47 protein-coding genes, 2 tRNA genes and 1 pseudogene (1 of these 50 running past the window's edge) are annotated in these 57,671 nt (G+C 44.1%); 32 read left to right on the top strand and 18 right to left on the bottom strand.

The genetic code is table 11. From position 1 onward, the window contains the following. The 4 genes in view from RF007C_RS04590 to RF007C_RS04575 are tightly spaced (at most 1 nt apart) and all read left to right on the top strand, a layout consistent with a single transcriptional unit that may run on beyond the window. Positions 1-737, top strand: the final stretch of a protein-coding gene (locus tag RF007C_RS04590) for a hypothetical protein (protein WP_037297656.1). 907 nt of this gene lie to the left of the window's left edge; only the last 737 of its 1,644 coding nucleotides appear in the window; its start codon lies off the left edge, out of view; it ends in the stop codon at positions 735-737. Beyond that, positions 709-1,410 carry a DNA/RNA nuclease SfsA gene (sfsA, locus tag RF007C_RS04585; protein WP_037297653.1) on the top strand — a complete coding sequence of 234 codons (702 nt, stop codon included), beginning with the start codon at positions 709-711 and terminating at the stop codon, positions 1,408-1,410. Before RF007C_RS04590 ends, sfsA begins: the two co-directional genes overlap by 29 nt. 1 nt (position 1,411) lies before the next feature. Then, positions 1,412-2,833, top strand: a complete 1,422-nt coding sequence (locus RF007C_RS04580) for a deoxyguanosinetriphosphate triphosphohydrolase (RefSeq protein ID WP_037297650.1) — start codon at positions 1,412-1,414, stop codon at positions 2,831-2,833. Next, positions 2,826-3,800: an ion transporter gene (locus RF007C_RS04575; protein WP_082316692.1), complete on the top strand. Its 975-nt coding sequence runs from the start codon at positions 2,826-2,828 to the stop codon at positions 3,798-3,800. The genes RF007C_RS04580 and RF007C_RS04575 overlap by 8 nt, the downstream gene beginning before the upstream one ends. A gap of 432 nt (positions 3,801-4,232) precedes the next feature. Here the strand turns inward: RF007C_RS04575 and RF007C_RS04570 are convergent, their stop codons facing one another. From RF007C_RS04570 to RF007C_RS04560, 3 genes are all read right to left on the bottom strand, one after another. Next, positions 4,233-6,077 carry an ABC transporter ATP-binding protein gene (locus tag RF007C_RS04570; RefSeq protein WP_037297648.1) on the bottom strand — a complete coding sequence of 615 codons (1,845 nt, stop codon included), beginning with the start codon at positions 6,075-6,077 and terminating at the stop codon, positions 4,233-4,235. Beyond that, on the bottom strand, positions 6,070-8,379 hold the full coding sequence (locus tag RF007C_RS04565; protein ID WP_019678014.1) for an ABC transporter ATP-binding protein: 2,310 nt from the start codon (positions 8,377-8,379) through the stop codon (positions 6,070-6,072). Before RF007C_RS04565 ends, RF007C_RS04570 begins: the two co-directional genes overlap by 8 nt. Positions 8,380-8,470: 91 nt before the next feature. Continuing rightward, on the bottom strand, positions 8,471-9,340 hold the full coding sequence (locus tag RF007C_RS04560; RefSeq protein ID WP_037297646.1) for a hypothetical protein: 870 nt from the start codon (positions 9,338-9,340) through the stop codon (positions 8,471-8,473). Positions 9,341-9,506: 166 nt separating this feature from the next. Here RF007C_RS04560 and RF007C_RS04555 point away from each other — a divergent pair, with 166 nt between their 5' ends. The 5 genes from RF007C_RS04555 to RF007C_RS04535 all read left to right on the top strand — a co-directional run bounded on the left by RF007C_RS04555 (position 9,507) and on the right by RF007C_RS04535 (position 14,117). Beyond that, complete coding sequence (locus RF007C_RS04555) at positions 9,507-10,178, top strand: response regulator transcription factor (protein ID WP_037297644.1); 672 nt, start codon at positions 9,507-9,509, stop codon at positions 10,176-10,178. After that, positions 10,166-11,311: a HAMP domain-containing sensor histidine kinase gene (locus tag RF007C_RS04550; protein WP_037297641.1), complete on the top strand. Its 1,146-nt coding sequence runs from the start codon at positions 10,166-10,168 to the stop codon at positions 11,309-11,311. Before RF007C_RS04555 ends, RF007C_RS04550 begins: the two co-directional genes overlap by 13 nt. Positions 11,312-11,387: 76 nt before the next feature. Continuing rightward, positions 11,388-12,284 carry an ABC transporter ATP-binding protein gene (locus RF007C_RS04545; protein ID WP_037297936.1) on the top strand — a complete coding sequence of 299 codons (897 nt, stop codon included), beginning with the start codon at positions 11,388-11,390 and terminating at the stop codon, positions 12,282-12,284. Beyond that, the gene (locus tag RF007C_RS04540; protein WP_037297638.1) at positions 12,284-13,543 is read left to right on the top strand and encodes an ABC transporter permease; all 1,260 of its coding nucleotides are present in this window, start codon (positions 12,284-12,286) and stop codon (positions 13,541-13,543) included. Before RF007C_RS04545 ends, RF007C_RS04540 begins: the two co-directional genes overlap by 1 nt. Continuing rightward, positions 13,494-14,117, top strand: a complete 624-nt coding sequence (locus RF007C_RS04535; protein WP_037297636.1) for a hypothetical protein — start codon at positions 13,494-13,496, stop codon at positions 14,115-14,117. Before RF007C_RS04540 ends, RF007C_RS04535 begins: the two co-directional genes overlap by 50 nt. A gap of 162 nt (positions 14,118-14,279) precedes the next feature. Here RF007C_RS04535 and spo0A read toward each other — a convergent pair whose 3' ends face one another. Then, positions 14,280-15,032, bottom strand: a complete 753-nt coding sequence (gene spo0A, locus RF007C_RS04530; protein WP_037297634.1) for a sporulation transcription factor Spo0A — start codon at positions 15,030-15,032, stop codon at positions 14,280-14,282. 235 nt (positions 15,033-15,267) lie between these two features. Here spo0A and RF007C_RS04525 point away from each other — a divergent pair. The 6 genes from RF007C_RS04525 (at position 15,268) to RF007C_RS04500 (ending at position 20,105) form a co-directional block, all read left to right on the top strand. Further along, a tRNA-Leu gene (locus tag RF007C_RS04525) sits at positions 15,268-15,352 on the top strand. A gap of 6 nt (positions 15,353-15,358) precedes the next feature. After that, positions 15,359-15,450: transfer RNA gene (locus RF007C_RS04520), tRNA-Ser, on the top strand. Between the two features lie 386 nt (positions 15,451-15,836). Then, positions 15,837-16,991, top strand: coding sequence for a leucine-rich repeat protein (locus RF007C_RS04515; RefSeq protein ID WP_019678006.1), 1,155 nt, complete (start codon positions 15,837-15,839; stop codon positions 16,989-16,991). A 448-nt stretch (positions 16,992-17,439) separates the two neighbouring features. Continuing rightward, the gene (locus tag RF007C_RS04510) at positions 17,440-18,216 is read left to right on the top strand and encodes a VanW family protein (protein WP_206537797.1); all 777 of its coding nucleotides are present in this window, start codon (positions 17,440-17,442) and stop codon (positions 18,214-18,216) included. Positions 18,217-18,425: 209 nt separating this feature from the next. After that, positions 18,426-18,980: a rubrerythrin gene (gene rbr / locus RF007C_RS04505; protein ID WP_019678004.1), complete on the top strand. Its 555-nt coding sequence runs from the start codon at positions 18,426-18,428 to the stop codon at positions 18,978-18,980. A 339-nt stretch (positions 18,981-19,319) separates the two neighbouring features. Continuing rightward, on the top strand, positions 19,320-20,105 hold the full coding sequence (locus tag RF007C_RS04500; RefSeq protein ID WP_037297630.1) for an alpha/beta fold hydrolase: 786 nt from the start codon (positions 19,320-19,322) through the stop codon (positions 20,103-20,105). 97 nt (positions 20,106-20,202) lie between these two features. Here RF007C_RS04500 and RF007C_RS16330 read toward each other — a convergent pair whose 3' ends face one another. From RF007C_RS16330 to RF007C_RS04475, 5 genes are read right to left on the bottom strand one after another with little or no spacing between them, the layout of a single operon-like run. Then, the gene (locus RF007C_RS16330; protein ID WP_051456515.1) at positions 20,203-22,128 is read right to left on the bottom strand and encodes a serine hydrolase domain-containing protein; all 1,926 of its coding nucleotides are present in this window, start codon (positions 22,126-22,128) and stop codon (positions 20,203-20,205) included. A 14-nt stretch (positions 22,129-22,142) separates the two neighbouring features. After that, entirely contained in the window at positions 22,143-22,922 is a 780-nt protein-coding gene (locus RF007C_RS04490) for an ABC-2 transporter permease (RefSeq protein WP_037297628.1), read from the bottom strand. Positions 22,923-22,933: 11 nt separating this feature from the next. Then, the gene (locus RF007C_RS04485) at positions 22,934-23,647 is read right to left on the bottom strand and encodes a hypothetical protein (RefSeq protein WP_037297627.1); all 714 of its coding nucleotides are present in this window, start codon (positions 23,645-23,647) and stop codon (positions 22,934-22,936) included. Beyond that, the gene (locus RF007C_RS04480; RefSeq protein WP_037297625.1) at positions 23,616-24,500 is read right to left on the bottom strand and encodes an ABC transporter ATP-binding protein; all 885 of its coding nucleotides are present in this window, start codon (positions 24,498-24,500) and stop codon (positions 23,616-23,618) included. The genes RF007C_RS04485 and RF007C_RS04480 overlap by 32 nt, the downstream gene beginning before the upstream one ends. A 3-nt stretch (positions 24,501-24,503) precedes the next feature. After that, complete coding sequence (locus tag RF007C_RS04475) at positions 24,504-24,875, bottom strand: GntR family transcriptional regulator (RefSeq protein WP_037297624.1); 372 nt, start codon at positions 24,873-24,875, stop codon at positions 24,504-24,506. 413 nt (positions 24,876-25,288) lie between these two features. Between RF007C_RS04475 and RF007C_RS04470 the strand changes: the two genes are divergently transcribed. The 4 genes from RF007C_RS04470 to RF007C_RS16325 all read left to right on the top strand — a co-directional run bounded on the left by RF007C_RS04470 (position 25,289) and on the right by RF007C_RS16325 (position 29,786). Further along, on the top strand, positions 25,289-25,849 hold the full coding sequence (locus RF007C_RS04470) for an RNA polymerase sigma factor (protein ID WP_019677995.1): 561 nt from the start codon (positions 25,289-25,291) through the stop codon (positions 25,847-25,849). Then, entirely contained in the window at positions 25,836-27,659 is a 1,824-nt protein-coding gene (locus tag RF007C_RS04465; protein ID WP_037297622.1) for a hypothetical protein, read from the top strand. The genes RF007C_RS04470 and RF007C_RS04465 overlap by 14 nt, the downstream gene beginning before the upstream one ends. 388 nt (positions 27,660-28,047) lie before the next feature. Continuing rightward, a complete protein-coding gene (locus RF007C_RS04460) occupies positions 28,048-28,608 on the top strand; it encodes an RNA polymerase sigma factor (protein WP_037297619.1) in 561 nt (186 codons plus the stop codon). Positions 28,609-28,610: 2 nt separating this feature from the next. Further along, entirely contained in the window at positions 28,611-29,786 is a 1,176-nt protein-coding gene (locus RF007C_RS16325) for a hypothetical protein (protein WP_051456514.1), read from the top strand. A gap of 210 nt (positions 29,787-29,996) precedes the next feature. Here the strand turns inward: RF007C_RS16325 and RF007C_RS16320 are convergent, their stop codons facing one another. From RF007C_RS16320 to RF007C_RS04425, 5 genes are all read right to left on the bottom strand, one after another. After that, positions 29,997-31,220, bottom strand: coding sequence for a leucine-rich repeat protein (locus RF007C_RS16320; RefSeq protein ID WP_051456513.1), 1,224 nt, complete (start codon positions 31,218-31,220; stop codon positions 29,997-29,999). A gap of 171 nt (positions 31,221-31,391) precedes the next feature. After that, positions 31,392-32,153, bottom strand: a complete 762-nt coding sequence (locus tag RF007C_RS04440) for a GNAT family N-acetyltransferase (protein WP_037297614.1) — start codon at positions 32,151-32,153, stop codon at positions 31,392-31,394. An 81-nt stretch (positions 32,154-32,234) separates the two neighbouring features. Next, positions 32,235-33,038: an ABC transporter permease gene (locus RF007C_RS04435; RefSeq protein WP_019677989.1), complete on the bottom strand. Its 804-nt coding sequence runs from the start codon at positions 33,036-33,038 to the stop codon at positions 32,235-32,237. A gap of 3 nt (positions 33,039-33,041) precedes the next feature. Beyond that, entirely contained in the window at positions 33,042-33,845 is an 804-nt protein-coding gene (locus RF007C_RS04430) for an ABC transporter permease (RefSeq protein WP_019677988.1), read from the bottom strand. Next, a complete protein-coding gene (locus RF007C_RS04425) occupies positions 33,842-34,843 on the bottom strand; it encodes an ABC transporter ATP-binding protein (RefSeq protein ID WP_037297611.1) in 1,002 nt (333 codons plus the stop codon). Before RF007C_RS04425 ends, RF007C_RS04430 begins: the two co-directional genes overlap by 4 nt. 413 nt (positions 34,844-35,256) lie before the next feature. On the opposite strand from RF007C_RS04425, the gene RF007C_RS04420 reads away from it, so the two are divergent. The 7 genes from RF007C_RS04420 to RF007C_RS04390 all read left to right on the top strand — a co-directional run bounded on the left by RF007C_RS04420 (position 35,257) and on the right by RF007C_RS04390 (position 43,151). Then, the gene (locus RF007C_RS04420; RefSeq protein ID WP_037297609.1) at positions 35,257-35,958 is read left to right on the top strand and encodes a response regulator transcription factor; all 702 of its coding nucleotides are present in this window, start codon (positions 35,257-35,259) and stop codon (positions 35,956-35,958) included. Between the two features lie 92 nt (positions 35,959-36,050). Continuing rightward, on the top strand, positions 36,051-37,232 hold the full coding sequence (locus RF007C_RS04415; protein WP_242836271.1) for a HAMP domain-containing sensor histidine kinase: 1,182 nt from the start codon (positions 36,051-36,053) through the stop codon (positions 37,230-37,232). A 99-nt stretch (positions 37,233-37,331) separates the two neighbouring features. After that, the gene (locus RF007C_RS04410; protein WP_037297605.1) at positions 37,332-38,096 is read left to right on the top strand and encodes an ABC transporter ATP-binding protein; all 765 of its coding nucleotides are present in this window, start codon (positions 37,332-37,334) and stop codon (positions 38,094-38,096) included. Further along, positions 38,090-40,399, top strand: a complete 2,310-nt coding sequence (locus tag RF007C_RS04405) for an ABC transporter permease (RefSeq protein WP_037297603.1) — start codon at positions 38,090-38,092, stop codon at positions 40,397-40,399. The genes RF007C_RS04410 and RF007C_RS04405 overlap by 7 nt, the downstream gene beginning before the upstream one ends. A gap of 26 nt (positions 40,400-40,425) precedes the next feature. Next, positions 40,426-41,118: a dockerin type I repeat-containing protein gene (locus RF007C_RS17440; protein WP_037297601.1), complete on the top strand. Its 693-nt coding sequence runs from the start codon at positions 40,426-40,428 to the stop codon at positions 41,116-41,118. A 294-nt stretch (positions 41,119-41,412) separates the two neighbouring features. Further along, complete coding sequence (locus tag RF007C_RS04395; protein ID WP_019677982.1) at positions 41,413-41,988, top strand: RNA polymerase sigma factor; 576 nt, start codon at positions 41,413-41,415, stop codon at positions 41,986-41,988. Then, on the top strand, positions 41,985-43,151 hold the full coding sequence (locus tag RF007C_RS04390; RefSeq protein WP_019677981.1) for a hypothetical protein: 1,167 nt from the start codon (positions 41,985-41,987) through the stop codon (positions 43,149-43,151). The genes RF007C_RS04395 and RF007C_RS04390 overlap by 4 nt, the downstream gene beginning before the upstream one ends. 174 nt (positions 43,152-43,325) lie before the next feature. On the opposite strand, the gene RF007C_RS04385 is transcribed toward RF007C_RS04390, so the two are convergent. The 3 genes from RF007C_RS04385 to RF007C_RS04375 form a co-directional block, all read right to left on the bottom strand. After that, complete coding sequence (locus RF007C_RS04385) at positions 43,326-45,134, bottom strand: dockerin type I repeat-containing protein (RefSeq protein WP_037297599.1); 1,809 nt, start codon at positions 45,132-45,134, stop codon at positions 43,326-43,328. A 158-nt stretch (positions 45,135-45,292) separates the two neighbouring features. After that, the gene (locus RF007C_RS17980) at positions 45,293-48,187 is read right to left on the bottom strand and encodes a dockerin type I repeat-containing protein (protein WP_051456512.1); all 2,895 of its coding nucleotides are present in this window, start codon (positions 48,185-48,187) and stop codon (positions 45,293-45,295) included. A gap of 66 nt (positions 48,188-48,253) precedes the next feature. After that, on the bottom strand, positions 48,254-50,128 hold the full coding sequence (locus tag RF007C_RS04375; protein WP_037297596.1) for a dockerin type I repeat-containing protein: 1,875 nt from the start codon (positions 50,126-50,128) through the stop codon (positions 48,254-48,256). A 313-nt stretch (positions 50,129-50,441) separates the two neighbouring features. Here RF007C_RS04375 and RF007C_RS04370 point away from each other — a divergent pair, with 313 nt between their 5' ends. The 6 genes and pseudogenes from RF007C_RS04370 (at position 50,442) to RF007C_RS04350 (ending at position 57,161) form a co-directional block, all read left to right on the top strand. After that, positions 50,442-52,769 carry a glycoside hydrolase family 3 N-terminal domain-containing protein gene (locus tag RF007C_RS04370; RefSeq protein WP_051456511.1) on the top strand — a complete coding sequence of 776 codons (2,328 nt, stop codon included), beginning with the start codon at positions 50,442-50,444 and terminating at the stop codon, positions 52,767-52,769. 217 nt (positions 52,770-52,986) lie between these two features. Continuing rightward, on the top strand, positions 52,987-54,231 hold the full coding sequence (locus RF007C_RS04365) for a carbohydrate-binding domain-containing protein (RefSeq protein ID WP_037297594.1): 1,245 nt from the start codon (positions 52,987-52,989) through the stop codon (positions 54,229-54,231). Positions 54,232-54,319: 88 nt separating this feature from the next. After that, a pseudogene (locus tag RF007C_RS18285) lies at positions 54,320-54,589 on the top strand (4Fe-4S binding protein); the annotation flags it as partial. 53 nt (positions 54,590-54,642) lie between these two features. After that, complete coding sequence (locus RF007C_RS17975) at positions 54,643-54,969, top strand: FMN-binding protein (protein WP_037297591.1); 327 nt, start codon at positions 54,643-54,645, stop codon at positions 54,967-54,969. Between the two features lie 70 nt (positions 54,970-55,039). Continuing rightward, positions 55,040-55,714, top strand: a complete 675-nt coding sequence (locus RF007C_RS04355; RefSeq protein WP_037297590.1) for a response regulator transcription factor — start codon at positions 55,040-55,042, stop codon at positions 55,712-55,714. Beyond that, a complete protein-coding gene (locus RF007C_RS04350) occupies positions 55,704-57,161 on the top strand; it encodes a sensor histidine kinase (RefSeq protein ID WP_242836270.1) in 1,458 nt (485 codons plus the stop codon). Before RF007C_RS04355 ends, RF007C_RS04350 begins: the two co-directional genes overlap by 11 nt. 78 nt (positions 57,162-57,239) lie before the next feature. Here the strand turns inward: RF007C_RS04350 and RF007C_RS04345 are convergent. Then, positions 57,240-57,671, bottom strand: a 432-nt coding sequence (locus tag RF007C_RS04345; RefSeq protein WP_037297586.1) for an AMP-binding enzyme, incomplete at its 5' end; no start/stop codon positions are given.

Here is a 57,671-nt window from a genome sequence, read left to right as displayed (position 1 = left end):
CCGAGATGATAATACCCTATCTCTGTGTTTCTGTCGTAATGAGCATATACGCATATCCCCATCATTACGGAATGTTCCTGATGTACGTGATATTCGTCATGTGGACAGCCACTGAAAAGAGTCCTGTGAAGGCAGAGGAGTTCATATCGGTCATAAAGAAAGCGGGAATATCAGACAAGCTTGCAAAGCTCTGCGTGTACGGTCCTGTGGGGATATGCGTGCTCATGAATGTTTACTGGGACGTTTACAGCTATGCCAGCGACATAATGAAGCCCTACGACAATGCTCCTGCCGCAGCCGCATGGCTCGGGGAGCATAACGCGGAGAATATGAAGGTAATGATAGTATGGGCAAGTGATGACACAAACATCTATCCCGATGTACCTGTTACTCTGAACGCCTATTTCGGCAGCAATATATACTACAATATGGAAGGCAATGTCGCATATGTAACGCATATCCTTGCCGATGATGAGGAAATGGAGAAGGATATCGAGTATTTCCGCAGCTTCGGTCCGCCTGATCTCTTTGTGTGCACAGCTCCCGTTCAGACAGCCGTACTCAGAGAGAAGCTGGGATTTGAGGGCAGCTATATTGCGGAAGCCTTTTCGGGTACAGCCTATCGTCCCTTCAAGGACAAACTTGACGAAAAAAATCTTTATATAATGTGTACCCGCGAAAAATACAAGGAGTTATTCGGAAAAGAATATGAAGTATCATCATATAAGGAAGGCTGAGTTTATCAGCAGACCCAACAGGTTCATAGCCCGGGTTCTTCTTGACGGTGCTGTGGAAACTGTCCATGTGAAGAATACGGGACGCTGCAGGGAGATACTTACAGAGGGCTGTACGGTCTATCTTGAAGGCTCTGATAAGCCCATGCGCAAAACGAGATATGATCTTGTGGCTGCTGAGAAGCATCGTCAGGGAGCTTCTCCGCTTCTTATAAATATGGATTCGCAGATACCGAATCATGCGGCAGAGGAGTGGCTGCGCAGGGGAGAGCTGTTCGGCAGGCAGGCCGATATACGCCGTGAGAGCGTATTCGGAGATTCGCGGTTTGATTTCCGCATTGAGGATAATGGCAGCATCTCCTATCTCGAGGTAAAGGGCGTTACCCTTGAAAACAATGGTATAGCTTCATTTCCTGATGCCCCCACAGAACGCGGAGTCAAGCATATCCGCGAGCTCATAAGGGCACACAGTCAGGGCTTCGGAGCTTATCTTCTCTTTGTGATACAGATGAAGGAGATAACAGAGTTCCGTCCAAATGATATTACGCACCGTGCCTTCGGTGACGCACTGAGAGAGGCGGAGAGGGCGGGAGTAAAGCTTCTTGCTTATGACTGCAACGTAACGCCTGACAGTATGACCATAGATAAACCTATAAAGATCAGAACGGAGTATTGATATGAACTGGAAAACATTATTATGTGAAAAGAGAAGAAGAGGTTTTTCCACTACTTCGGTAAGTACGGATCCGAGAAATGAGTTCCAGAGGGATTATCACAGAATAATCGGCAGTGCCTCATTCCGCCGCCTTCAGGACAAGACACAGGTCTTTCCGCTTGACAGGGGCGATTTCGTAAGGACACGCCTTACCCATTCACTTGAGGTCTCATCATTTGCCAAATCCCTGGGACAGATGATATTCCGCAGTCTGGTCAGATATAAAAAGGACGAAGAGCTTTCATGGCAGGATATTGAGAAGATATGCAGTGTACTCGAATGTGCGGGGCTGGTGCACGATATAGGAAATCCCCCCTTCGGACATTTCGGCGAGGATTATATACGCGACTGGTTCAGACGAAACATTCCACAGCTGGAACTGGGCGGAAAGAGGATTGAAGATATGCTGTCCGATCAGATGCTGAATGATCTCTATAACTTTGAGGGCAACGCACAGGCGCTGAGGCTGCTCACAAAGCTTCACTTCCTTGTGGACGAGAACGGCATGAATCTTACATATACCCTTTTAAATACAATCATAAAGTATCCCGTGCCCTCCACAGGAATAAACAAGCACAGCGGCAACATCAAGGACAAGAAAATGGGGTATTATTATGCCGACACGGAGATATACAAAGACATCACGGAGAATACAGGAGCCGTTGACTGCCGTCATCCTCTTGCCTTCATACTTGAAGCCGCTGATGATATAGCCTATAAGACCGCCGATATTGAGGACGCTGTAAAGAAGGGCTTTATCACTCTTCCGCAGCTGCTTGCAGAGCTGAAGAAAAATACGGACAAGTGTGCGGATAAGGGCGAGCTTGAAGAGTACAGCAAGGCAGCCGCAAAGCTTGAGGAGTATTACGCCAATGCACTGGAAAAAGGCATTTCTTCACCCGAGCAGAACGCAGTACAGCGCTGGATAATATATGTTCAGGGGGTTCTGCTCAGATGTGCGGCTTTCGGATTTACAGACAATTACGATGCCATAATGGCCGGCACTTTCCCCAGGGAGCTGCTTGCGGTCTCCCGCGGCAATGTTCTTGCAGGAGTGCTGGGAGAGATAGCATACAATTATGTATTCAGGTCAAAGGAGATATACAAGCTCGAAATAGCGGCAGGAGAGATATACGAATTCCTGCTGAATAAGCTTACCCGTGCAGCTCTGGTATACGATACCGAGTACAGCGGATCTGCCATTGAACAGCGCATAATGAGACTTGTTTCCGAGAACTATATACGTGCATACAAGTTTGCAGCAGAGGGAAAGAGCGAGGAAGAGAAGCTTTATCTGAGGCTCATGCTTGTAACGGATTATGTATGCGGCATGACCGACGGATATGCACAGAAACTATACAGGGAGCTGAGTGGAATTGAGTGATATAAAGAAAAAATCATCCAGACGACGCATATTTGACATTATCCAGATAGGCAACAAGGATGATCTTATAAGCAGGAGCTTTGACTGGTTCATCGTAACGGTCATAATACTGAATATACTCACGGTTTTTCTTGATACCTTTGATGAGCTCAGCAGCCTTAAAGGAGTATTCAGGATAATAGAGGGAATGACTGTTATCGTATTCTGTGTGGAGTATATACTCCGCATATGGACGGCGGATCTGCTCTATCCCGATAAAAAGCCGCTGGCGGCAAGAGGGCGGTTCCTGTTATCCTTTGACGGGATCGTTGATCTTCTGACTATACTCCCTTTCTTCTTTTTGTCAGGCTTTATCGTATTCAGGATGCTCAGGGTGGTCAGGATACTTCATTTGTTCCGTGTCAATGCCCATTATGACTCCTTCCACATAATCACCACGGTACTTGTGGAGAAGTGCAATCAGATAATATCCTCGGTCTTCATAATAATAGTGCTCATGCTTGCGTCCTCATTGGGCATATACAGTGCAGAGCACGACGCACAGCCCGAGGCCTTCAGAAATGCTTTTTCGGGAATATGGTGGAGCGTTTCCACTCTGCTCACCGTAGGCTACGGTGATATATACCCCATAACGGTCATCGGAAAGCTCATGGCGATATGTATAGCCTTTCTCGGTGTGGGAGTCGTTGCCATACCGACAGGTATCATCAGTGCAGGATTTGTTGAACAGTACACAAAGAATCAGCATTCGGATATGCGCATAAGCGACATAAACGAGGTGGGCGAGGTGCTTGTGGACAAGAACAGTGACTTCAGGTCAAAGACCGTGCGCGAGGTGTCCGAGAAGTACTGCATACAGATACTTGTCATACTCAGAAACGGCCTGACCATAGTCCCCATAGAAGATGTGACTATAAAGACCAATGATATACTCATAATCAGGACAGAAAAGCTTGTAAAGAGCTGAGTTCCCGATATACAGAAAAGAGCCCTGCTATTTGTTGAAAACATACAAACAGCAGGGCTTCTATTGACAAGAATAGATATAAATGTTATAATATATATGCGAGAATAATTGGGTTGATTATTTGAGCGATGACCGGGGTGTGGTATCTGCACAATAACCGCACTGCGGCAATTTCTTTGTAAAGGACAGATCAGAGAAGCTGTATTCATGGGAGAGTACAGCTTTAGTCCTTTTTTGCTATATTTCATATAAAAAACAGAGCCCGGAGCAGTATTTCAACTGACTTCGGGCTATTTATATTCTGATGTATTGCACAAAACGATGAAGTTGTCTTTGTGCATAACGCAGAAAGTGAAATATTATTTTTTGAAATTCAATGGTTTTCAGTTGAAATTTGCCGCTTTTTGTATCACTTACAGAAAGACATGAAGCTTATGCACTTTCAAACTGTGAATTATAAAGCTGAGCGTAGAAGCCGTTTTTGTCAATGAGGTCATCGTGGCTGCCCTGCTCGATAATATCTCCGTCCTTCATAACAAGGATGATATCCGCATTCTTTATAGTTGACAGCCTGTGCGCGATAATGAAGCTGGTCCTTCCGCTCATAAGTCTGTCCATAGCGCTCTGTATGAGGAGCTCGGTTCTTGTATCCACAGAGGAGGTAGCTTCATCGAGGATCATGACCTTTGAATCCGAGAGTATGGCTCTTGCAATTGTAAGGAGCTGCTTCTGTCCCTGGGATACATTGCTTGCGTCCTCGTTTAGCACCATATTGTAGCCGTTTGGCAGTGACTTTATAAAATGATGGGCATGGGCTGCTTTGGCGGCAGCTATGACCTCCTCATCGGTAGCATCAAGCCTACCGTAGCGGATATTTTCCATGATAGTTCCGTTGAAGAGCCATGTGTCCTGCAATACCATACCGAAATTCTCACGGAGCCTGCCTCTGGGTATCTTTCTGATATCCGTGCCGTCAAGGCTGATAGTTCCGCTGTTGACATCATAGAACCTCATCAGCAGTTTGACTATAGTTGTTTTGCCTGCACCCGTAGGCCCTACGATAGCAATTTTCTGACCTGCCTTTACGTCGGCGCTGAAATCACCGATGATGATCTTTTCGGGATCATAACCAAAGGAAATATGGTCGAAGCGGACTGCACCTGTGACATTTTCCGGGATAACAGCATCGGCAGGTGACTGCTCCTCCTCTTCCTCGTCAAGGAATTCAAAAACTCTTTCTGCGGCAGCTGCCATTGACTGTACCTGGTTTATGACCTGAGCGATCTGCTGTATAGGCTGTGTGAACTGTTTTACATATTGTATGAATGCCTGTATATCACCGATGCCGATAACGCCCTTTATAGCCAGCAGTCCGCCTGAGATAGCGACTCCTGCATAGCCCATGTTGCCGACAAACTGCATTACGGGCATCATCATTCCCGAGAGGAACTGTGCCTTCCAAGCTGAGCTGTAGAGTACATTATTGACTGAGCAGAACTCATCGACAGTTTCCTGTTCCTTGTTGTAAGCCTGAACAACAGTGTGACCGCTGTATGTTTCCTCGACAATTCCGTTTATATGGCCGAGATACTCCTGCTGAGTGCGGAAGTACTTCTGTGACTTCTTTATTACAGCCGAGAGCAGGAATGCGGATATGGGGAGAATGATCAGTGAGATCAGCGTCATAAGCGGAGAGATGGAAAGCATCATAATAAGCGTTCCCACCAGAGTTGCCACGGATGTGATTATCTGGGTTATGCTCTGGTTAAGGGTAGTTCCCAGTGTATCCACGTCATTGGTTATGCGTGAGAGGACTTCGCCGTATGTTCTGCTTTCAAAGTAGGACATAGGCATACGGCCGATCTTTTCGGATATATCCTTTCTCAGACGGTAGGAGATTTTCTGCGAGATTCCTGTCATTATCCAGCCCTGTGCAAAGCTTACGGCGGAGCTGAATATATAAAGTCCGAGAGTGAAAAGGAGTATTTTCCCGATATAGCTGAAATCAATGCCGCCTGTTCCTGCTATCTTGCTCATAAGGCCGTCAAAAAGGGCATTTGTGGCCTTTGCCATAATCTTCGGACCTGCTACCGAAAACAAAGTCGCTGCCGCAGCAAGAATCATAACGATGAATATTGCAATCTTGTAGGCACCGAGGTATTTTACCAGCTTTTTTATGGAGCTCTTGAAGTTCTTTGGCTTTTCACCGGGGGCAAATCTTCCGCCGCCCATATGTCCTCTGCGTCCGGGCATACCGCTGCTTCTGTTTTCACTCATTTCCGTCACCTCCCAGGCTCTTTCTTATCTCTTCCTCCGAAAGCTGTGAGCCTGCGATCTGTTTATAGGTCTCGCAGTTCTTCATGAGCTCTCTGTGAGTGCCTCTGCCGACGATCTTACCGTCATCGAGAACGAGTATCTGTTCCGCGTTCATTATAGTGCTTATACGCTGTGCAACTATAATCACAGCGGCATTTTTCACATATGCCTCAAGGGCTTTTCTCAGTGCAGCATCGGTCTTCATGTCCAGAGCTGAGAAGCTGTCGTCGAATATATAGATCTCGGGCTGCTTTGCAATGGCTCTTGCAATGGCCAGACGCTGCTTCTGACCGCCGGAAACGTTGCTTCCGCCCTGGGATATGCTCCTTTCAAAGCCATTTTCGTCAGCAGCAATGAATTCCATAGCCTGAGCTATTTCCGCAGCCTTGCGGAGCTCCTCATCTGTGGCACCGGGCTTTCCGAATCTAAGGTTTGAAGCTATGGTGCCCGAGAAGAGCACTCCCTTCTGAGGTACAAGACCTATCCTGCTTCTGAGGTCTGATTTGCTCAGACTGCGGACGTCAACACCGTCAACGGTGATCTTTCCCTCTGTAACGTCGTAAAATCTCGGTATAAGATTGATAAGTGTGGATTTTCCGCAGCCTGTGCTTCCTATGACAGCGGTGGTCATGCCTGCTTCAGCGGTGAAGCTGATGTTTTCAATGGCATAATCGTCTGCATTTGGGTATTTGAAGCTTACATTCTCAAAGCATACAGTGCCTGTTGAGGCGGTTATCTTTTCTGGAGCCTCGGGCTCGGTCACTGATGTATCGGTTTTAAGCACTTCTTCTATACGGTCTGCTGCGACTCCTGCACGGGGGAGCATTACCGACATGACCGTAAGCATAAGGAAGGACATTACTATCTGTATCGCGTAGGTTATGAAAGCGGTCATGGCACCTACCTGTAATTCGCCTGTGTCTATCCTGTGAGCGGATACCCATACGATAGTAAGGGTAACTCCGTACATTATGAGCATCATACATGGGAGCATGAATGTCATTACTCTGTTTGTGAAGAGCTGGGTGCGCATAAGAGAGGTATTGGCTTCGTCAAAGCGTTTTTCCTCCTCCTTTTCTCTTCCGAAAGCGCGGATAACGCTGAGACCCGTGAGTATCTCACGGGATATGAGGTTGAGGCCGTCCACAAGCTTCTGCATTGCCTTGAATTTGGGCATTGCTATCACCATGAGTAAGAGTATCAGCATTAGTATCACAGCAACAGCGGCTATGATTATCCAGCCCATGTGCGCACCTGTGTTCAGTACCTTTATAACGCTTCCGATACCGAGTATCGGAGCGTACATCAGAACCCTCAGAAGGAGGGCAGTCACGAGCTGTATCTGCTGTACGTCGTTGGTGCTTCTTGTTATAAGAGAGGCAGTTGAGAACTTGTCTATCTCCGTATTTGAGTAGCCGATGACCTTGCGGAAGATTTTTTCTCTCAGGTCACGGCCAATGCCTGCGCCTGTACGGGCTGCAAAGTAGCCTGCGCATATGGAAGCTGCCAGCATCAGCAGCGACATCAGGAACATTTTCAATCCCTGTTTCCAGAGGTAGCTCTTCTGAAGCGAGTCAACGTCCACACCTGCTGCCTTGTCTGCTGCGATGGCGTAGGCAATTCCCATTGAACGCATGGTATGGCTTCCCACGGCAGATATGGTCTTATCCATATCGCTTCTCATGGCGGCGATCTTATCGCTGTCAAGGCTGCCGTTCTGTACAAGACCGAGCATAACAGGGCGCATATCCACGTATGTGGTCATAATGCCTTTTTCGTTCTTTGCTTCCCTTATATTCAGATCGGCACCCAGCATAGCTTCCAGATCCTTTAATGGGATGCTGTCAATATCCGTATCGCTGCCGGAAGCTCCCATGGATTTCTTTAAGGCAGCCCTGAAGGCTTCCTCGCTCATATTTCCCGACTGATAGGACATTGTCAGCGGCACAAGGAATCTTTCGCTGAGCTCTTCAAGCTCCTTCTTATCCGCAGTCCTTTTATAGCAGCCGCTTTCCTGTGAATAACAGACTGACCATTCTTCCTTTTCGGCTTCTGTCATATAAAGCGAAGAATAGAGCATATCCTCTGCCGTGAGCTTTTCCGGCAGGGCATATTCGATGCCGTGATTCTGTATGCCCGTGTCTATCATATCCGATGTGTACTGCGGCAGTGAGAGGTCACAGTATGCCTGTACTCCCAGCAGCAGAAGTATAATGAGCACGATAAACTTGTACGGCGCAAGATTAAGAATGATTCTTTTCATTATATCCTCCTTGGTTTGATATCAGCGTATATTATACATTAACAGTATATAAAAGTCAAGAAAAATCCCTTGAAATATCAAGGGAATTCCGTCATTCGAGAATGTCTTTCAGTTTTTCGTAATTCAGCCTTACTCCATCATCGAGATCAAGGGCTATATCCTGCTCTGCCATTTCTCTGAGACGGGCGATAAAGCCCTCCATTTCAAGGAGAAGGGTATTCAGACGGCTGATATTTCTTCGGTATGCGGCCTTTTCGGCTCCGGAGGCTTTACGGTATGCATCCGACATCCTTCGGTGCTCTTCCGTAAGTTCTTCATAGCGCGGTCTGGCATAGCTGTCGTTCAGACATCCTATAAGGGAGCTGTCGTATCTGTGAAGATACATCAGCGCCTTGAAGGCACCTTTGGGACCTGAGCTGAACTGCCAGTATACGGGACGGCTGTGATATACCTTGAAATGATCCTTGAAGAAGCTCCTGCGCAGATAGCTGTGGAGAGCCTCTTTCGGTGTGCCGCTGCCTCCGAGGACTCCTGCAATGAAAGCAAGGTTTTCCTCAAGAGTGTCGCTGCCGTAGACAGTGGAGATAAAATCCTCAACTGCTGCGGTAAGACCGTCATCAGGGCTGTTGAGCGGCATAATATTGTTCTTGCAGGGAATGACCGTTGAATATGCGGAAACGTCCCATTTGCCGCCTGCGTAGCAGAGGCCCTCACGGTCGAGAGAGTATCTTCCGAAGATACATCCCACAGCATAGCTGATAAGGCTTTTTATATCCCGCTGAAGATCTGCGCGCCTGACAGTGACGTCTGAGTCGTCTATCTCGGGGGTTATCTCGTCGCCTATATCATAAAGCCCTATATAGAAGCTGTTAAGCTTTTCTTCATTTTCCTTCAGTTTACGGAAGCGTTCCTCGCAGAGCTGCTCCCATTCCCTGTATTTATCAGAGATCAGTACAGACATGATATCTCTCCTATAATAAGTATAGAAAAATTATAGCATAAAAATAATAAAAAAGCAACAGTAGGAGCTGATGTGATTGACATTCTCTTTCGTTGATAGTATAATTAATTAGTTGATAAATAGTTGATTTTTTTCTTTTATCATAAAGCGGAAGGGAAGTGAGCCGATGTATAAAATACTTATCGCAGATGATGAAAAGGACGTTGTGAGCCTTCTGAAGGACTATTTTGAGCTGAACGGTTATTTGGCCTATACCGCATACGACGGCAGGAGCGCTGTTGAAGCAGCTGCCAATGCTCCGGATATAATACTCCTTGACGTGAATATGCCTGAATATGACGGATTTGAGGTTTGCAGCAGGATAAGGGATCATGTGAATTGTCCCATACTTTTTCTTACTGCAAAGATAGAGGACGAGGATAAGGTGAGAGGTTTCGCGTCAGGCGGAGACGATTACATAATAAAGCCCTTTTCTCTCGATGAACTCGGGGCACGTGTTGCTGCTCATATACGCAGGGATCACCGTGTATCCGCTGCAAAAAACGTGAAATTTTTCGGCGATCTGGTCATAGATTATACTGAAAAGACGGTCAGCGTCAATGACAGTATCATAGAGTTTGCAAACAAGGAGTTCTGCATAATCGAGCTTCTGTCGCTGAATGCGGGGCAGGTCTTTGACAAGGAAAGGATATATGAGAAGATATGGGGCTACGACGCCGAGGGTGACAGCTCGGTCATTGCGGAGCATATCCGCCGCATCAGGGCAAAGCTCGGCAAATTCGGCGAGGACAGCCATATAGGTACGGTATGGGGAATGGGATACAAATGGATAAAGTAAAGAATAAAAAGCTGTATCCGGCGCTCCTGCGCTATCTGGTGCCATGCTTTATAATATGTGGTATAGGAGTGCTCCTCCTTGATCTGCTGACAGGGTACCTTATGGACTGGTATATGGAAATAAAGCAGTCTGAGTACGCTGCTGCCGAGAATCTTGTGGTGTACACCAAGGCCAGCGACGATCTGTGGATTTATAAGCTGATGAGCTTCGGAAGGAGCGCAGTTATTGCGCTGTGGGCGGTGTTCTGCCTCTGGGAGACTGTGAGGATATACTACCGCAGAGAGATCAGCGAGCCAATAGAGATACTGAAAAGTGCTTCAAACAGGATACTGGGCGATGATCTGGATTTTACCGTTGAGTGTCGTTCAGGCAATGAGCTGGGGCAGCTTTGCGGTTCCTTTGAGACCATGCGTAAAAACCTGTATGACAGCAATTATGAGCTCTGGAAGTCGCTGGAGGAACGGAAACGCCTCAATTCCGCTTTTTCTCACGACCTGAGAACTCCGATAACCGTGCTTAAAGGCTATGCGGAGCTTGCGGACAGGTTTGAGGGGAAGCTTTCCGCTGAAAAGCAGACAGAGATCCTCGGCAAGATGTCCGGTCAGATAAAAAGGCTTGAGAGCTATACCGATAAGATGAGCAGTATTCATAAGCTGGAGGACATTATTCCGGAGGAGAAAAGCTTTTCCTTCGGGGATCTGTGCGGTCAGATCAGTGAAACAGGCAGGCTTGTCTGCGGCGATATACCTTATACCTTTAACTGTGAAGGAGACAGCGGGAAGGAGCTCTTCTCCGATTCCGAGCTGATAATGCAGGTGTTTGAGAATATTATCTCAAATGCTGTGAGATATACCGGGGACAGGATATGCTGTTCGGCGTCCTCGGATGATGATACACTGAAAATAACTGTTGCGGATAACGGAAGGGGCTTTTCCGATGACGCTCTGCGGAAGGCATGGCAGCCCTTTTACCGTGATAATAACGAGGACGAGAAGGAACACTTCGGTCTGGGACTATATATATGCAGGCTGCTGTGCAGGAAATGCGGCGGAGATCTCTCTATAAGCAACGGTGAAAACGGCGGCGGTGAGGTAATTGCTGTTTTTTCAATAAAAAAAACAGAAAGTAGATAAAAAGTTGAAAAACGGATCTTATAATAATGACATGATAGGAAAAGCTATCATGTCATTTCTTTTTGGAGGCGATAATATGAACAACTGTATAGAGATAAAAAACGTCAATAAGTTCTACGGAAAAAAACAGGCTTTATTTGACATAGATCTCACCATTGAACAGGGAATGTTCGGTCTTCTCGGCAGGAACGGCGCGGGAAAGACCACACTTATGAAAACTCTTGCGGCTCTTCATCAGAAAAAGAGCGGAGAGATAACCGTCTGCGGACTGCCCATAGAAAAGGCAAAGGATATACGTGCCATTACAGGCTATCTTCCGCAGGAATTCTCTATGTATCCCAATATGAAGACCGATGAAGCTCTGGATTATCTCGGTGCTCTTTCGGGAGTGCCTGCAAATGAAAGGAAAAAGAAAGTGACCGCTCTGCTCAGGCGCGTAAACCTTATCGATCACCGTCATAAAAAGGTCAAGGAGCTCTCGGGCGGCATGAAGCGCAGACTCGGTATCGCTCAGGCGCTTATCCACGATCCGAAGGTGCTTATCGTTGACGAGCCTACCGCGGGACTTGATCCCGAGGAAAGGATACGCTTCCGCAATCTGCTGTGCGAGGTAGCCGAGGACAGGATAGTCATACTCTCAACTCATATAGTAGGTGATATTGAAGCTACCTGCGAGCAGATAGCTATCATGGACGAGGGAAAAGTACTCTGGCGCGGAACTGTGAGCAGCCTTCTTGAAAATGCAAGGGGACATATCTATACCGCAAATGTGGAGAAGAGATTCCTTCCTCAGATAAAGAGGGAATTCATAGTCACGGGAATGATAGCTCAGAGCGATTATACCACCGTCCGCATAGTTTCGGACGCTGAGCCTGATCTGCCGAATGTTGTGCTGACAGAGCCTGATCTGGAAGGAGCATATATGTACTGTCTCCACAGCAGCGGCTGCGATATAAGCGGAGGTGAGGAATAATGCTGTTTGCGAAGGAATGCAGAAAAATATCCGGGTCTCTGGTATTCTGGATATACTGTATAATCATTGCGCTTATGTTTTTAACACAGTACTTTTCTGACTGTACAGAAAGAGAGTATCCGCCTTCACCGGGAAGGTCAGCAGGTGATTACGATTTCAAGCCCTCCGGAGACCATGATACTATTATCGAGGGAACAGTCAACAGTCTTATAAATGATTACTATTCAAATAAGTATATATGCTATCCCTTGGGTTTTTACAAGGCTGTTCATCTCAAGGACAAGGATCAGGAGAAGATCGAGGCCTATATAACCGAGATCACGGGGCTGGATCATGATAAGCTCGCAGAGATAAAAAATAACTGCGAGGAATACTATGTTTCCGACGGCGTCCATGAATATAAGGAATATAAGGCTGAGCATATCGACGTTGATACGGACAATATATCATATGACAGGTTCAGGGAGATAATCTCCGATATTGACAGTATTCTCGGCGGCGGTTCGGATTATGCTCCGGAGAGTGCCGAGTATAATTTCTCAATGATCCCAATGACATATGAGGACGCTCTTGAGGAATACAACGAGCTTTTTGAGAAGGATGGGATCGCAGGAGCCTATGCGAGGTTATTCAGCGACTATCTCGGTATTGTCCTTGGAATAATGCCTGTTTTTGTGGCAATAGCCATTGCTGCGGCAGACAGGAGAAGCAGAATGGATCAGCTGATTTTTTCAAGGAGCATTTCCTCGTTCAGGCTTGTATTTACACGCTATGCCGCACTTATTACCATGATGTTCATACCTGTACTGACAGAGATTATCGCTTCTGTCATACAGCTATTGGTGATATACAACGGTGAAAGTGTTGCTGTGGAGAAAATGTTAGGTATCCCTGTTTTCTGGCTGCTGCCTAATTTAATGGTATCAGCTGCCCTCGGTATGCTGCTGACCGAGATGTTCTCGGGCGGAACTGCCATAGTCGTTCAGTTCGCGGTATGGTTCATGAGCATTATGAGGGGCGGTACGGTATTATCGGGAAACATAAGGAAATTTACCCTTGTATGCAGACATAATACTCTTTATAACCGCGCACAGTTCATGCTTCATAAGAACGATTTCATATTCAACAGAACGTTCTATTTTATCGCTTCTCTTGCGGCAGTCGCTGTAACGGCGTTTGTATTTGAAATGAAGAGGGGAGGAAGATTCAATGGTATCAGGCTGTTTGGCAAAGATGGTATTCTCAGACGTAAGGCATAATTATGTGATACATTACCTCACTGCGGTCGGAATATTGTTCCTGACCCCGTTGCTATTCGGAATATCACAGCTGGATAGTATTCTGTCCGCACAGCCTCTTGAGATCATACTTCCGCTTATGGGAACGGTCCTGATGACGCCTGTATTTTTTCCAGAGCAGAATGAGAATATCAGGGATGTGGTGCGTTCTAAGAAAACTTCATATCATCTGCTGTGCTTTATAAGGATAATGTGTTCGGTGCTGATGCTGTCCCTGTTTATCGGCGGATTTGTGATCTACATGAAGTCTGCCGGCTGCAATGTGACTGCGAAGCATTTTGCAGGTTCGCTGGCAAGTGCGCTTATACTTGGAAGTGCGGGTTTCTTTGCGGCAGCGGTCAGCGATAATGTTATTGCCGGCTATATGACGTCGGTCATATACTATATGAGCAATTTCACTATGAAGGATAAGCTCCGTGTGTTATACCTCTTCTCAATGTCACACGGGAGATTCGAGGAGAAAAAATACCTTGTTATAATAGCTGCCGCACTTGTGGCAGGTGGATTTGCAGTAAGGAAACTGATGAGAAAATAGTATTATCCGACACTTTGGGGTAAACATAATATAAAAGCCATAGTGCTTCCGTATAGCGGAAATACTATGGCTTTTTATTATATTTCTGTCCCCTGTAATCACCGTTCATATGTTTTCTGATAAATATTGCCTCAGCTGTGCGGCTATGCTATAATTATACGGTCAGGCATGAGCGCTTTTCAGCTGAAGACGTATTCTGTCGCTTATCAGTGCGATAAATTCGGAATTGGTCGGTCTGCCTCTGTAGCTGTCAACGTTGTACCCGAAGAAATCATTGATCATCTCGGCGTTTCCGCGATCCCATGCGATTTCTATGGCGTGGCGTATCGCTCTTTCCACTCTTGATGAGGTTGTGTCGTATTTCTGGGCTACCCGCGGATAAAGAAGCTTTGTAACGCAGTCCATCAGCTTCTGATTGTCTATGGCGCTGAGGATGGCTGTTCTCAGGTAATGATACCCCTTTATATGTGCAGGTACACCGAGCCTCCTTATTATATCGGTCACGATTATCTCTGTGTCCGTGCAGCTTCGGTCAGGGGATCTTTTGCATACCGATTTGATTATCGAAGCAATTGCTCCGACTTCATAAGGTCTTGAAAGAAAATATGAAGCACCATTTTCAATGACCTGTCGTTCGATGAAGCTGTTGTTGATATCGGATACTACAATAAATGCAGGGACGTTTCCTGACGATGCGCGTGCGCGCTCAATCAGTGATATTGCGTCTGTATCCGGAAGTGTCAGATCTAACAATACGACATCGGGACTGTCTTTCAGAATTGAATCAAGTATAGCTTTTCCGTTTTTTCTGCGGGTATAGGCAATGAAGCCGCATTCCCGCAGCGTTACTGCTGCTTTTACTCCGTTTGATGCTGAATCGTCTCCAATCAATACCTTGATTCTTTCATTTTCCATATCTGGACTCCTTTCTTGTTACTACGCTACTTATTTTACACATTTTCCGTTCAAAAAACAAGGGGGATATTTAACGCAAATTGTCGAATAAAAAGAAAAACTGTTAGGTGCTATTGCAGATAGTTGGTTTTTGAATTGCTTTAGGTAATTAATATTTCTTTTTGTGTTATAAAATAAAAATTATTGTAATCCCTTGACTTTTATTTTGGGGTGTAGTATAATATTAAAGTACTTTGCGAGTGTGCTGGAATAGGCAGACAGGCACGTTTGAGGGGCGTGTGTCGAGAGACGTATGGGTTCAAGTCCCATTACTCGCACCAAAGTATGGACAGATGGCTGAGCTGGTCTAAGGCGCACGACTGGAACTCGTGTTAACGTTAATAGCGTTACGAGGGTTCGAATCCCTCTCTGTCCGCCAGAATTAAAAAACCTGTATTTAGCAGAAAACGCTAAATACAGGTTTTTCTGTTATCTATGCAAATACAGTAAAAACTGCGTGTATGACAATGGAACTTCATATAATCACGCGAGATCGCACGAAATTCACTTTAAGGCTGTTCTGATATTATTAATCGGCTCTCTGTATGAGAGCCGGATTTATTTTGTGATATATATGCGATTCAATGAATGTTGCTGTAACTAAGGTCTTCCAAGAATTCGGCAGTCACTATCTAAGATTTTTATGTTTTTTTTATGCACATTCCTTGACAATTCCATTTTTATATGTTAGGATATAAGTGGTATATTTAACCGTTTTTCTTTCAGCTTAAGATGATATTGATCATAATAACAGGAGGGATATTAATGAAAAATAAGGTAAAAGCACTGAAAGCAACAGCACTTCTCGCTGTTGCTACACTGACAACAGGTATTTCTGTGTCAATTCAGAGAGGCGTTTTTGTATCTGCTCCGCTTGCAGCCTATGCAGCAGATAATGATAGCTACACAGAAGGAAAATCGGGCCCTCTGACTTACAGGAAATATTCTGACCATGTAGAGATAAGCAACTGTGAAATGTCGGCAACATCTGTTGAGATACCTGAGAGCATTGAAGGTTTGCCCGTTACTGTGATCGGTATTTATGCTTTCCAGATTAGCAGCATAAAAAGCGTAACTATCCCGAATTCGGTTAAAGAAATTGGTCACTACGCTTTTAACAATTGTTCCGGTCTTAAATCAGTAACTATTCCTGACAGCGTTGAAAAAGTCGGTATCCGCGCATTTGAAAACTGTACATCTCTGGAAACAGTTGAATTCCCTGATCATATTATCGAGTGGAATTCAAAAGTATTTGAGGGAACTCCGTGGATAGCATCGCAGCGCGAAAAATCTCCTCTGGTCATCGTTAACGGTGCATTGCTGGACGGAGACAAGTGCAAGGGCGATGTAAAACTTACATCTGACATAAAGTATATCGCATCAGGTGCATTTCAGCGTAATATGGATATTACATCCGTTGTTGTTCCTTCAAGCGTTACAAAGCTTTGTGACAACGTATTCTTCTATTGTTTAAATCTTACCTCGGTTGAACTCAACGGCGCAACACTTATTGACAGTATGGCTTTCTGCGGATGCAACAAACTGACTGATCTTAAACTTTCAGGTAAACTTACCAGTATTGACGAAAGAGCTTTTTCAGATGTTACATCAAATGCGACCATTACATTCTACGGCAGTAAGGAAACCTGGGAAAAGGTTGATAAACCGAGCGATGATCCATTTCTCAGAAATGCAAAAATGATATTTGATGAAAATCACACCGATCCTGATGAAGAAATTGCAGGCGATTTGAATATGGACGGTGAATTCAATGTTGCCGACCTTTTACTGTTTCAGAAGTGGCTGCTTGGTGATAAAAATGCAGAACTAAAGAACTGGAAGGCTGCTGATTATACAAAGGATGAAGTTCTTGATGTATTTGACCTTGTTATTATGAGAAAAGCTATTATAGATAAATAATTCTTATATATAAAACCACCCTTTAATAGGGTGGTTTTTGCATTATCCGATTATACCTATCTTTCGAGATTAAAAAATGCGCCTGTACTTTAGAGCTGTCTTCTTATATTTGAAATGATAATTATATCAGGTTTTTTATCATCAGGCAGGAAGAAGATATATTCCTGCTTTGTGAGGAGGATTTATTTCGAATTTGCTCTGGTTTTGTATTATTAATGATTGACATAAAACGTCTTAATTGTTATAATAACTTATGTATAGGCGAAAGAGAGAAGTTTATTGATAGCGAAGATTCATGAAAAAAATGGGCTAAATAATGGTATTGATTCGATGCAGATATTAATTATTCATATAACTATAAAACGCCGGGGAGGAGAAGAAAATTAAAAGAAAGCTTTTCTGTGAAATATCACCGCTTACTTATGCGATCTCGGAGAAAAAAAGCATTATGGTTAGATCGCTGAATAACCTGTGCAGTGCGAAGCACTTTGCTAAAACAAAGCAGAAGAAAAAATTGTCGTATGTTGTATACAGACATAATTCGCTGATAAGGCGAAAGCTTGGCAACGTCGATATGAGGCTCCAGGAAAACAAAGCAGTAAATCTTTCGATTGCCTCGCCCAGAATAACCAATATACTTATACGTCCCGGAGAAACTTTTTCATTCTGGTATCTTGTGGGCAATACGACTGCAAAGAAGGGGTACAAGGAAGGTCTTACGATATTTGCTGACCATACTGAACCGGGTATTGGAGGAGGAATGTGTCAGATGACAAATCTGATACACTGGATGGTGCTGCACTCTGATCTGAAGATAACCGAGCATCATCATCATGATGGGCTTGATCTTTTTCCTGATTTTCAGAGAAAAATACCGTTTGGCACAGGCACTTCGATCATGTATAACTACCTTGATTACCGGTTTGAAAATACTACACACAGGACTTATCAGCTTATAGTTTATACTACGCCGGAGTATCTCTGCGGCGAACTCAGAACGGATACGCCTCAGAATAACAAGTATCATATTTGGACAAAGAATGTATTCTTTTCAAGGGAAAACGGTGTTGTTTACAGAAATGGTGAGGTGTATCGCGACAAAATGGACGGCTGTACAGGCAAAATAATCGGGAGAAAGCTCATACGCCGCAACCACGCAAGGGTCCTTTATGATACAAGTGGACTTGATATAGCTGAAACCGACGTGACGGAAGCAATTAACTGATCGAGGCAGTACAAATGTCATTGACAAAGCTGTTTATGTCTATGATCAGACTGTCCTTGTAAATACGAATCAGTTCAGACATTGTAGCCGGCAGTCGATCGCAGAGACGAAGACCATTTGTCAGCAAGCATACATTGCATTATCTGATGAAATGTGATATAATGATAATACTTTAAGCTTTAAGATGTATTTATAAAGGAGGAAATAACATGGCAAACAATGAAAAACTCAATCCCTATGCAGGAACACAGACCGAAAAGAATCTTAAGGCCGCATTTGCCGGCGAATCAGAGGCAAGAAACAAGTATACCTACTTTGCTTCAAAGGCCAAAAAAGAGGGCTTTGAACAGATCGCTGCACTGTTTCTTAAAACAGCTGATAACGAGAAGGAGCATGCAAAGCTCTGGTTCAAGGAGCTTAACGGAATAGGCTCGACTTCCGAGAATCTTGAAGATGCTGCAAACGGTGAGAACTTCGAGTGGACTGATATGTACGAGGAATTTGCAAAGACAGCCGAAGCTGAAGGTTTCAATGAACTTGCAGAAAAATTCCGCGGTGTAGCTGCTATAGAAAAGCATCATGAGGAACGCTACCGTGCGCTTCTTAAGAATATCGAGATGCAGGAGGTCTTCAAAAAGAGTTCCGTAAAGGTATGGGAATGTCGTAACTGCGGACACATCGTAGTAGGTGAGGAGGCGCCCGAGGTATGTCCTGTATGTGCACATCCGCAGTCATATTTTGAAGTTCACGCTGAAAACTATTGATAGTATTCTGCACGAAACCGGTTTTAAGGCTGTTCCAATGACAGTAAAAGCTCGTCCGTTCAGGGCGAGCATTATTTTTAGTACATGACAAAAGATAGTACAACGATGTGAAAGAAGCCAGCTTCTTATATAATGGCTGTAGGTCCTCATATAATGCTCTATTTCATTGGGATAAAAGTATACTGTTTGTATTTTGTTGGCGGCTCCATATTACCTGTTTTAAAAAAATAAATAATCTGTAAATGTTGTGAATGCCTATTGACAGGCAAAATGATTGATGATATAATGATTGCAAGAAGAATACGGTATGTATATAAAATATGTAGGAGGGGTATATTAATGTTGCATAATACATTTTATCCTGCCGAAGACGGCAATACGGAAACGATCGTTATGCTTCATGGTTTTGGTGGAAATTCCCGTATCTGGAAATATCAGGTGCCATTGCTCTTAAAACATTATAATGTTCTTACTATTGATCTTCCAAGCCATAATGAAGGTAATCTGAGACTGTCACAGCTTGAGGTGAGTTTAGATGCGATAAGCCGTGAGATACTTGCTGTATGTGATGAGTATAATGTCAGGCATGCTATTTTTATGGGAGTTTCTCTCGGTACTATTTTTGTGAAGTATATTGAAGCATTTTATCCTGATTATGTTGATTTCGGAATTCTGGTCGGTGCGGTCGCAACTGTCAATGTATTGCTTCGCGGAATTGCACGTCTTTTTTCAAAAATAGGGGATAAGCTTCCGTTTGCTGCAGTTTATCATTTATTCAGCTGGATCATTATGCCGGGAAAGCTTAATGAAGAAAGCAGAAGTATTTTCCGTAAATGTGCTATCGCATTGAATAAAAAGGAATTCAAACTCTATATGCACATTTTCAATCAGGCTTTCCGTTTCAGCAAGATATTTGAAAAGGAGCATCATCCTGAAAACACTTATATTTCAGGCAGGCTCGATTCCTGTTTCCGAAAGAGAACAGTACGTGAAGCTAAGAGCAGCTGCGGTCGGATGATCCAGATGGCTTCCTGTGGTCATGTCTGTAATATAGTGCAAAAGGATCGCTTTAATGAGCTTATGATGAAGCTGCTTGACAGAGATTGTTCTCTCATGGCAGAATAACGATAAAAAATGTCAGCTCCCTATATGGGAGCTGATTTTTATTTCTGAACAAGGATTATTCGTTTCGGTTATTGAGATGATATTCTTTTCAGAGAATTCAGCAGCACCAGAAGTTATACATCTCAAAAAATAGTATCGCGGATACGGTGATAAGGTTTCCCGTAAAGCATGATATGCTGCGCAGCCTTCCGTAGGGGAGCTTTTTCTTTGCTATGAGTGAGTAAGCGGCGGCAAGCAGAGCAAGTCCGCATAATGCAAGGCATATGAGCTGTATAACGCCGATGACTGTGCCCTGTGTTTTGGTGAGACCGTCGTTGTCTCCTTTTATGCGAATGACCACAATGGATATCATTGCAGCAAGTGATACTATCTTTGCAAATTGTCCTGCGGTGATGATGTGTGCAAAGGACAGGGGAGCAGCCTTGTGTGCCTTGTTCAGCTTCCGCTTTGCAAGGAGTATGAACAGTGACGCAACGCCGCAGAGCATGAAGCCTGCAAGGAGACAGAGCTTGGGTATGTAATGCTTTATTTCAAGGTATTCCGAGCAGCTGTTATAAATGCCCCGTGTGCCGTCCGAATTATAGGCTATGCCATATATAGCGTCATCAGCCCAGTCTTCGGAGTGATATTCAAGAAATACATCGTCAGCGATCTTTACAGCGTCTATATTGTCGATTGAGAATGCGTCCATATACAGTATGAATCTTCCCATACCTGCTGCATGAGTACGAGTGTCGGAATAGTATCCGCTGTAGGGCGTCAGATCTGTTTTCTCGAAGTTTTCGCCGATATAGTTCTTAGTCTTCAATCTGCCGAAAACATATGAGCATAAATAGTTGGGGAAATCATCACGGCAGTTTGAAAGGCCTACGATTCCGAACTTTGATACGGGATCGAATTCCATATTAGAAACGCAGCCAAAGGTACCTCCTGTATGTCCGAAGGTGCGGACGTTGTTGTATTCATGGACGTCAAAGCCGTAGCTGAAGCTTGGGATATCAGTGTTCCCGTAGAATGAGGAGCCTGAGAACATCTTCTCCTGAGTTTCGGCATTTTTGAACAAGGGGTGGTCGTCGTTGACCAAAGCCTGTGCGTAGGTGGCAAGGTCGCCGATAGTACCTGTTATTGAGCCGCAGGGGTAGAGCTGGTCGTTGAAAAGGCAGGTGCCCTTGGAATTGAATTCCTGGATCATTCCTTCCTCTATTACTCCGTCCTCGTTTTCTTCATATCCGCTATGTGTGGATACTGCGTAGCAGTTCATTTTCAAGCGCTGCTCTCTTACCCACGGATTATCTGTGAGGTCGGGACCTGCTGAGGTGTGCTCCATGCCGAGGGGCTCGAAGATATTCCTGTGGACGTAATCAACGTAGTCCATGCCGCTTACTCGCTGAACGATAAGTCCTGCAAGTGAAGCAGCCCAGTTTGAGTAGGAAGCAACCTCACCGGGACGGTATGTCTGGGCAGGCTCCACATTTTTGAGGGCTTCTTCAAGTGAGGGCATTTCAGCCATATCCTCTGAGGTGGAGTCGTAGAACTTCTCGCACCAGCCGCCCTTGTGGTTCATGATATCCATAAGAGTAATGGGATCGTCGTATTTAAGGTGGCGGAAGAAGTTATCGGGGAGATAGGTGCGGATATCAGCTTCAAGGTCTATCTTTCCCTGTTCCCAGAGCTGCATGATGCTTACCCATATAAAGGTCTTGGAGATGCTGCCCCATTCAAACACGCTGTTCTCGTCGGCAGGGGTGTGCTCTTCGATATTTGTGCAGCCGTAGTAGCGGGTGTAAAGTATCTCGTCTCCGTGGAAAACAAGCTCCACACGAGCGCTGTCGGTCTTGCTATGTTCGATATTGTAGGGATGAGAGGCTATTTTTTCCTGACTGCTTATAAGCTTACTGACTGTTACTCCCGACGGACATTTTAGCTCGTCCTCATCTTCTGCAAAGGTACTGAAAGGCTGAGTGCAGACTGTAAGCACCGCCGAAGCTATGAAAGCGGCAGTTTTGCGCAATAAGTTTTTCATGTATATCCACCTCCTTAAAGCTCACGTGCTTCATAGTCCACTACCGAGCATACAAGCTGATAGAGTGTGAAGCCGAATCCGATAAAGATAAGTACGATACTGAGCAGCATACCGTTCATGGGAGCTGCCAGTGCCATGATCATATTTAAAAGCACTATAAGTGCAGGCTTGAGTATATCTATATTGAATATATATATTATGGCAGCTGCTATGGCATAGACAAGTGCGATACCGCCTAAGAATTTAAGGAAGCTCCTCAGCATGGAATTGCTTTTGATTGAAATGCCCTTTTTGAAGTATTTTCTGTGCTGACCTGCCATGACCATGAGCGTTACAGCAAAAATAAGCCAGAACATTGAGTTTTCCAGTGCCTTCATCTGTATACCTGTGCCGAAACCGCTTGTTTTTTCGTATACTTCGTTTACGTCCTTTGAAATAATAGTTCCGTGTAAATCACTGAATTTTTCCATTATGAGATACAGAATAAAAATAAATGCCGAAAAAACGGTGTATATTCCCGTGGTAAGAGCAAAGCGTGAAATGACAATGCTTTTTCTGTCGGCGGGGATAACTGTGAATATTTTTCCTGCATTGTGGGTCTTTTCTGCCATTGTGATGAAGGGCACGAGCATTACTCCAAGTACTACAATACTGAATGCCATGAATATGGCTTCTGTGAGCATTCCAATGGCTACAAATATAGCAGTAAGTGCGAGTATAAGGAAGAATATGCCCTTGTTTCTGCCCTTTGCCGATATGAGATCGACTCGTATAAGGTCGATTATCTTTTTCATATTGTCCCTCCTTATAGCTCTTTGTCAGAAGCCTTTTTTACGGTGACAGCACAGAAAAGGTATGCTGCGGCTAAGGTGACTGCATTGAGTATGGCGATTAAAAGCCATTTGCCTGCCGATGTGGTTGGCAGAAGTATATTCTTTAAAGCATCAAGCTTTTCGTTGTATATCATAACAGATATAAATGAAACTGCGGCAGCAAATACAGCAATTATTATTATAAGCTCACGTATAGCTGCTTCCATGCTCTTTATCTCCGAGCGCATCTGTGCATAGCAGAGAATTATGGTTATGAAGGCAAATGCCGCAGCGGCAAGCATATAAAGCATTGTGTATTCCTTCTCGGGCATTTTTGTAAGATCTTCTGCAAAATGCATTACTTTTTCGGGGAGCATCTTGTATAGTGAGGAGTTTCTGACTATGAGAAAGCACAGAAACGCGAGAAGCTCACCTGCGAACAATGTAAAGGTTATTTCTATGAAAAGAGCCTTTATTACCGCACTCCTGTTGACAGGCAGCATGCCGTAGAGCCTTTTGCAGCTTGAATTGTTGATTCCCTGCACAGGTGCTATTATCATTACAAAGCTAACAACGCAGAAAATACCGATGGGGAGGCTGAACAGTGCCGCTATGATACATACAGCAGCAAATATTGCTACATAAGGCACAGTGAGCCTGCTAACGGAGATAAGATCAAACCTTATCATTTTCATTATGTCGTTCATATCTGTCCTCCTTTGCAACATAGACCAGTATCTCGTCAATGTTGGCCTTTTCGGTCACAAGCTCGTCTGATACTTCGTCGAGATACTCGGTGCTGAGCAGTGCATCGAAGCCGTTGCGATAGTTGTGGAAGCCTATGCACTTTTCACGCAGAGCAGAGGAAATATCTTCCTCAGCACCTCTGAGGATAACGTATTTTTCGCTGAGCTCGTCTTTAGTTCCCGTAAACCACACTTGGCCGTCGTGGAGTATGGTAACGTAATCGGCGATACGCTCCACATCAGATGTAATATGGGTAGAGAAAAGGACACTTCTGTTCTCGTCCTCTATGTACTCAGCAAGTATATCAAGGAGTTCATCACGGGCGACAGGGTCAAGACCGCTGGTGGGTTCGTCAAGTATCATGAAATCAGCCTTGTGGGACAGGGCTATGGTTATCATAAGCTTCATTTTCATGCCCTTTGAAAATTCGCCCACACGTTTGTTGTCGGGGAGGCCAAATGATTTCAGTCTGTCTGCGAATTCCTTGCTGTCCCAGTCCTTGTAGAAGGGCTTCAGCTGTTTTTCTATCTGTTTAGCGTTGAGGTGGTCTGCAAGGTAAAGGCTGTCAAAGACCACGCCAAGCTTTTCCTTTATTGCAATGGTGTCGGTAATGCTGTCGAGGCCGAAAACGCTTATCTTGCCGCTGTCTATATTAGCCATATTGAGTATCGAACGGATAGTGGTAGTCTTGCCTGAGCCGTTTTCACCTACAAACCCCATGATATATCCTTTTGGCAGGGAAAAGGTGACGTCTTTCAGTGCAAAGCCGTCGTAAGCCTTGTTAAGTCCTTTAATCTCAAGAATGTTTTCCATAAATCATTCCTCCATGAAATTTTTTAATGCGGCGATGATCTCATCATCGGATAGTCCCGCATTTCTGCCGTTCAGCACGGCTTTCTCGAAGCCCTCCTCCATTTCACAGAGCATACGCTCACGGAGGAGTTCATTGTTGCTTGGCGCAACGAAATAGCCCTTGCCTGTGACAGAGATGATAAAGCCCTCCTCAGCAAGGTCGTTGTATACTCTTGTAGTGGTGATAACGCTTATCTTCAGATCTCTTGCAAGCTGGCGGATAGACGGCAGCTGCTCGTCCTCTGCGACCTTGCCTTCAAGTATCTGAGCCTTTATCTGCTGCTCTATCTGTTCATAGATAGGCAGTTCTGATTTGTTTTTTATAACGATCTTCATAGTGCACTCCTGTGTTATACTGTATATATCATTGTATATACAGTATAACACATCAACAGCAGTATGTCAATACCGAATTTTATGCTGTCACAGAAAAGTTGAAAATGCAGGGCAGACTTCGATCACTGGCATCATAGCATGGATCGGCGGTGATACCGCTATTTTATTGATAGATTCTGTGGTCTGTGATATAATCATGTTGTTGCAAATTGAATTATCAATGTAAGATAGCAAGTTTATGAATTGCTGCAATGAAAGGTTTTAAAACAGTCAATATCCACAAATTTTCATTGCGATTTTTGGCAGATCACACAAGACTGGCTTTTTTTCAAAAAAATGTATTACATCGCGCGTAGTTTTTTTCGTCTAATAAGTGAAAGCTCGGAAAGAGCATTTCGGAAAGGAGCAGTTCTATGGATAACGGTGCAAGTAGCTACCGCCGTTTTCGTGACAATGGTGATGTACAAGGATTGGATGAGATCATAATAGAATACAGCGACGGACTGATACTGTACCTGACAAGTATAGTTGGCAGCATTCAGACAGCTGAAGAGCTTGCGGAAGATACTTTTGTATTGCTTGGAACAAAAAAACCTAAGTATAAGGAAAAAAGCTCCTTCAAAACCTGGTTGTATGCTATCGGACGTAATATTGCCATAGATCATCTGCGCAAGTACGCTAAAAAGTCTTGCTTTTCTATTGAGGAAACCCCTGAAATGACTGATGATAAAGCAGAGATCGAAGAAGCGTATATCAAGAAAGAACAGCAGATAAAGATACACAAGGCAATGAGAAAACTTCCTCAGAACTATCAGCAGGTGTTATGGCTCATTTATTTTGAGGGCTTCAGTAATAAGGAAGCTGCAAGGATAATGAAAAAGAGCCTTCGCAGTCTGGAATCCATCCTGTATCGTGCTCGAAAATCACTCAGATCGCAGCTTGAAACGGAGGGCTTTGAATATGTTGAAACATGATGAGATGATCGAGAATGTACACCGCCGCATAGCTCAATATGAGGAGGAGAAGAAAATGAAACATTCTAAATTCAATAAAATCATTTCTGCTATAAAACCCAAAAGTGATTCTGTCAAAAACAAAGAAGATGATTTTACAGAAAGTGTAAGCGGTACGGAAACTGTTGGTTCCTCAAATCGTATAGTGCGCACGGTTAGTTCTATTGCAGCCGCTGCTGTACTTGTAACCGGTATAGGTACAACAGGTTTTCTGCTTCACAAAAACAAGCCGCAGCATTCTGCCATGTCGAAAGATGAAGTATCCCTGATCCAAGTAACAGAAGAAACCGAAGCGACCAGAGCCACAGAGGCAGATCCTGATATGATCTCACCATTCTGTGATTTCAATAAGATTTATTTCAGTATAAGCGAGTTAAACAAGCAATATTATGATTATTCAAGCGATACATATGATAAAATTGCAAAATACCTCAATGCTTTTAAATGGGGCAAAGGTATTGGGATCAATGCGGAAGAAGTCCCTGATATCGATACTTACACAGGTAAAGGATATGCAATCGGCTGGAAAAAAGGAGATAAATACTTTAATGTTTATGTTCTGGAAGACGGGAAAGCATATTATGTAGAAAAACAGTGTGTAATCAGAGAATTCAGCTTTGATTATCCGATCATCGAGAGTTCGGTTTTTGATATTGATTATAAAACATTTGATAAGTATATACAGGATATATTTAGCAAAGATGTACCTTATACAGACGAAAAGCTCTCTCCAAGGGATATAAAGGAGCTTTCAGAGGGCGAATTCCTGCGTGCTGAGTTGAGCAGCGAGAAAGACAATCATCCTGAAATAATAACTCCCAAAACCGAACAGTCACAAAGGGCGCTTCAGGATTTCCTCGGATATGACTTTGTATATTTACTGTCAAAGGAGAAAGCCATACCTTCTGACGACGATAAATCGGTATATACTATTGAGCGTTATTTTAAATCAAGCGAAACATCGACTCGCAGAGAAACATATTATATCCAAAGCAACGGAGTTGTTAGTTTCTACCCGTATGAGTTGGTTGGCGATGACGCGCTCCCTACAGATTGCAGGCAATTCTGCATTGATATAAATGAGTTTGAGACAAAACTCAAAGATATTTTAGACGGTAAGTATGATGAAAAGTACAGGGAAAATTCTTCCGACAAGACAGAAAAAGAAACAACTGCTCAAAAGCCTGAGAAAGTACAGCCGGCAACTGTAAATGAAGTTCCGGAAGAACCGCAGGATAACCCGCCTGAGGTGAATGAACCGTCAGGTGAAACCGAAGCAAATGCGGATTCACCTGAAAAAGACCTTGTCAGAGCCTTTTATGCATTTATGCATGACGGCAGTTACGGTGAGTATAATAGTTCGGTTTATGAAAATGGTAAATGGGTCGATTACAAAGACGAAGCAAATATAGTTTTCCACAATGCTGAGAAAATTTCTGATGACAGGGTGCTTGGAACTATTGCCGATGAAGAGGATGCTATAAGCAAAGGAAGAGAGATCCTTATCAAACTCATCGGACAAGAGAAAATTGACTATCATGAAAGAGAATACATTGAATACAAAGGTACTCAGCATAAGCTAACATGGGATGAACCGCCTTATAAAGCCGAATACTATGAGGAATATGATATATGGTATTTCAGTACTGTATTACGTCATGGCAAAACTGATGTAGGCATTAATCTTGGCCCTGGCCCCGATCAAAAACCTCGGTATCTTTATATCAGAGGCTGTGACGGAAAGGTATTAGCAGCTTACGTTTACTGCTGATTGGATTACCGTTGTCGGCTTTGACCATTCGCCTATATTTTGCATTGAGAGTAAAGACAAATCTCACTTTACCGTATTAGGTTATTCTTATGATGCGTACAAACACCATATAAGCGGAGATTTTGAGTATTGCCTGTATATTTTCAGCTTTAAAATCAAATCAACATTTACAAATGAAATAAGTCCAATGAACAGTAACATAAATCCTGATTTATCTCATTAACCTGATATACACTAAGCACCTGCTACGGCAGGTGCTTTTTCATGCCTTAACGCAGAAAGTGAAATCGTATGGAAAAAAGTCCGATTTTGTATGTGGTGTTACACTTGCATTATTCTGTGCGTATGTGTATAATGAAAGCAGATCTGCCGGAAAAGGAGGAGTTCAATGACCGACTCAGAAATCACAGAACTTATGAAGAATTCGCCGCAGCAGGGGCACAGAGCCTTGTTCGACGAATATTACAGCTATGTATATGCTATATCCGTGAATATCCTCAGGGGACCGGCTTCACAGGAGGATATAGAAGAATGCGTAATAGACGCCTTTGCTTCCGTCATAAAGAAGTTTGATATAAGCAGTGTCACGGCTTTGAAGCCTTTCATAGGCACTGTTGCAAAGAATAAGGCAATAAGTATGCGTAGATCACTTACGGCAAAAGCAGGGATAATCATATCAATCGATAGCGAAGAGTTCAGAGAACCGGCTTCCGATGAGTGTATCGACAGGAATGCAGAAAATTCCGTAATGACTGAGCTGCTGCTTCAGAGGATCAAAGAGCTCGGTGAGCCGGACTCCACCATTATAATACAAAAGTACTTTTACGAAAGAAACGCAAAAGAGATAGGCCGCATGATAGGGATGAAACACGCAACAGTGCGTATGCGCTGTGCAAGAGCAGTAAAAAAGCTTCGCAGCCTGCTCGAGGATTCCGATAAGGAGGAATAACCATGAAAAAAGATCAGCTTTTCGGTCGTGTAAGTGATGAAGAGGCGGCAAGGATCGCCGATGAATATCCTACAGGCGATATAAAACACCGTGACCGTATCTTCAGGGAGATAGAGCGCCGTGTTGAAGATACATCTGCCTCTGTTGACGAGGTAAGCGGAGTTGAGAGCTATCGTTCGAGGATTTGGGGTAAAGTATTATCAGCTGCCGCAGTGTTTGTACTTGTTGCAGGCGCAGCAGCCGGGGGAGGATATCTTCTGCTCAGAAACGGCAGAGCAGGTGTGCCAGTTGCAGAGTTTTCGGAGATATCTTCATCTGTAACAGAGGTGGAAACAACGGAAGAGGATACAACGGAGGAGGACACCACTGAGGAGCAGCTCACAAAGGAGGATTTGATCGCAAAGATAAAGAACAGGGATTATGATGCTTACGATCAGCTCAGTATCAAGTATCACACCACGGTCAACAGCGGTGCCTCCTGTGAGCACAGTGAGGCAAGAAGAGACCGTATAACAGGCAACGAATCTCTTATAAAGGTATGGACACATACTGCCGAATACTATAAAGACCTTGATGATGAAATAATTGCTGAGAGCGGCGGGATTGACAAGCTTGCAGAGACCATAACCAAGAATGAAATGTTTATGTACAAGGATCTGTATATATGTGTATACTCCGATACCAGCAGTCCAGGTCCGGATCAGTATGAGGCGTTTGACCGCAGCAGATGTGATTTTGACAAGCCTAATATCTTCTGCGATCTGTATTCGGAGTATATCATAAATGATGATCTTGACAATTTTGAGGTACAGGATATTACAACAAATGTAGAATTCATCGGAAGAGACTGCACACAGCTTGTGATGACATCAGATTATGTTCTTCCTCCTGCATACAAAGATGCTCCGATAACAGATCCGTCACCTGCTAAGGATGTCACGGGGCAGGGAGTACAGAAGCAGACCCTTACCCTGACTGTTGACAACGAGACAGGCTTTATACTTGCTGCAAAGCTTGTATACGGAGAGAACTATGAAGAATTCACGGTAGAGGAGATACTCTTCAACGAGGACGCAGCTCTCCCGGAGGACGCCGGCTATATAAAAAACCGTATTGCAGGCTGTATACCTAACTGCGAGGAAACAGCTGCTTATGATCTTAGTCAGCTTGATGAATGAGACCGGATTTTATACAGCTGAGTCTGACTGTATGTCTTTAAAGCCTGCGTGATACAGATAATAATAGTGCCCCCTTATCAGGTGAAGTTATCCTTCGCCCGAAGAGGGGGGCTTTTGCTAAGGTGCACAACACAGAACTGTTATGTATCAATAAGAAGATTAAAGAGAAAAACAAGAAAATAAGCCGGGGAATCCCCGGCTTACGATATATTATTTATCTTCCTTTTTCATAAATGCTTCCAGTGTCATTACATCATTTTTCTCTGTCGAAGCATATGCATAATAAGCAAGAATATTCGATGCATCAACGGCATTGATCAATCCGTCATGGTTTATATCTGCTAAAAGCTTCTGCTCCTCATTGTAACCGCCGTTTTTATTCGTGGAAATAAGCGCATAATATGCAAGGACTGAAGAAGCATCTACTGAATTGATAAATTCATCAGAGTTGACATCTCCAAGCTGAGCAAGCGCTTTGAAGGTATAACCGTATTTCTCAGCGTATTTTTCAGCTGTAGAACCTTTATAGCCCTTGATAACGCCCGAAAAACCTTCGTCAGTATTAGAAATGGTCGTGTTCCAGTGTTCGCAGATTTTACATTCGGGATTAAGTATGCAAATCTCTTCAAGAGACTCGCACTTATAAAAAGCCTGCTGTTTGATCTCTTTCACTGACGCAGGGATTGTCACCGATTTAAGAGAGGAACAGCTTAAAAAGGCGTTAAAACCTATTTCGGTGACGGTCTCGGGAATTGCGATCGAGGTAATTTTTGAACGTCTTTCTACTGCCTGATCGCATATTTTATTGACAGAAGAGGGGATAACCACATCTCCCGAAAGATCAAAATGTACATAAATGAGCAGCCCGTTTATTATTATGAAAGGATCATCAATACTTTTCTGAGCTTCAAACCACGGTGTGCCCGAAAACGCAAGAGCACCGATATATGTCACTGACTTTGGTATGGTTACATTGCTCAGCTTTTTGCAGCCTGCAAAGGAACTTGAACCGATATTGGTGACTCCGTTGGGGATAACTACGGCTTCAAGATTTTCACATCCCACAAATGAATAGGTATCTATGGCTTTCAGCGTATTCGGAAGCGATAATGAGGTAAGGTTATTGCAGTAGCTGAACATTCCCATTCCGATACTTGTGACGCCCTTGCCGATAACGACTTTCTTTATATCGTCCTTTAATTCTTTCCAAGGACACGGATTTCTATCAAGGGCTTCGTCCATATTTCCTGTACCGCTTACTTTAAGAGTACCGCTGCTGTCCAGCTGCCACGTCAGATCTTTACCGCAGGTACCGCCGTCAATTACTGTTGCAGCCTCGGCATAAATGGGGATCGGCGAGCTGATCGGAAGAACGGTCATTCCAAACGGTATTGCAGCACACATAATGGCTGCTGTTATTTTTTTATAATTCATGATATATCCTCCTGTTCAATATCAAGTTCGTGAATTTTCTCCTTTTGCAAGCAGCATATCTTTGTTTAACGCCCTTTCAGAGTTGTCTGTATAGGTACGTTTTCGGAAAACTCCGAGATATTATTATCACGGCACGCTGTAAATATTGCCATATATCCTGCATCTCAAAGCTTAATGAGTTCTTTGATCCGAGGCTACCTCATAGGCAATATATTCATGGTCCGGTTCATATCCCAGCTTCTCTGCCAGATGTACTGAGTTCAGATTATGGGCATCCCAGCTGGGATACAGACCTTCCTCCAGACAGTTCAGGATCAGGGCGGAACAGGCGATCAGCGCGAGATGCTTTCTTCGTTCAGGCTCAAAAGTGTCTACTTCGATCTCAATGCCCTCTTTGTAACGGGTGTATGAAGAAGCTCCGGACACTATACAGCCGTCCTTCAGGATAACTATTCCTCTGCCGTATTCCAGATACTTTTCCTTGCTTTCAAAGGATGAAACGAAATCAGCTGTCACAGGGTGTTCCAGACATTTATCATAGAGCTCTTCATCTATGCTTTTCAGTTCGTATCCGTCAGGAAGCAGCTCCAGATTCTTTTTCAAGGCCTCGGTATCAAAGCTAGTATCCTTTTTAATTGCATATCTTGTTATTTTTTTTGCATCGGGATAAGACTTTTCGATCAACTCTGCCCATTCCGTGTTCTGAGGCGTCATTATCAAAAATCCGCAAGGCTTATTCTTTACCAGTTCAAGGTCGGGCTTTCCTGCAAAAAATACGAAGCAGCCCACGAATGCAGATGCGGACAGCGGCTTCTCGGGATCGGTTACATAAACCTTTCCCATGATTTTCTGAAGACAGGAATATATCAGTGTTTCCTGCCAGCCTTCAAATAAGCTTTCAACTTTTGATGTATCATCAAGTTCGTATATCATATTCTTCATCTCCTGACTGTAGTTCGATCATAGAGCTGTGAAAGAACCTTTAAAGTATTTGTATCTGCGTATTTTCAACTGTTATGAGCCCGTGCCGCTGTACTTCATCGCACCGTGCATCCATATCTTATAGCTTGCCCAGAAGAACAGTATACCTATGACCGGCGACAGCCATGAAAGCAGCGGTATCTCATGGGGACGGAGTATAACAAGACTTGGATAGTAGGCGATAAATGCTATCGGCATTACAAAAGTGAAGATAAAGCGGAATATGGGACTGAATATGGTAACAGGGTATTTAGCATAGTCTCTGAAGCGGAATGCCAGATCCAATACATAGAATGAGTTCTGTATCCAGAAACAGGTGGCTGCCGCTGCATTCTGCAATGCGATCATTATCAGCGAGGCGGTCAACAGGAAGACTATCATTTTAAGCAGCATGAGCGGTGTGAACGCCAGTCCTATCTTTGCCCAGGAATAGATCAGTGTGCCGATACCGAAGGCAAGCTGTCCCAGTCCCTTGATGTCAAATACCTCCGACTGGTAATAAAAAAACATATTTATCGGTCGGAAGCAGTATTTTATGAAATCACCCGAATACACGTTCTGCCGCAGGCTCCAGTTGTTGTCAAAAAAGCACTGTACGGGAGTGAGAGATACAAGCGAAAAACCGTACAGGAAAAGCATTTCATAATAGCTCCAGCCGTTGATGGAAGGAAAGTTCCGGAAAAGTATCCAGAAGCTTACAAATCCCGAGATATTAGTGAATATCATGCCAATGGTCGAGATTATGAAGTCGGCACGATAGCTCATTTTGCTTTTCAGATCCTGAGCGAGTATCTTGCAGTATATCCGTAAATAGAAGATAAATCCTTTTCGTTTCATATCTTAGCCTCCGTTCACGGTTATCTGCTTCAGCGATGCCTTCCAGAACAGCTTGCTAAGAATAATCATCACGACACACCACAGAAGCTGTGTTCCGAGAGTAACGAGCAGTGTATGCGGCTGAGGAGCACTGTCAAGGAGTATTGAGAGCGGCGCATTGTAAATTGACTGGAAGGGAAGGTAGCCGACAATTGTTTTCAGCGGTTCGGGGAAGAATGCAAGAGGGATAGTTGCACCCGACAGGAGCAGTACTATCACCTGTTTCATGATATTTATACCCCAGATGGATTCAGTATACAGGCATATTGTTCCTACCAGAAAATCAATACTGTAATTTATCGATACTGCCAGTACGACAGAGATAACAAAATACAGCAGATTAAGCCCCATATGTATTGCTCCGTGGGTTACAAAGGCAACGGCTATGAAGGTGGGAAGGAACGTGAGAAAGAACTGTGTCACAAAAGAGCCTGAATACGACCAGAACAGGTATTTACGGTACTCCATGGGCTTCAGCAGGTCGAGAACTATCTTGCCTGACTGGATATTTCGTCCGATCTCCCAGACTGTGTACATTTCCATAAAGTTGAAGAGTGCTGTTGCAAGAACCAGATATATCAGAGTATCTGTAAAGGTCATGCCGTTTACAACGTCCGTGCCTGCCGATGCATATATGGCTTTCCAAAGGAAGTATACCACTATAAGATACAGCATATTTCCGACTACCATTACCAGGAATGACAATCGGAACTGGAGAGCTTCGATTATGCCTGCCCGGGTAAGGGTAAGGTATTTTTTCAGTTTCATTGTACACCCTCCTCGTAGATCTTTTTGATTACTTCCTCGGTAGATATCTCTTCCAGCTGCATATCGCGTATCTTATGTGTTTTTTGCAGAAGTCCGAGTACGTCTATGACCTTGTTTTTGTCTTCGTCCACCAGAACAGAGATCCATTCATCATCGGCAGATACGGAAAAATCGGGGACTTCCCGGCGTATAATGTCAGCCTGCGCCTTCAGATCGCCTTCAACTCTTATCTTCAGTGTACGGTAAGAGCCGAAAAAGCCTTTCAGATGCTCGATATCGTTATCGTAGAGCATCTTGCCCTTGTCGATGATAACAATACGCTGACAGAGAGCGTCAACATCGCCCATATCATGGGTGGTGAGTATTACAGTGGTTTTCTTTTCCTTGTTAAGGGCGTGTATAAGTGTACGTATTTTTGCCTTCATGGATACGTCAAGTCCGATTGTTGGTTCGTCCAGGAAGACTATCTTTGGATTGTGCAGGAAGGCCGCTAAAATATCGCTCAGTGTGCGCTGCCCCAGTGACATCTGACGAACAGCCTTGTGCAGCAGAGGACCGATGTCAACAAGAGACTGGTATAACTTGAGCATACCGTCGTATTCTGCATCGGGTATCTGATATATGTCCTTCAGGAGCTTGAAGGATTCCACCAGGGGCAATGCCCACCAGAGCTGGGATCGCTGTCCGAATACAACTCCGATCTTCTGTGCGTTCTTTGTACGGTTCTGATAGGGGATATTGCCGTCCACGAGAATCTCGCCCGATGTGGGCTCAAGAACTCCCGTCATCATTTTTATGGTCGTTGATTTTCCTGCCCCGTTGGGGCCGAGGTAGCCGACTATCTCGCCTTGTTCGATATTCATGGAGATATTGTCCACGGCACGTACTATTTTATAATCGCGGGAAAACAGGTCTTTCAGGCTGCCCTTCAGGCCCTCGCGGCGGTTCAGGACCTTAAATTCCTTTATTACGTTCTTTATCTTTATAATTTCTGACATTTTGTCCTCTCTTTCGTGATCATGCAGGTTGTCCTTTGCAGGACTTGGTGACCGCATGAAAGGTTTACTTATCGTCCTGCCGAATTACAGGAGCGACGGATATTCGGCGGATCGTATATCACCGACAGTCGGAAGACGAAGAGCGGGTGCTTCATTTTACAAGTACCAAATATCGAATAAAGATATTATATCACACCGCAAACAAAAAGGCAACGGTCCGACGGAAAAAAGGGAGCTTTTTACCATTGGGGATAATTCATCGGTTTATTGCAAGGCTTAGATGGGAAACGAGCCGTTATGCATGAAAACTGAACAGCAGAAAGGTGAAATGGAGCTGCTCACGTGAGTTATTTCTTGAAATAAATGCAGAACTGTGTTATAATTAGATAAATCAGAGAGAAAGCGGTGATAAAATGCACACAAGTGTCCTTGTTATTGATGACGAGACTGAGCTTGCCGAGTATACGGCAAAGTACTTCAATATGTCTGGAGTCGATACGCAGTACGTCCTTAATGCGCAGGATGCTCTTGATTTTCTCAGGGAGAATACCTGCTCACTGGTGCTTCTTGATATTAATCTCGGCAATGATTCGGGATTTGAACTTTGCAGGGAGATACGTTCTTCTATGGACGTACCTATATTCTTTATAAGTGCCAGATCAGCCGAGGACGATATGCTTCTTGGACTGAGCATCGGCGGTGATGATTATATCTGCAAGCCTTTCTCACTGGGAGTACTGCTTGCAAAGGTGAAGGTCGCTCTCAAGCGCTACGAGAGCAAGAGCGGTTTGGAGGAAAAAGCGGCAGATGACAGTATCGTACATCTCGGCAATGCTCTTTTTGATATGAAGAAGGCAGCCATTATCAGGGACGGCAGCAGTGCCGGACTAAAAGCTATGGAATACAAGCTTCTTATGTATATGCTGAAAAACAAGAACCGCATTATCCCTAAAGACGAGTTTTTCGAGAAGATATGGGAGACTGACTATGTCAGCGATGTGACGCTGAACGTTCATATACGTCATCTGAGAGAGAAAATAGAAGATAACGCAGGTGATCCGAAGGTCATCAAGACTATATGGGGCGTCGGATTCATGCTGGAGGACAATAATTGAAAAGGCGTTTTATTGTGATTTATGCGGCTTTATTCCTGCTTATGAGTGCTTTGATATGTTTGTATATACTTGATTCGGGCGGGAATCAGACAATGCCGCAGTATACTACGGAGATAAACAGGCTTCTTATTAATATGGAAGAGAACTGGAGCAGCGTCTCTGCCGAAAACGATAAACTCGTGGAAAGCAGTGAGGAATTCGATTATGCGGTCATAGACAAGGACAGCCGTCTGCTCTGCTATACAAAAGAGGGAATATCGGATACAGTTTCCGCGGCTACCGGAAATTTCGATATAATACGGGATATTGAGATCAATGGCGATGTTGTCGGCAAGCTGATAGTACATAACAGCTATGCTGAGCAGAGGCACAGGGACAATGTCAGAAACGCAAGGATGATAGGCTGTATGGCTGGACTCATGCTTATTGTATCTGTCGGATATTTCATATTCCTGAGAAAGCGTGTGGTGGAGCCCTTCGGCAAGCTCAAAGGCTTTGCAGCGAGAGTTGCGGCAGGCGATCTTGACACTCCGCTGGAAATGGACAGAGGAAATATATTCGGCGCATTTACGGAGAGCTTCGATATAATGCGTGAAGAGCTGAAGGCTTCACGGAAACGTGAGGAAGCAGCTGTAAAGAGCCGTAAGGAGCTTATTGCCGAGCTTTCCCATGATATAAGAAATCCTGTTTCTTCTATCAGGGCTATGGTGGATTACCTTTCTCTTGTTTCAGCGGATGAGGAGCAGAAGTCCACACTTGCCGCTATAAATGGCAAGACAGATCAGATAGACAAGCTGGTATCAAATATGTTCCATGCTGCTCTTGAAGAGCTTGAACAGCTGGAGGTCGCTCCCGAGGAGCTGCCGACACTGGAGCTTGAACGCATAATTGCCGAAAGCGATCCGCTGAAAAAGGTGACCTCTGCCGATATAAAGGAATGTGTGATATATGCCGATAAACTGAGACTTGAACAGACAGTGGGCAATATCATCTCCAATTCGTACAAGTATGCTGATACGGATATTACCATCAGCAGTTATTTTGACAGCGGATTTTTCGTTCTGGAAATAGCAGACAAGGGCGGAGGAGTTCCTGATGAAGAGCTTGAAATGATCACCGGGAAATTCTGCCGCGGTTCAAATTCCACAGGTAAGGACGGTTCGGGAATAGGACTGTATATCTCAAGATACTTCATCAATCAGATGGATGGAGAGATGGCGTGCTTCAATAACGACGAAGGCTTTACGGTATCACTTCGGCTAAGACTCGTTTAAAGAATAATTAAAGAACAGGCAAAGATTTTCAAAAAGCGATATGATATAATAAGGTCATACAGGTGATAACTGTATGATCTTATTTTTATGGGGGCCGCTATGGAGAAAAAGGAAGTAATAGTCAGGACCGAGAAGCTTTCCAAGAGCTTTTCTGTGGGAGGAAAGCAGCAGCACGTCATCAAGAATCTCGACCTTGAGATATACAAAGGGGATTTTACCGTAATAGTAGGTTCATCAGGTGCAGGAAAGTCCACGCTGTTATATATGCTGTCAGGCATGGACAAGCCTTCCCTGGGCAAGGTCAGTTACTGCGGTGTGGACATCACGGATATGAACGATGATAAGCTTGCTGTTTTTCGACGAAAACACTGCGGTTTTGTTTTTCAGCAGATACACCTTGTGGACAGCATGAGTATTATGGATAATGTTATAAGTACAGGTATGCTTATCGGTCGGAAGCAGAAGGAGCTTAAAGCAAAGGCAATGGTGCTCTTTGAAAAAATGGGGATACCGGAAGAGCTTACCCGCAAATTTCCGGCGCAGATCTCAGGCGGCGAAGCTCAGCGGTCTGCTGTGGTGCGTGCACTTATCAATGATCCCGAAATCGTGTTTGCCGATGAGCCCACTGGCGCTCTCAACAGTGCTGGAGTCAGATCAGTGCTCGATGTTCTGACCGATATAAACAATTCAGGGCAGTCAGTGGTAATGGTAACTCACGATATCAAGTCAGTTTTCCGCGGCAACCGCATCATATACCTTCAGGACGGCGGCATCATGGGAGAATGTGAGCCGGGAAGGTATGTCAGCGGAGACAAGCAGCGGCATGAGAAAATAAGGAAGTTTCTGGAGGATATGGGATGGTAAAGCTGATAAAATCGAGCTTCCGCAAAGATAGAGCCATTCTTTCGGTTTTTCTGCTCATAATCGTTATATCGGTATTTATTCTTCATTCGGGCATTTTTGCTTCAATGTATCCGCGGCTTTATGACGAGTATGCTCGGGATCAGGGACTTGCCGACGGTTATGTATATACTGACGCAGATCATGAGTTCGTTGACAGTGTTCTTGCAGGAAACATGGATATAGTCTCATATACTGTTCAGGATATGCTCGAAATAAAGAACTTGAAGTCTACGACAAGCAGAAATTCAAAAGGAAAAACAGGCATATGGAGCATACAGCGGTTTGGGGACAATGCAGGCTGTAAAAAGCTTGATTTTGAAGAATATGATAACAGTGTGAGCGGAAGGCGTATCTACATAAACTCATTTACTGCAGCCGTCAAAGAGCTGCATACAGGCGATAAAATATACATTAACACGGTACACGGGAAGCTGGAGTATACGGTTGCGGGAGTATTTCAGTATCTGCTTATGGATGATCTTTATCTGGTTGACGGTGATTCCTTCGATGAACTCGCAGAGCTTTCCGGCAGCAGAGCGATGTGTATAGCTTATTTATATGCGAAAGACGGAACAGATACGGGCGATGTGATGCAGAATGTGAAAACAGCGCTTCAGAGCGGCGGAAAATTTTATACCGACGGATATTCTTCGGAAGAGTACAGGAGCGGTTATACCGTTATTGTAAATGTTCTTGCGGGATTTATGGCTGTATTTGCTCTGATAATCATGATGATATGCATGATAATGATAGTTTTTACCATTAACAACAATATCAGCAGGGATATCGTGAATATCGGAGTTCTTCGCGCGGCAGGCTATACAGTCCGACAGATACGAGCTGCACTGACTGCGGAATATGTAATTGTGGGAACTGTCGGTGCTGTGGCAGGAATAGCTCTTTCATACGTCCTTTTCCCTGTTATGGACAGGGGATTCATCAGGGAGATATGCGGTATCATATGGAAAAAGTGTTTATATCCTGCAATAAGCTTTACTGTACTTGCCGCAGTTGTGCTTTTTATGATAGGAACAGCATATTTTTCCACGAAAAAGATTAAGAACCTTCATCCTGCAACGGCTCTCAGATTCGGACTGAAGTCAAACAGCTTCAGAAAGAATCATTTGCCGCTGAGCGAGACAAAAGGGGAGCTGAATCTGCTTCTTGCACTGAAAAGCTCTATGCAGAATATGGGGCAGAATGTCACGATCTTCTTTATCATTACTGCCGTGGCGTTTGTTACAATGATCTCCGGCCTGCTTTATTACAATACAAAAGTCGACATAACCAATTTCCAGCGCATGATACAGGGAGATTCTCCGGATATATATATTTATCCCGAAGATAACTCGTATGACTCGGCATACAGCTCAATAGAGAAAATAAGAAGTATCAGCGGAGTATCACAGGCTTATGGGCTGGATTCCGTCACAGCAAGTACAGGGGGAGTTGAGGTAACTCTTATATATGTTACAGATCCTGATTATGTATACTGCGGCATATATGAAGGAGAAATAATGCGTAAGAACAACGAGGTCGTAGTGGGAAGCAGTGTTGCGGCAAAGCTCGGAGTTGGGGTAGGCGATGAAATAGCCGTTGAATACGGTGATAAAAGCAGAAGATACCTTGTAACAGGATTGCAGCAGAATGTGCTCAGCAGCAGGCTGTATATGACTGACAAGGCTGCTCAGGAGATAGGGATAGATACGGTATATAATTCTTTGCGGGTAAGAGTCAGGAACGCTGATGCAGGAAAGGTCGATGACGTTATCAACAGGATAGAGAGTCAGGTACCGGGGATAATCAGGATAAGAAACAATTACAGAGAACTGAGAAGCAATGATTATACACCTGTTCTGGCTGTGGCAATCGTCGTATTTGTAATGATAATACTGAGCATTGCAACCGTTCTGCTCGTAATACGACTGCTGCTCAAAACTGTTTTTATCAGGAAGGAACGGGAATTCGGCATAAAGAAAGCTGTTGGCTTCACCAGCAATCAGCTGCGTTATCAGCTGGCGCTGTCGCTTATGCCCACAACTATGGCAGCTTCTATTTCAGGTGCTGTGCTGGGCTATTTACTGCTGGATCCGCTGTTCACACTTATACTCGGCGGATACGGCATACTGGATGCCAATCTGCTGCTTCAGCCGCTTCTGATACTTATAACGGCGGCTGCGGTAACTGGCATGGTGTTTGTATTCTGCTTCTTGATGTCAGGAAGAATGAAAAAACTGTCGGCTTATAAGCTGATACAGGAATAAAGAAAAATTTCAGGAGTGAGATAATTATGACATGTATTAAAATAGCAGCTGCGTTGTGCGCAATGTGTATCATAGGAAACGGAGTTGTTCTGGGCAGTGATAAGGTATGCCCTCATGCCATTACAGCTTCAGCGGAAACAGGTGAATTCAGTAACGGCTTCAGATGGGAGCTGACTGATTATAGAATACTGAAATTCAGCGGTGAGGGAGAACTGATATATTGGCCCTGGGTAGAATTTGATCCGATCATATACAGTCAGATCAGGATAAGGGAAGTAATAATAGACAGAGGGATTACCAAAGTAGGATTTATTGATTATTCGGACTACGGCCTTGAAAAGATAACTATTCTGAATCCTGAATGTATAATTTGTGAAACTCCGGATAATGCCGATCCGAAGGAAAGCGGTGTCATCAGCAATGTTCGGTACGGAGGAGTTATATACGGTTACAAAGGCTCTACTGCCGAGAGTTATGCGGAAAAGCATGGATTTGCATTTGAGATCATCGACGATACACCTGACGTGAAAAAGGGTGACGTAAATGGTGACGGTGAATTCAGTATATCAGATGTCGTACTGCTTCAGAAATGGCTGCTTGCAGTTCCCGGGACCGAACTTGCCGACTGGAAGGCAGCAGATCTGTGCAAGGACGATGAACTGGACGTTTTCGATTTGTGCATGATGAGGAAAGCTTTGATTGAAAAGCCGGAAGAATGATATGGGAGATGTTGGGTATTATTCCGCGTACAGAAAGAGTTTTCAGAAATAATTGATAAATACATATCCGTAATTGTTTTTAGCCGCCTTCGGGCGGTTTATTTTTTTGCCGTTGTTGGTTTCAATTTTACATATAATCGCGAAAAAATCATACAGTTGAAAATATTCATGATTTAAGATATAATAAAATTCAGAAAAATATGTTGCACTTTGAAGATTCGGAGCAAGTATATATAATAAAAGCGCTTATAATTCAAAAGACTTTTGAAGGTAATCGAATAAAGGGGTGATCATATGACAGATAATGAATACCGTAAAATGTATGATATTGATCCATACAAAGCGCAGACTGCACTTTTTTACGAATATTTCAATTATGTGTATGCCATTATTTACAATAAACTGCGAAGCTGCGGCAATCGAGAGGATATTGAGGAATGTGTGGAAGATGTTTTTTCATCCGTCTTCATAAGCTATGACCGTGACAGGAACTTCAATGGCGATATGAAAGGATTCATCGCTGTTATTGCAAACCGTACAGCCATACAGATGTACAGAAAGCTTTCCCGTCATAAAGATACTGTATATATTGAAAATGAGGCGGCTGAAATTGCCGATACAGATTGTATCATGGAAAAAACGGAACGCAATGTTCTGAAAAATACGCTGCTGAAGCTGATAAAAAGCCTCGGGGAACCTGATTCAGATATAATTATACAGAAGTATTATTATAATATGAATTCGAGCGAAATAGCAAAAAAACATTCAATGTCGCCCTCGTCGGTAAGAATGAGGTGCAGCAGAGCTTTAAAAAAGCTAAAGGAGCTTCTTGCTGCTGAAGGATACGGTTTGAAGGAGGGAAATATATGAGCGATAATAAAATATTCGGCTTCGATATCCTCGAAAATTCAGATATGAACACCATTGAAGAAATCGGTACTGATAAAATGGACATTGATAAAAAAGATATGGAAAGAATACTGAAAAATACAATGAAAAAGTATGAGAAGGAAAAGCAGAAACCCGATATGACAGATGACACGTTTTCTGAAAACGATGAAGGAGCAGATCCTGTATCAGGTGTTGAAATATATAACCGTAAAAAGTTGCCGCATATCATATTTGTGGCTTTATGCTCGGCAGCGGCTGTCGTTTTGACGATCGGAAGTATAGCAGTGTTAAATCACCGTAATGTAATGGTTCCGAATAACAATGATCCGATAGTCGAGGTGACTACTTCAGTTACAAGGACTTCAGCATTAACCACTGCGAAAACAACTTCATCAGGTACTCCTGTTACCACAGTAAAGGATACGGAGAAGGCGACGGAAACAACGACGCAGACAACAGCTTCGTCCTCTGATGATACAACAACTGTTACAACATCTTCAGAACAAAATTACTCCGGGCAGTCCGATATTCTCGTTCATAATAATCCGAAAACAGAACGTACTGATATAACTCAGGAAGAACTTGACAGTGCCCGCATGGAAATTATGGATAAATTGATGAATACACAAACTGCATTATGGAATATAAGGTATGCTTATTTTGATCTTAACAATGATACGATACCTGAACTGTTCCTTGGATATAATTTCCTCGGAGAAGGAAATGTAAATATGTACGTTTATGACGGGAAAGAATATGTTAAATCGGAATTTACGAGCCGTTTTGAGGCATATGGACGTAAAGAATATATTGTATGCGGATCGAGTATTTATATTTGCCCTGAGGAGAATCTTATTCATGCAAGTGACTTATTGAGCAGCGGAACGAGTCAGATCCTTGAATTTGATAAGAATAACACGATAAAAACAATACACGAATATCAGGGCGACGGAGTTTTTAACGGCGAAAAAATAGTTAATATGGGGCGCCCCGACTTCCTTACAGAGGAAATGAAAGAATTTAATTCTGCACTGGCTCTTCATGACTGGCAAGAACCGGAATTTATTGTATATGCTGAAAAGAACGAGAGTGCTGTCAGGTTTGAGAAGGAAGTTTATAATATAAACGACGATAAAAGCTGAAAAAGAAGCTATATGCGGGGAAATGCTCCATATTGGTGTGCCTGTACCTGCGACGCTGATGCAGGATATATCATGAAATAAAAACAGCTGTGACAGTGAACCATGCGAATATCCGCATAATTGCTGTCACAGCTGAATTTTGTTATGGTGTCGGTAACGAAATGAAAGATTTCGTTACCGTGCTTCCTTAAATGCTAAGGCATCGGATTCTTTTGCAAAATATCCGTTTTCGATCAATAGTATGACAAGATTTTTAACGTCCTCATCATCGAGCCATGAACAACTCTCTCCATATGTGCAGATCACCATTCTGTCGGGATCCTGATCCGGCTTGCGGTATACCAGATAAAGTACATCTTCGCCGTAATCCTCAACGGAGAAATTGAGCCTTTGCAGCTTCATATTCTCATACTTATCGATATTATCCGATATTTTTTGAGTAAGGCTGAGTATATCTTCATTTTCAGCAAGATCTGTGTTTTCGATACAAGTTATGATGCGTTGTTTTTCGGTGCCATTCCCGGTATTGCGGGTGCGTGACTGATCCAGTACGAACAGCGTGATCGGCGGTTCCTGCTGTGCAATGATAAGAGCTTTTCGCATCAGACACAGATCAAGGGAATCGATCACGTTATCATTGCAGTAATCCACTGCTTTCCAGTTCTTCAATACCGTATCTGACTTACCCAGCAGCCATTTCTGAAGAGTTACAAGGTCGGCGGTATTGAATTCACCGTCACCGTTCACATCTCCTGAAAGCGTTGCTGAGACTCTGTATTCTATATCATATGCTTCACCGTTGACTACCGTGATCGTCATATAAGCTTTTTTCTGTTCAACTCCGAATCCATCCTTCGGAACTTCATATTCATCCGGAATAACAAGTTTGAAATCGAGTGCATCTGATGAAACGGGAATGCTTACTTTCGTACCGGATTGAAAGCTGCTTGAAGGTTTGCACAGATCAGGTATAACGCAGGGGTTAGACGATATAGGAGTAATAAGAGTACTGCTGTCTGTAACACTTGTTCTGCGGTGAATATCGAAGCCGGTATCCTCATCGAGTATAACAGGTTCGCCTGTTTCGTAATCTGTTATCTTTATTCTTGCATCTCCCTTTGAAAGGGAAGGAGTTTTGAGGGAGGTATCCTGATAGGCAGCTGCAAAGCCGTAGTAAATATCGTCATGGTTGTATGTATCGACCACGTCCCAGCGTACATACACAGGTCCTTCCGAAATTGCTTCATATACTACAATATCTGACGTATCTCTCGGGCCTGCGAAAAAGCCTGCGAATCTCGTCTTGTTTGAACAGCTCCATTTTGCTGCTTGACGCATATTTTCTGAGCAGTACCCCTCATGCCATTCAGAAAAAAATGTCGTTGGATTTTGCAGACAGAATACAATCTTATCATCAATGACCGAAACTGTACCATGTTCCTGGGAGAATTCTTCGAGCTCAGCCATGCAGTCGGGAAGCTTGGCATAAAGGTCTGTTTCGGTGATATTCAGCATATCATCAACAATGAACTCATAAGAGGGGATATAATTATTACCTTCGAAATCGGTAAGGGTATCCACTGAGGGACAGGTAAGTGAAGTCTTGAAATTGCCTGCGCTGACAGGCTTGTAGACGAATACCTCAATATCGGATCCTGTCTGGTCATTATATTGTTCATGGAAGATTTCTTCCATTACGCCCTCGGAAACAGAAACGATGTATTCTGCTTTCGCTGCATCTTCACTCATAGAGTAGCTTCTGCAAAAGGTCACGCAAAGAAGGCCGTCCTGTATGTAGGTGCCGCCATGAAGGTTATAGAACTGACAGGCAGCATTTCGGTTTTGCGGTACCCATTCGGGAAGCTGTATGCTGTCAGAAGCCTCTTCCGCATGAACAGCAGGACAGATGTCAGGTGGGATTATGCCTGAACAGAGCAGCAAGGCCGCTGCGGTGAATGATGCTGCGAGTTTTGATGCTTTCATGATTTTTCACCTTCCTTTTGGTATTTCAGAGGGGCTTTGTTCTGTTGATAATATCGTATCACAAAACTTCCGCAACGTCAAGTATTGTTTTTATGCGGTACATATTATTATGAAAATGTCCGCCCACAGGGGGCGGACATTTGGTTGTTATCCCGTTTTTATGCGTTATGCGGACGGAGCTCGCTTCCGCCCCATTCAACAACTGTAAAGCCATTTCTTTCAAAGGACTCAAGCTGCTGGGGTTCAATATCCAAGGCATTTTCAAGGGGGATATAAGTCATGAAGATGCGGCAGATACTGTCAGGTGAAGGTGTGATGCTGAGTTTAGCGGAGTTCGTATATGCGTCTCCCTGGAAAGAGATGAGATTATACTTGTTATGCTCCATTCTCGGCAGCCAGTATACGATGAACTCGTTCATTTCTTCTTCTGTCAAGCCCATATATGTGAGCTTTTCTTTGAGGAAGCTCTCAGTATCAGCGCCTGCAACACAGAATCCCTTTGAGAAATCAAATTTAGTGCGGCTGTTTGCAGCGTCCCAGAACAGGTAATTATGGTGAGTGCCGTCTGCCTTGTTCAGAAGCTTTCCGTCAGGATAAGCCACAACGTCCCAGCCGTTATTATACCTGGGATATGTGGTTGAAAGCTCGGATTCAGTCAGTTCAAGTTCAACATGAACATCCGTCTTCTCCTCGGGATACAGGTAGATAACAGGCTTGTCAACAAATTCAGGGAAATAATACGTAACGGTATCATTATCATCTTCAACGGTCTTTATCCAGCCGTACTGACCATTGAATTTTGTAAATAACCATACATTATCATCATTCTGACACCCCAGTTCCCAAAGCACTGTTCCACTGGGAATTTTATCTACAGATTTATAACTTTCATCAGGACCAAGATAAAATTTCAGATCATTTACCATAACCCACAAAGGCGCAGCATTTGTAGTAAATCTTTCAGGTACAACATAAGTATTGTTATTGCTCAGATATTTTTCCTTAAGATTTTCAAGCTTGATAAAAATACTTGCCATATTTGCAGAAGTTCTCCTTTGTGAACCGTCTGCATAGGTAAGAACAGTGTCCTGCTGTATACTGCTCAATACAGGTATTGTCACATGCAAGGTGTTATTGATGAGCAGTTCGTAGTCCTGAGCCATTATCCTGCGATAATCCTGTTCTGAGATCGGAAGCATCAACGGCTCAATATCCATATCCGTTCTCTTCTCATCATAATACAGTATGTAATTATCGCCATTCTGATATACTTTCCAGGTTTTATCTGTTCCTTCATCTCCGTCTTTTATGTTGATGTTTACTGCGACAGGCAGATTTATTGAACGGAGAATGTGTTTTCTCATACGGATAAGGTCAAATACGTCAATTATGTTGTCACGGCAGAAATCAACAGCCTTCAGGTCGGAAAGCTCGGTATCGGCCATGCCAAGCAGCCATTTTTGCATGAACACCAGATCCGAAATGCTTGACAGACCGTCTCCGTTGGCGTCGCCGTAGGGAACCCACTTCATTCTGCACTTCAGCTCGACGTTATCTGTGCTTTCGGATATTATCTCGAATTCAAGATAATCATACCCGCCCCATGTCTCATCTGAGTGGAAAGAATAACTGCATGACTTTTCAAATACATTAACAGAGTCGATCGTACAGGGATTTGATTCAATATCATATATCTCACCTGTGGAAGGCTCGCCGGATGTGCATTTCAGAAGGAATGTATTACCTTCGGGAATGTCGATCAGTTCGCCTGTATCCTTGTCATAGAAGGTTATCTTTGTTATCTTCTTGCTGACAGCGCTGCTCTTTTTCAGTCTGAACACAACATCGGCAGTTTTGTTTTCATATTTTGTGACGGTCATATAATCCTCAGGAATTACATTACCGTTGTAATAACCGGGGGTAGAACCATCCGTTTCGGGGAGTGAATAGCCTTTTGGAGGACAACTCAATCCGAATGAAAAATAGTCTGCATCAAGGTGTAATCCTGCGCTCTTGTCGATGACAGGATTTGTCAGGAATCTCATGGGCTGACTATCCTGTGTGAGACTTCCTTCAGGTGTGTCATAGCGTACATTTGACCAGATAACAGGATCATCACCTTCGGTAAAAGCAATAGGCTCGCCGGTATCATAGTCAACGATCGTAAATCTCATATTGCCCGAAAGCAGTACGGTCTGTGCATTATTTATTACTGCGCAGTCAGCGAGGAGAGTTGTTTTATCCTCTGCGTTTGTGTCATAAATCGGTCCGAATTCGTAGGATATCTTATCATAGCCGTCCTTGACTGCCTTATATACGTAGATCTTATTGATCTGTCCGCCGTCAAGAGGAACATCAGATACGGGACTGCAATCACTGACTGCTTCAAGCTCAAAGCATTCTTTTCCGCCGTCCTTCAGAGTCCAGTTATAGGCTGTACCTGCGTTATGAGAAAGACCGAACACAACATAATTATCCTTTACGGATAAATATGTGTTTTTATTTGTGTACTCACTGAACTCCTTCTTGCAGTCAGGCAGCCAGCTGTATATATCAGTCTCGGTGATATCCGTATCGCTTTTTGCCGAGAAGGAATAGCGGGAGATGGCATGGCCGTATCTAAGGTCGGGATCCTTTTCTTCTACAAAGGTGTCAACCACGGCAATATCAAAGTCGCCTGCCTGCTGCGGATCAAATACTGCTACATCGTAGTAATACTGACTTTCGATACTGCTGTAAGGTCTGTGCATCAGAGTTTTTACAGATTCGTCTGTTGCTATGGTATCATAACGCAGCATTCCTCTAGGTTCATTATCCGATAGTTTTTCGGCCTGAAATTTGCTTACAACGCAGATAAAACCGTCTTCAATATGTGTAGCTCCGTATGTGTTTCTGAATTCAAGAACAGAGCTGAAGGTCCTGGGTACCCAGTCCGGAATTGTGGTTGCTGCGGGAGCAGGTTTGACCTGATCGGCTGCAAATGCGGGCGGCAGTGCTGTTACGGATGACAGCAGCATACCTGTTGTCAGTAAAGCGATAAATTGATTCTTCATTGTTAATCCTCCATTCATAAATGAATAATATCATAGATGCCTGTGCAGGCTTTCTTTACGTTGTATTTATTTGCCAATCTCAAATTCATAATCGGTGTAATCGGAATCAGGTGAAGTTTTGCAGCTTACCTTAAGAATACCATCAGTGTATTTTAAAGAGAAATCCGAACCTGTAACTGTGTGGCTGCCGTCATCGTTTTCTGTGTATGTATATTCCCCGGTGAACGGTTCATAGTCAGGGAAAAGCTCGATCGTACCGATATATTCATAACTGCTGTACCGTATAGGACCGCCTCCCGAGTGTGTCAGGTAGAGGTCTGCCGAGTATTCGCCTCCGAAGCCGTACTGGTTTACGAACAGTGTTCTGGAGTCATAGAGACTGCCGTCCATGAAATCTATTTCGATCGGTTCTTTGTCCAGTATCGGATAATTGTCATTTACATAGAAATCGTGTATTTTTACTTCATATCCTGAAATATCATTTGAGGTAGTAAGAATATGAAGGAACGCACCTCCTATATCACCGAAAGGCGTTGAAGAGACCGTATTCAGTTCGAGTATTTTTTCATCCTGTGATACATAAGATGATGAAAGCTTGTGTGTAGCGCCTATTACATCGTAATCAACCCAGACGTAAGCGCTGTGTACATAGAGCTTTGCATTTATCAGCTCGATTGCTTCGTCAGTAAGATACTCGCCGAGGTACTCATCGAGCTCTTCCTGCGAATTTACCCATCGCGGCTTCATTCCGAATGTTTTCGTCATGTCTTTATTATGCGTTTCGCAAAGCATTCCGAGATCGTATTCCTTGTGATCAAGTAGGACAGGTTTTTCCCAGCTCCGTATGACTTCAGCTTTATAATTGTGACACGCTCCTTTGGGGATGACTGCCTGAGTTATATACACGCCCTTAGATGTCTTGGCTCCCGTGAGATCACGGTCGTATGTAAGCGTTACTTTATTGGCTGTGACCTGAGCATCGGCAGTTATGGGACATGAACCATTGCTCTGTGCCGTAAGGTTAAGAACAAGGGCGTTTTGAGCAAAGAATTCTTCGTTGTACTTGTTCTTCAAGGATCTTTCAACTGCACTGTGGAATTTTCCTTCTGTCCACTTGTCAAAGAGAGCTTTGCTTGTAAAGATTTGAGGCGATTGCCCGTATACTGCTGCTTTCCAGCCGCTGCCTGTAAGCTCGCTGGTAAATTCCGATTCGACCTTTGCTTCTGCGTCGGGATACCTGTACACCCAGTCAAATCCCTTTGCATTGTTTAAAGTTCTTGGTATAACCACCTGTAAAAGCTGAAGGTGCTCCTCATAGCTGTTGGTTCTTTCACCCGAATATGTCTGAAAGAACTCAGCTTCTATATGGTCTCCCGAATAGTATACATCTCCGATATTGTTCTCACCGCCGTCAGGTTTGAGCTCGGTTTTCAGTAGGAGAATGTTATCCTTAAAGAATTCCTCGTTGTATATCTCTGTAAACTTCTCTATATCCTCATCCGTATATGTCGGTACATCAAAGCAGTCACCGTCAACAGTTATGACGTGCAGCGGGCTGAAGTATCTGTTAAGATCATCTGTTGAAAGGATATAATCCTCATGGGGATCACTATGCATTTTATCCGAATACTGAAGATCGCTGACTGTTTTGGTAAAGCCTCCCGACTCTGAGATCATTTTTTTTCTGAAAAGGCACATATCGAATATATCAACGGTGCCATCGCTGTTGAGATCAGCATTGATGAATGCCTGTTCGCTGAGTGTGGTCTTGCCGTGGAGATAATTCTGCATTGTGACCAGATCAGAGAGTGTGAAACTGTTGCTGAGGTTAATATCTCCGGGAACTGTCACAGAAAGTGTTGTTTCCGCTTTTGCAGTGAATGAGGGGAGCAGCATTACAGCTGCTGCAATAGCGGCACTTAAAGCTGATGATAGTTTCATGGTAACGCCTTCTTTCCGAATGTTATAGCAGGAATAAAATGTCTTTTTATATTTTAACGGGTGAGAAGACGGAAATGTGCGGATAAAATCGTAAACATTTTATGAATATATTGAATATATCACGAAAGCTCCGCATACTTTTATAAATTGCTTACTGTTGCTTTTGATGAATATATGATGTATAATTATTTCAAAGACTTCGCCGAAGATCATGGAAGCCATTGATATGTGAAATCCATTATCTTCTTGCCGATGCTGAAAACGTTTTTTCTGAACGATTACATATCCTTATGTCAGGAGGGGAGTGCTTTATATGGAGCTTACATCTGATGAACAGATCTTAATGGTCAACGGACAGTCTTTTTTCGGAATGGGAGAACTGCCGCAAAAGGAGGTTCCGCGTATTCAGATGCTTGACGGCGGAACGGGACTCAATTTTGAGCAGTTATTCGGGGATCTGATGGATAAAGCAGGTCATGCTCAAAAAGGCACTTCGGTATTCCGAAGAGTGCTTGAGAATTTCTATCAGCCCGATTTGCTTGATACACGGGACGAGCTTGAGCTTTACAACTGGCTGCGAGATCAGCTTCGGCTGCTGATCCCCGAAATGACGGCTCCGGGCTGCTATCCGCCGGGTATGATGCTTGGTGCGACATGGGATCCTGAGACAGTATATCAGGTCGGTCAGGCACTTGGGCATGAAGCGCGAGCCTACGGTATTCATGTGCTTCTCGGAACGCCGAATATCAATCTGCACCGTGATCTCAGGGCGGGACGCCTGTTTGAGGGCTATTCAGAGGATCCTTACCTTATTGCCATGCTGGCTCCTGAGCTTGTCAGGGGCGTACAGTCACAGGGAGTTGCGGCAAATGTCAAGCATTTTGCGGCCAATAATCAGGAAACGAACCGTCAGGGCATCAATGAGATAATTCCCGAGCGCGCACTGTATGAGCTTTATCTTCCCGGATTTGAAGCCTGTGTCAATGCAGACTGCGCGACTGTTATGGCGGCTTACAATCAGATCAACGGTGTGCCCTGTACCGAAAACAATTGGCTTCTGACTGAACTTCTCCGGGATGAATGGGGATTTGACGGACTTGTCATGAGCGACTGGGGAGCGGTTTATCATACTGCCGGGGCAATTAATGCGGGCTGCGATGTGAATATGCCGGGACCTGTTTCTTCGGAGCCGCTCCAAAGAGCACTGGAAGACGGAACGCTCGAGCCTGAAAAGCTTGCGGTTTCGGCAGAACGCGCAGCCAGACTTGCACGGAAGTATGCGCTGCCTGCAGCTGCTCATATCGACCGCGAAATGACAGACCGTGCCGCATATAAAGCAGCGGCGGAGGGTATCGTCATGCTGCGTAATCATCCATTCACTGTTGGATCAGATGCAAAGTGCTGCCCTCTGCCTGCATCTGCAAAAATCGCACTGACAGGTACTCTGAACGGCGAGCTTCTGGTATGCGGTGAAGGCAGTGCAGGTGTACACACCGACCGCAATACAAACCTTTTCGAAGAGCTGAGAAAGCACTTTGCAGATGTGCGGACAGGTCTTTATGATGAAGCAGATACGGTGATTTATGTACTCAGTGTTCCCGGACAGGAAGGCAACGACCGAAAAACGCTCAGTATATGTCGGGAGGAGCAGATGAAAATGAGTAAGCTGGCATCATATGCTGCGCAGAATAGTCTGCGTTCCGTGCTGATCGTGAATGCATCAGGACCTGTTACCGAATGGACCATAGGAAACTGGAATGCGGCGTTCTGGGTATCGCTGCCCGGAATGCAGGGAGCTGCCGCAATTGCGGACATTCTCTGCGGCAAAGTCAATCCGTCGGGACGTCTGCCGCTGACTATACCATATTCTGAGGATGATATGCCGACATTCCTGAATTTTCCCGGCGACGGAATGAACGTGACTTACGGTGAGGGCATTTTTGTCGGTTATCGCTATTATGCCACTCGTTATCACTGCAATCCTGACGCCGACTATGCTGCTGCATATTTTGGTTACGGTCTCTCCTATACGACATTTGAAGTCCGCAGTCTGCGGGTCGAAAGCGGTAATATCGCAAACGGTCTTGAGCTTGCAGCAGAAGTTGAAAATACAGGTGATACTGCAGGAAAGACAGTTGTTCAGGTATACGTACATGATCCCTTATCTGCACTCACAAAGCCGGTCTGTGAGCTCTGTGCGTTCAGGAAGGTATACGTCGGACCGCATCAGACTGTGACAGTACATATGCACGTTGACAGGCGTGCCTTTGAGAGCTGGGATCCCGATCGGCACGAATGGACGCTTGAGGACGGTGAGTATGTCCTCAATGCTACGGTTGAGGATGCCAATGCCATTGACTGGCATGATACGGCTGGCGTGCTGCTGCATTATGACGGAGAATCGCCATACAGCTGGGGTGAAAATACAAGTATCAAAGAGATTTATGAAAATCCCGTACTCAAAGCTGCTTTGTTGCGTTTTATAACGGATCACGGACTTCCCTGGGAGAATATTCTTACAACATATCAGTATACCGCAATGGACAGCATTGGAAAAGTTCTGAACAGCATGAACTGTTCAGATAAAGCTTATGCGGAGTTTATTGATACTCTGCGGCAGATGCGGTGTTTGAAAAAGTAACTGTTCATAAGCCGAAAAACTGAATATCAAGTTATATACCGACTCCCTTCAGAGTCGGTTTTTTTGTGCCTTTTCACAGATATGTCACAAAACAGGACATAAATTCCACATTTCAAGCCTGAGATTCCACTTTAACTCCATTTAACTTACAAACTGCTCCTGTATAATACAGACATAGAAACAAAACACCTCTGACGTATTAAAAAGGAGAGATATTATGAAAAAAATATATATGTATTCAATTATGGCAGCAATGTTTGCAGCAGCAGTCACAGGCTGCGGCAGCAGGACAAATACAGACGACAAGGCTTCGGCTGACAATAAAGTCAGAACTGCTGCTGTATCGGAGAATAATGAAGAAGCTTTACCGGTACAGCTTTCAGACAGCACAGAAAATGAGAAAACAACCTATACAAAGCGTGATCTTGAGCAGACAGCAGATACAAGCGAGGCGAAAAATATCACTGTATCAGATGATACCACCATTGGCATAACCGAAGAAGGAGTCTATACTGTACACGGTACAGCTGAAAATTGCACTATAAGAGTTGAAGCTGATGAAAATGCAAAAGTACAGCTGGTACTTGACGGAGTTAATGTTACAAACAGTGATTCTCCTGTTATATATGTTGTTTCGGCAGATAAGGTATTCATTACGACTTCAGGCAGTGAGAACGATCTCACAGTCAGCGGGGAATTCAAAGCAGACGGAGATACAAATACCGATGCCGTCATCTACTCAAAGGACGACCTTGTTCTCAACGGCACAGGTACGCTCAATGTCACTTCGTATTACGGAAACGGTATCACCTCCAAGGACGATATGAAGATAACAGGCGGTACCTACAACGTGAGATCTGCCCTTGACGCTTTTGAAGCAAATGATTCTATATCAATAAGTGACGGAACATTCAATATCGCTACCAATAAAGACGGTTTCCACTGCGAGAATGATGAGGCTGAGGGAATTATCACCATATCAGGCGGCACATTCAGCATTAACGGTGGAAGTGACGGAATACAGGCCTGTGCTATGGTTCAGATAGACGGCGGAACAATGGATATAAATGCTGCGGAGGGAATAGAGGCTACATATGTTCTTATCAATGACGGCGATATAAATATCTATGCGACGGACGACGGTATCAATGCTTCAACAGGTACTGACGCATATGAAACAGCTATCGTCATAAACGGCGGAAACATAACTGTTGAGGTAGGTCAGGGCGATACAGACGCTATCGATTCCAACGGTTCTACCTATGTGAACGGCGGAACAGTAAATGTCACAGCTCAGATGTCATCATTTGACTATGATAAGACAGCCGAATTCAACGGCGGTACTATAATAATCAACGGTGCAGAGGTCTCGGAGATACCCCAGAGCATGATGGGCGGCGGTATGCACGGAGGCATGAATGGCGGACCGGGAGGTTTCGGCGGCAGAGGCGGCAGGTTCTGAATGGAGGAGAACGTATGACAGATACGGTATCCGCTCAGGAAATATACGCTACGGAGAAGCTGCGTAACGTACCTTGCATCAATAAGGAATGAGAAAAATGAGAAAGAGGCTCCATCCCATACAGATAGTCAGGGCGTTCATACAGCTTATTTCATTCGTAACCGTGCCGGCACTGTTTATAACCATATTCTCGTCTATAGTATCTGTCATAATGTCCATAACAGACGGAAGCTTCGTACTCACCGATAATCTCGGCAGGATAATACTTGTAGTCGGAGTGTTTCTCACAGCCCTTGTATGGGGACGTTACTTCTGCGGTTTTATCTGTTCATTCGGAGCAATGCAGGATCTGCTGAATGTTGCGGGAAAGCTGATGCCGTTCAGGGGAAAAGTGCCCGAAAAAGCTGATAAGTGGCTGAAGCTCCTGAAATATGCTGTTCTTGCGCTTGTTGCAGTGGCTTCCGCGGCGAAACAAAGGTCACTGTTACAGTTGAAAACGGCGAGATCACCGATATATCTATTGATTCATACAAGGACGATCAGCAGTTTTTCAGCCGTGCCGAAAACAGCGTTATATCTGAGATACTCGGCTTCCAGAGCGTGGATGTTGACGCAGTTAGCGGAGCAACATTCAGCAGCAACGGCATAAAGGAGGCTGTGGCCAATGCACTCGGTATGGAGTTCACGAATCCAAACAGTACGGCTGATAAAAATCACGGAGGCAGACGTAACCGATGAAATAAAGGCGCTCTTTACAAAAGAGCGTCTTTCGTGTATAATATTAACAATAAAACTGCGGAGGTGCGCCATGCAGAAGATCCTTATAGCCGATGATGAACCGAATATAGTTACACTTATAAGCCGTTACGCTCAGCGCGAGGGCTACGATGTCACAGCTGTTTCCGACGGCAGACAGGCGATAGAAGCCTGTACAAGGGAGGACTTCGATCTCATAGTCATGGACGTTATGATGCCTGATACCGACGGATTTACGGCCTGCAAGAAGATAAAGGAATTTAAGGATATTCCCGTGATCATGCTCTCTGCAAGAGGTACGGAGTTTGATAAGCTTTTCGGATTTGAGGTAGGCGTTGACGACTATGTTACAAAGCCATTTTCACCTATGGAGCTTATGGCGCGTATTAAGGTGATACTCAGTCACAGACCTGTGTCCGAAAAAACGGCAGAGCAAAGGATAATCAGTGTCGGCGGTATAATAATAGATACCTTCGGAATGTCAGTCGAGGTTGACGGCGAAAAGGCAGATCTCACTGCAAAGGAATACTCGATTTTACTTCTTCTGGTTCAGAATAAGGGTGTTGTACTGTCCCGAGACAGAATACTCAATGAAGTTTGGGGATATGACAGCTTCGGCGTTGACAGGACAGTTGACTGGCAGATAAAGCTGCTGCGAAGTAAATTAGGAGAATACCGTGACTGTATCAAAACGATACGAGGGGTGGGATATAAATTTGAAACGTAAAACAATGACTTTCCAGCGGAAACTGCTGGGCTGCTTTATATTCTTCACAGCCGTTATTTTTGCTGTGCTATGGCTTTTGCAGACCGTATTTCTCCAGCGCTTCTACAATGGTATGGTCATAAAGAACACAGTATCAGCTGCCGATAAGATCTCTGCACGGAGCAATGAAGCAGATATAACCGAATATATCGACCAGCTTTCCCGTGACAATTCCGTTCTTGTATTTGTCACGGATACCGAAGGCAATATCCTTTACAGCTCCGATGAATACAAAAAAGGGCATAAGCTGAGAAACAACGAGTTTAACGGTATGAGGGCGGATATCAGGGTAGAACACGGGCATTACAGAGAGCTTCCGGATAATTATGACAGGTTTTTGAGCGAACTTGTGGCATCAGACAGCAATGAAATTGAACTTCTGTCAGACGAAATGTATATTTACGGAATGTATATAGATTTTTACGGCAGTGATGACAAGGCTGTGATGTATATAGGAACGATGCTCAATGCAGTTGGTTCCACAGCAAGAATAATCCGTGTGCAGCTTATCTGGGTTACGCTTTTGTCAGTTATCACGGGATTTGTTATCGCGTGGTTCATGTCGAGAAGCTTTTCCCGTCCTGTTGCACAGCTTAACGAAAAAGCTCATAAGCTTGCCGATAAGGATAGCGATACTGATTTCAGGAAAGGTTTCTGCTCAGAGCTTGACGAACTGAACGATACCCTTGACAATACTGCGGACAAGCTGAAAAAGTCGCAGGAATTCCAGAATGAACTGCTTGCGAATGTCTCCCATGATCTGCGTACTCCTCTGACCATGATAAAGGGTTACGCGGAAATGATAAGAGACATATCACGGGAAGATGAAAAACAGTGTGCAGAGGACGTTGCGGTGATAGTTGAAGAGACAGACAGGCTTACAGCCCTTGTCAATGAGATACTTGAGTATTCTGAGCTGCAGATGACAGATACACAGCTTGTAATGAGCGAGGTTGATCTTGCTGAGGTAGTAAATTCAGTTGCCGACAGCTTTGAAAACCTGTACTCTAAGGAAGGGTATATCTTTGAGCGTCATATCGCGGAGAATATCCGTATTAACGGAAATGTTTCGCGGCTTCAGAGAGCTGTTTATAATCTTCTTGACAATGCTGTACGTCACGCAGGTGAGGATAAGTGGACAGGAGTTATGCTGAAATCGGCAGACAGCAAAGCCGTTATCGAAATATCCGACCATGGTGAAGGCATTGCCGCAGAAGAACTGGAAAAAATATGGGACAAGTATTATACAAAGCGACAGAGGCAGGGCAAGGGCGTTTCAGGCCTCGGACTTGCTATCGTAAAGCAGACTGTTGTACTTCATAATGGCAGATGCGAAGCTGAATCGGTGACAGGTAAGGGAAGTACGTTCAGGATCATTTTTGATATTCCAAAGCAGGGTTCGCTGTGAAGAAATGCCCCATTCATCGCAAAAAAAAAAAGAGCGGCTTATTGCCGCTCTTTTTTTCAATATTATTCAGAATGAAGTTTACTTCTGATACTTTGCGTTATCCATTTCACGGATAGCAGCACGGCGTATTTTTCCGCTTCCGACAGTCTTTGGCAGCTCGGGAACGAACTCGATAACTCTCGGATATTTGTAAGGTGCGGTACGTTCCTTGACGTAGTCCTTTATCTCCTTTACAAGCTCGTCGGAGCCTGTCTTGTCCTTTGTGAGTACGATAGTAGCCTTTACTATCTGTCCGCGGATCTCGTCCGGAACGCCTGTTACCGCGCATTCAAGCACGTAGGGGAGCTCCATGAGTACGCTTTCGATCTCAAAGGGGCCGATACGGTAGCCTGAGGATTTGATAACGTCATCGACTCGGCCGACGTACCAGAAGTAGCCGTCCTCGTCCATCCATGCTGTATCACCTGTGTGATAGAAGCCGTCACGCCATGTTTCCGCTGTATTTTCCTC

Source organism: Ruminococcus flavefaciens 007c (assembly GCF_000571935.1).
GTDB classification, from domain to species: Bacteria; Bacillota; Clostridia; order Oscillospirales; family Ruminococcaceae; genus Ruminococcus; species Ruminococcus flavefaciens_F.
This window is presented reverse-complemented; position numbering and strand designations above follow the sequence as displayed.

What these genes read in the sequence shown, in the direction of transcription:
- sfsA (WP_037297653.1), top strand. Translation starts at nt 709, where the DNA reads ATGAAGTATCATCATATAAGGAAGGCTGAGTTTATCAGCAGACCCAAC.
- RF007C_RS04580 (WP_037297650.1), top strand. Translation starts at nt 1,412, where the DNA reads ATGAACTGGAAAACATTATTATGTGAAAAGAGAAGAAGAGGTTTTTCC.
- RF007C_RS04570 (WP_037297648.1), bottom strand. Translation starts at nt 6,077, where the DNA reads ATGAGTGAAAACAGAAGCAGCGGTATGCCCGGACGCAGAGGACATATG.
- RF007C_RS04565 (WP_019678014.1), bottom strand. Translation starts at nt 8,379, where the DNA reads ATGAAAAGAATCATTCTTAATCTTGCGCCGTACAAGTTTATCGTGCTC.
- RF007C_RS04560 (WP_037297646.1), bottom strand. Translation starts at nt 9,340, where the DNA reads ATGTCTGTACTGATCTCTGATAAATACAGGGAATGGGAGCAGCTCTGC.
- RF007C_RS04555 (WP_037297644.1), top strand. Translation starts at nt 9,507, where the DNA reads ATGTATAAAATACTTATCGCAGATGATGAAAAGGACGTTGTGAGCCTT.
- RF007C_RS04550 (WP_037297641.1), top strand. Translation starts at nt 10,166, where the DNA reads ATGGATAAAGTAAAGAATAAAAAGCTGTATCCGGCGCTCCTGCGCTAT.
- RF007C_RS04545 (WP_037297936.1), top strand. Translation starts at nt 11,388, where the DNA reads ATGAACAACTGTATAGAGATAAAAAACGTCAATAAGTTCTACGGAAAA.
- RF007C_RS04540 (WP_037297638.1), top strand. Translation starts at nt 12,284, where the DNA reads ATGCTGTTTGCGAAGGAATGCAGAAAAATATCCGGGTCTCTGGTATTC.
- RF007C_RS04535 (WP_037297636.1), top strand. Translation starts at nt 13,494, where the DNA reads ATGGTATCAGGCTGTTTGGCAAAGATGGTATTCTCAGACGTAAGGCAT.
- spo0A (WP_037297634.1), bottom strand. Translation starts at nt 15,032, where the DNA reads ATGGAAAATGAAAGAATCAAGGTATTGATTGGAGACGATTCAGCATCA.
- RF007C_RS04515 (WP_019678006.1), top strand. Translation starts at nt 15,837, where the DNA reads ATGAAAAATAAGGTAAAAGCACTGAAAGCAACAGCACTTCTCGCTGTT.
- RF007C_RS04510 (WP_206537797.1), top strand. Translation starts at nt 17,440, where the DNA reads ATGGTTAGATCGCTGAATAACCTGTGCAGTGCGAAGCACTTTGCTAAA.
- rbr (WP_019678004.1), top strand. Translation starts at nt 18,426, where the DNA reads ATGGCAAACAATGAAAAACTCAATCCCTATGCAGGAACACAGACCGAA.
- RF007C_RS04500 (WP_037297630.1), top strand. Translation starts at nt 19,320, where the DNA reads ATGTTGCATAATACATTTTATCCTGCCGAAGACGGCAATACGGAAACG.
- RF007C_RS16330 (WP_051456515.1), bottom strand. Translation starts at nt 22,128, where the DNA reads ATGAAAAACTTATTGCGCAAAACTGCCGCTTTCATAGCTTCGGCGGTG.
- RF007C_RS04490 (WP_037297628.1), bottom strand. Translation starts at nt 22,922, where the DNA reads ATGAAAAAGATAATCGACCTTATACGAGTCGATCTCATATCGGCAAAG.
- RF007C_RS04485 (WP_037297627.1), bottom strand. Translation starts at nt 23,647, where the DNA reads ATGAACGACATAATGAAAATGATAAGGTTTGATCTTATCTCCGTTAGC.
- RF007C_RS04480 (WP_037297625.1), bottom strand. Translation starts at nt 24,500, where the DNA reads ATGGAAAACATTCTTGAGATTAAAGGACTTAACAAGGCTTACGACGGC.
- RF007C_RS04475 (WP_037297624.1), bottom strand. Translation starts at nt 24,875, where the DNA reads ATGAAGATCGTTATAAAAAACAAATCAGAACTGCCTATCTATGAACAG.
- RF007C_RS04470 (WP_019677995.1), top strand. Translation starts at nt 25,289, where the DNA reads ATGGATAACGGTGCAAGTAGCTACCGCCGTTTTCGTGACAATGGTGAT.
- RF007C_RS04465 (WP_037297622.1), top strand. Translation starts at nt 25,836, where the DNA reads ATGTTGAAACATGATGAGATGATCGAGAATGTACACCGCCGCATAGCT.
- RF007C_RS04460 (WP_037297619.1), top strand. Translation starts at nt 28,048, where the DNA reads ATGACCGACTCAGAAATCACAGAACTTATGAAGAATTCGCCGCAGCAG.
- RF007C_RS16325 (WP_051456514.1), top strand. Translation starts at nt 28,611, where the DNA reads ATGAAAAAAGATCAGCTTTTCGGTCGTGTAAGTGATGAAGAGGCGGCA.
- RF007C_RS16320 (WP_051456513.1), bottom strand. Translation starts at nt 31,220, where the DNA reads ATGAATTATAAAAAAATAACAGCAGCCATTATGTGTGCTGCAATACCG.
- RF007C_RS04440 (WP_037297614.1), bottom strand. Translation starts at nt 32,153, where the DNA reads ATGATATACGAACTTGATGATACATCAAAAGTTGAAAGCTTATTTGAA.
- RF007C_RS04435 (WP_019677989.1), bottom strand. Translation starts at nt 33,038, where the DNA reads ATGAAACGAAAAGGATTTATCTTCTATTTACGGATATACTGCAAGATA.
- RF007C_RS04430 (WP_019677988.1), bottom strand. Translation starts at nt 33,845, where the DNA reads ATGAAACTGAAAAAATACCTTACCCTTACCCGGGCAGGCATAATCGAA.
- RF007C_RS04425 (WP_037297611.1), bottom strand. Translation starts at nt 34,843, where the DNA reads ATGTCAGAAATTATAAAGATAAAGAACGTAATAAAGGAATTTAAGGTC.
- RF007C_RS04420 (WP_037297609.1), top strand. Translation starts at nt 35,257, where the DNA reads ATGCACACAAGTGTCCTTGTTATTGATGACGAGACTGAGCTTGCCGAG.
- RF007C_RS04415 (WP_242836271.1), top strand. Translation starts at nt 36,051, where the DNA reads ATGCCGCAGTATACTACGGAGATAAACAGGCTTCTTATTAATATGGAA.
- RF007C_RS04410 (WP_037297605.1), top strand. Translation starts at nt 37,332, where the DNA reads ATGGAGAAAAAGGAAGTAATAGTCAGGACCGAGAAGCTTTCCAAGAGC.
- RF007C_RS04405 (WP_037297603.1), top strand. Translation starts at nt 38,090, where the DNA reads ATGGTAAAGCTGATAAAATCGAGCTTCCGCAAAGATAGAGCCATTCTT.
- RF007C_RS17440 (WP_037297601.1), top strand. Translation starts at nt 40,426, where the DNA reads ATGACATGTATTAAAATAGCAGCTGCGTTGTGCGCAATGTGTATCATA.
- RF007C_RS04395 (WP_019677982.1), top strand. Translation starts at nt 41,413, where the DNA reads ATGACAGATAATGAATACCGTAAAATGTATGATATTGATCCATACAAA.
- RF007C_RS04390 (WP_019677981.1), top strand. Translation starts at nt 41,985, where the DNA reads ATGAGCGATAATAAAATATTCGGCTTCGATATCCTCGAAAATTCAGAT.
- RF007C_RS04385 (WP_037297599.1), bottom strand. Translation starts at nt 45,134, where the DNA reads ATGAAAGCATCAAAACTCGCAGCATCATTCACCGCAGCGGCCTTGCTG.
- RF007C_RS17980 (WP_051456512.1), bottom strand. Translation starts at nt 48,187, where the DNA reads ATGAAGAATCAATTTATCGCTTTACTGACAACAGGTATGCTGCTGTCA.
- RF007C_RS04375 (WP_037297596.1), bottom strand. Translation starts at nt 50,128, where the DNA reads ATGAAACTATCATCAGCTTTAAGTGCCGCTATTGCAGCAGCTGTAATG.
- RF007C_RS04370 (WP_051456511.1), top strand. Translation starts at nt 50,442, where the DNA reads ATGGAGCTTACATCTGATGAACAGATCTTAATGGTCAACGGACAGTCT.
- RF007C_RS04365 (WP_037297594.1), top strand. Translation starts at nt 52,987, where the DNA reads ATGAAAAAAATATATATGTATTCAATTATGGCAGCAATGTTTGCAGCA.
- RF007C_RS04355 (WP_037297590.1), top strand. Translation starts at nt 55,040, where the DNA reads ATGCAGAAGATCCTTATAGCCGATGATGAACCGAATATAGTTACACTT.